General features: G+C 63.5%; 53 protein-coding genes and 1 riboswitch (2 of these 54 cut by a window edge). Of the genes, 20 read left to right on the forward strand and 33 right to left on the reverse strand.

Annotated elements, in window-relative coordinates; translation table 11 throughout:
• From AC07FD_RS11565 to AC07FD_RS11635, 15 genes are all read right to left on the reverse strand, one after another.
• Positions 1 to 312, reverse strand: the beginning of a protein-coding gene (locus AC07FD_RS11565) for an ABC transporter ATP-binding protein (RefSeq protein ID WP_478349954.1). Its footprint begins 480 nt before the window's first position; the window shows 312 of its 792 coding nt (coding positions 1-312); it begins with the start codon at positions 310 to 312; the stop codon falls past the left edge of the window.
• The gene (locus AC07FD_RS11570; RefSeq protein ID WP_478349955.1) at positions 309 to 1,082 is read right to left on the reverse strand and encodes an ABC transporter permease; all 774 of its coding nucleotides are present in this window, start codon (positions 1,080 to 1,082) and stop codon (positions 309 to 311) included. The genes AC07FD_RS11565 and AC07FD_RS11570 overlap by 4 nt, the downstream gene beginning before the upstream one ends.
• A gap of 90 nt (positions 1,083 to 1,172) precedes the next feature.
• A complete protein-coding gene (locus AC07FD_RS11575; protein ID WP_478349956.1) occupies positions 1,173 to 2,123 on the reverse strand; it encodes an ABC transporter substrate-binding protein in 951 nt (316 codons plus the stop codon).
• A 163-nt stretch (positions 2,124 to 2,286) separates the two neighbouring features.
• Positions 2,287 to 2,631, reverse strand: a complete 345-nt coding sequence (locus tag AC07FD_RS11580) for a peptidase inhibitor family I36 protein (RefSeq protein WP_478349957.1) — start codon at positions 2,629 to 2,631, stop codon at positions 2,287 to 2,289.
• A gap of 88 nt (positions 2,632 to 2,719) precedes the next feature.
• Positions 2,720 to 3,568, reverse strand: coding sequence for a DUF1194 domain-containing protein (locus tag AC07FD_RS11585; RefSeq protein WP_478349958.1), 849 nt, complete (start codon positions 3,566 to 3,568; stop codon positions 2,720 to 2,722).
• Between the two features lie 94 nt (positions 3,569 to 3,662).
• Positions 3,663 to 6,224, reverse strand: a complete 2,562-nt coding sequence (locus AC07FD_RS11590) for a GcvT family protein (protein ID WP_478349959.1) — start codon at positions 6,222 to 6,224, stop codon at positions 3,663 to 3,665.
• Positions 6,225 to 6,383: 159 nt separating this feature from the next.
• Positions 6,384 to 7,142, reverse strand: a complete 759-nt coding sequence (locus AC07FD_RS11595; RefSeq protein WP_478349960.1) for an FkbM family methyltransferase — start codon at positions 7,140 to 7,142, stop codon at positions 6,384 to 6,386.
• Positions 7,139 to 8,371: a hypothetical protein gene (locus AC07FD_RS11600; protein WP_478349961.1), complete on the reverse strand. Its 1,233-nt coding sequence runs from the start codon at positions 8,369 to 8,371 to the stop codon at positions 7,139 to 7,141. The genes AC07FD_RS11595 and AC07FD_RS11600 overlap by 4 nt, the downstream gene beginning before the upstream one ends.
• A gap of 23 nt (positions 8,372 to 8,394) precedes the next feature.
• Positions 8,395 to 9,825, reverse strand: a complete 1,431-nt coding sequence (locus AC07FD_RS11605) for an aspartate aminotransferase family protein (RefSeq protein WP_478350050.1) — start codon at positions 9,823 to 9,825, stop codon at positions 8,395 to 8,397.
• 104 nt (positions 9,826 to 9,929) lie between these two features.
• Positions 9,930 to 10,937: an NAD-dependent epimerase/dehydratase family protein gene (locus AC07FD_RS11610; protein WP_478349962.1), complete on the reverse strand. Its 1,008-nt coding sequence runs from the start codon at positions 10,935 to 10,937 to the stop codon at positions 9,930 to 9,932.
• Entirely contained in the window at positions 10,934 to 11,365 is a 432-nt protein-coding gene (locus tag AC07FD_RS11615) for an EamA family transporter (protein WP_095087322.1), read from the reverse strand. Before AC07FD_RS11615 ends, AC07FD_RS11610 begins: the two co-directional genes overlap by 4 nt.
• 124 nt (positions 11,366 to 11,489) lie before the next feature.
• Positions 11,490 to 12,839, reverse strand: coding sequence for an FAD-binding oxidoreductase (locus AC07FD_RS11620; protein WP_478349963.1), 1,350 nt, complete (start codon positions 12,837 to 12,839; stop codon positions 11,490 to 11,492).
• 3 nt (positions 12,840 to 12,842) lie between these two features.
• The gene (locus AC07FD_RS11625) at positions 12,843 to 14,276 is read right to left on the reverse strand and encodes a UbiA family prenyltransferase (RefSeq protein ID WP_478349964.1); all 1,434 of its coding nucleotides are present in this window, start codon (positions 14,274 to 14,276) and stop codon (positions 12,843 to 12,845) included.
• A 227-nt stretch (positions 14,277 to 14,503) separates the two neighbouring features.
• Positions 14,504 to 14,767, reverse strand: coding sequence for a hypothetical protein (locus AC07FD_RS11630; RefSeq protein WP_167392187.1), 264 nt, complete (start codon positions 14,765 to 14,767; stop codon positions 14,504 to 14,506).
• A 174-nt stretch (positions 14,768 to 14,941) separates the two neighbouring features.
• Positions 14,942 to 17,431 carry a mechanosensitive ion channel family protein gene (locus AC07FD_RS11635; RefSeq protein ID WP_478349965.1) on the reverse strand — a complete coding sequence of 830 codons (2,490 nt, stop codon included), beginning with the start codon at positions 17,429 to 17,431 and terminating at the stop codon, positions 14,942 to 14,944.
• Between the two features lie 207 nt (positions 17,432 to 17,638).
• Here AC07FD_RS11635 and AC07FD_RS11640 point away from each other — a divergent pair, with 207 nt between their 5' ends.
• The 5 genes from AC07FD_RS11640 (at position 17,639) to AC07FD_RS11660 (ending at position 24,423) form a co-directional block, all read left to right on the forward strand.
• Positions 17,639 to 18,898, forward strand: a complete 1,260-nt coding sequence (locus AC07FD_RS11640; protein WP_477228725.1) for a sarcosine oxidase subunit beta — start codon at positions 17,639 to 17,641, stop codon at positions 18,896 to 18,898.
• Positions 18,899 to 18,908: 10 nt separating this feature from the next.
• A complete protein-coding gene (locus AC07FD_RS11645; protein WP_478349966.1) occupies positions 18,909 to 19,205 on the forward strand; it encodes a sarcosine oxidase subunit delta in 297 nt (98 codons plus the stop codon).
• Positions 19,202 to 22,225 (forward strand): sarcosine oxidase subunit alpha, encoded by a 3,024-nt coding sequence (locus AC07FD_RS11650; RefSeq protein ID WP_478349967.1) that lies wholly within the window; start codon positions 19,202 to 19,204, stop codon positions 22,223 to 22,225. The genes AC07FD_RS11645 and AC07FD_RS11650 overlap by 4 nt, the downstream gene beginning before the upstream one ends.
• Positions 22,218 to 22,805 carry a sarcosine oxidase subunit gamma gene (locus AC07FD_RS11655; RefSeq protein ID WP_478349968.1) on the forward strand — a complete coding sequence of 196 codons (588 nt, stop codon included), beginning with the start codon at positions 22,218 to 22,220 and terminating at the stop codon, positions 22,803 to 22,805. The genes AC07FD_RS11650 and AC07FD_RS11655 overlap by 8 nt, the downstream gene beginning before the upstream one ends.
• A gap of 175 nt (positions 22,806 to 22,980) precedes the next feature.
• A complete protein-coding gene (locus AC07FD_RS11660; RefSeq protein ID WP_478349969.1) occupies positions 22,981 to 24,423 on the forward strand; it encodes an MFS transporter in 1,443 nt (480 codons plus the stop codon).
• Between the two features lie 42 nt (positions 24,424 to 24,465).
• Here the strand turns inward: AC07FD_RS11660 and AC07FD_RS11665 are convergent, their stop codons facing one another.
• The gene (locus AC07FD_RS11665; RefSeq protein ID WP_478349970.1) at positions 24,466 to 25,170 is read right to left on the reverse strand and encodes a nitroreductase; all 705 of its coding nucleotides are present in this window, start codon (positions 25,168 to 25,170) and stop codon (positions 24,466 to 24,468) included.
• 171 nt (positions 25,171 to 25,341) lie between these two features.
• Here AC07FD_RS11665 and AC07FD_RS11670 point away from each other — a divergent pair, with 171 nt between their 5' ends.
• The 5 genes from AC07FD_RS11670 (at position 25,342) to AC07FD_RS11690 (ending at position 33,018) form a co-directional block, all read left to right on the forward strand.
• On the forward strand, positions 25,342 to 25,938 hold the full coding sequence (locus AC07FD_RS11670) for a helix-turn-helix domain-containing protein (RefSeq protein WP_478349971.1): 597 nt from the start codon (positions 25,342 to 25,344) through the stop codon (positions 25,936 to 25,938).
• A 103-nt stretch (positions 25,939 to 26,041) separates the two neighbouring features.
• Positions 26,042 to 28,495 (forward strand): GcvT family protein, encoded by a 2,454-nt coding sequence (locus AC07FD_RS11675; RefSeq protein WP_478349972.1) that lies wholly within the window; start codon positions 26,042 to 26,044, stop codon positions 28,493 to 28,495.
• Positions 28,492 to 29,397, forward strand: a complete 906-nt coding sequence (locus AC07FD_RS11680; RefSeq protein WP_478349973.1) for a homocysteine S-methyltransferase family protein — start codon at positions 28,492 to 28,494, stop codon at positions 29,395 to 29,397. The genes AC07FD_RS11675 and AC07FD_RS11680 overlap by 4 nt, the downstream gene beginning before the upstream one ends.
• A complete protein-coding gene (locus AC07FD_RS11685) occupies positions 29,390 to 30,571 on the forward strand; it encodes a pyridoxal phosphate-dependent aminotransferase (RefSeq protein WP_478349974.1) in 1,182 nt (393 codons plus the stop codon). Before AC07FD_RS11680 ends, AC07FD_RS11685 begins: the two co-directional genes overlap by 8 nt.
• A complete protein-coding gene (locus AC07FD_RS11690; protein WP_478349975.1) occupies positions 30,568 to 33,018 on the forward strand; it encodes a GcvT family protein in 2,451 nt (816 codons plus the stop codon). The genes AC07FD_RS11685 and AC07FD_RS11690 overlap by 4 nt, the downstream gene beginning before the upstream one ends.
• Before the next feature lie 166 nt (positions 33,019 to 33,184).
• Here the strand turns inward: AC07FD_RS11690 and AC07FD_RS11695 are convergent, their stop codons facing one another.
• The 7 genes from AC07FD_RS11695 to AC07FD_RS11725 form a co-directional block, all read right to left on the reverse strand.
• On the reverse strand, positions 33,185 to 33,772 hold the full coding sequence (locus tag AC07FD_RS11695; RefSeq protein ID WP_478349976.1) for an NAD(P)H-dependent oxidoreductase: 588 nt from the start codon (positions 33,770 to 33,772) through the stop codon (positions 33,185 to 33,187).
• On the reverse strand, positions 33,772 to 34,353 hold the full coding sequence (locus tag AC07FD_RS11700) for an NAD(P)H-dependent oxidoreductase (RefSeq protein WP_478349977.1): 582 nt from the start codon (positions 34,351 to 34,353) through the stop codon (positions 33,772 to 33,774). The genes AC07FD_RS11695 and AC07FD_RS11700 overlap by 1 nt, the downstream gene beginning before the upstream one ends.
• Before the next feature lie 213 nt (positions 34,354 to 34,566).
• Complete coding sequence (locus AC07FD_RS11705; RefSeq protein WP_478350051.1) at positions 34,567 to 35,970, reverse strand: FAD-binding oxidoreductase; 1,404 nt, start codon at positions 35,968 to 35,970, stop codon at positions 34,567 to 34,569.
• Positions 35,970 to 37,271 (reverse strand): cytosine deaminase, encoded by a 1,302-nt coding sequence (locus tag AC07FD_RS11710; protein ID WP_478349978.1) that lies wholly within the window; start codon positions 37,269 to 37,271, stop codon positions 35,970 to 35,972. Before AC07FD_RS11710 ends, AC07FD_RS11705 begins: the two co-directional genes overlap by 1 nt.
• Before the next feature lie 4 nt (positions 37,272 to 37,275).
• Entirely contained in the window at positions 37,276 to 38,127 is an 852-nt protein-coding gene (locus AC07FD_RS11715) for an ABC transporter permease (RefSeq protein WP_095087299.1), read from the reverse strand.
• Positions 38,114 to 38,944 (reverse strand): ABC transporter ATP-binding protein, encoded by an 831-nt coding sequence (locus tag AC07FD_RS11720; RefSeq protein ID WP_478349979.1) that lies wholly within the window; start codon positions 38,942 to 38,944, stop codon positions 38,114 to 38,116. Before AC07FD_RS11720 ends, AC07FD_RS11715 begins: the two co-directional genes overlap by 14 nt.
• Positions 38,945 to 38,955: 11 nt before the next feature.
• Positions 38,956 to 39,960, reverse strand: a complete 1,005-nt coding sequence (locus AC07FD_RS11725; protein WP_478349980.1) for an ABC transporter substrate-binding protein — start codon at positions 39,958 to 39,960, stop codon at positions 38,956 to 38,958.
• Between the two features lie 264 nt (positions 39,961 to 40,224).
• Between AC07FD_RS11725 and AC07FD_RS11730 the strand changes: the two genes are divergently transcribed.
• The gene (locus AC07FD_RS11730; RefSeq protein WP_478349981.1) at positions 40,225 to 40,608 is read left to right on the forward strand and encodes a RidA family protein; all 384 of its coding nucleotides are present in this window, start codon (positions 40,225 to 40,227) and stop codon (positions 40,606 to 40,608) included.
• A 54-nt stretch (positions 40,609 to 40,662) separates the two neighbouring features.
• Positions 40,663 to 41,466, forward strand: coding sequence for a creatininase family protein (locus AC07FD_RS11735; protein WP_478349982.1), 804 nt, complete (start codon positions 40,663 to 40,665; stop codon positions 41,464 to 41,466).
• A gap of 40 nt (positions 41,467 to 41,506) precedes the next feature.
• Here the strand turns inward: AC07FD_RS11735 and AC07FD_RS11740 are convergent, their stop codons facing one another.
• Positions 41,507 to 42,016, reverse strand: coding sequence for a tyrosine phosphatase family protein (locus AC07FD_RS11740; RefSeq protein ID WP_478349983.1), 510 nt, complete (start codon positions 42,014 to 42,016; stop codon positions 41,507 to 41,509).
• The gene (gene cobD / locus AC07FD_RS11745; protein ID WP_478349984.1) at positions 42,013 to 43,062 is read right to left on the reverse strand and encodes a threonine-phosphate decarboxylase CobD; all 1,050 of its coding nucleotides are present in this window, start codon (positions 43,060 to 43,062) and stop codon (positions 42,013 to 42,015) included. The genes AC07FD_RS11740 and cobD overlap by 4 nt, the downstream gene beginning before the upstream one ends.
• Here cobD and cbiB point away from each other — a divergent pair.
• On the forward strand, positions 43,061 to 44,029 hold the full coding sequence (gene cbiB, locus AC07FD_RS11750; protein WP_478349985.1) for an adenosylcobinamide-phosphate synthase CbiB: 969 nt from the start codon (positions 43,061 to 43,063) through the stop codon (positions 44,027 to 44,029). The genes cobD and cbiB overlap by 2 nt on opposite strands.
• 26 nt (positions 44,030 to 44,055) lie before the next feature.
• Here cbiB and AC07FD_RS11755 read toward each other — a convergent pair whose 3' ends face one another.
• From AC07FD_RS11755 to AC07FD_RS11775, 5 genes are read right to left on the reverse strand one after another with little or no spacing between them, the layout of a single operon-like run.
• Positions 44,056 to 44,370 carry a hypothetical protein gene (locus AC07FD_RS11755; protein WP_478349986.1) on the reverse strand — a complete coding sequence of 105 codons (315 nt, stop codon included), beginning with the start codon at positions 44,368 to 44,370 and terminating at the stop codon, positions 44,056 to 44,058.
• A 27-nt stretch (positions 44,371 to 44,397) separates the two neighbouring features.
• The gene (gene cobO / locus AC07FD_RS11760) at positions 44,398 to 45,021 is read right to left on the reverse strand and encodes a cob(I)yrinic acid a,c-diamide adenosyltransferase (RefSeq protein ID WP_478349987.1); all 624 of its coding nucleotides are present in this window, start codon (positions 45,019 to 45,021) and stop codon (positions 44,398 to 44,400) included.
• A gap of 1 nt (position 45,022) precedes the next feature.
• Positions 45,023 to 45,538 (reverse strand): bifunctional adenosylcobinamide kinase/adenosylcobinamide-phosphate guanylyltransferase, encoded by a 516-nt coding sequence (cobU, locus tag AC07FD_RS11765; protein ID WP_478349988.1) that lies wholly within the window; start codon positions 45,536 to 45,538, stop codon positions 45,023 to 45,025.
• Positions 45,531 to 46,334 carry a CbtA family protein gene (locus AC07FD_RS11770; protein ID WP_478349989.1) on the reverse strand — a complete coding sequence of 268 codons (804 nt, stop codon included), beginning with the start codon at positions 46,332 to 46,334 and terminating at the stop codon, positions 45,531 to 45,533. Before AC07FD_RS11770 ends, cobU begins: the two co-directional genes overlap by 8 nt.
• Positions 46,335 to 46,349: 15 nt before the next feature.
• The gene (locus tag AC07FD_RS11775; RefSeq protein ID WP_478349990.1) at positions 46,350 to 46,547 is read right to left on the reverse strand and encodes a CbtB domain-containing protein; all 198 of its coding nucleotides are present in this window, start codon (positions 46,545 to 46,547) and stop codon (positions 46,350 to 46,352) included.
• A 36-nt stretch (positions 46,548 to 46,583) separates the two neighbouring features.
• Positions 46,584 to 46,779, reverse strand: a riboswitch (cobalamin riboswitch).
• 140 nt (positions 46,780 to 46,919) lie between these two features.
• Here AC07FD_RS11775 and AC07FD_RS11780 point away from each other — a divergent pair.
• A complete protein-coding gene (locus tag AC07FD_RS11780; protein ID WP_478349991.1) occupies positions 46,920 to 48,095 on the forward strand; it encodes an aromatic ring-hydroxylating oxygenase subunit alpha in 1,176 nt (391 codons plus the stop codon).
• A 3-nt stretch (positions 48,096 to 48,098) separates the two neighbouring features.
• Here AC07FD_RS11780 and AC07FD_RS11785 read toward each other — a convergent pair whose 3' ends face one another.
• Entirely contained in the window at positions 48,099 to 49,298 is a 1,200-nt protein-coding gene (locus tag AC07FD_RS11785; protein ID WP_478349992.1) for an MFS transporter, read from the reverse strand.
• Positions 49,299 to 49,519: 221 nt separating this feature from the next.
• On the opposite strand from AC07FD_RS11785, the gene AC07FD_RS11790 reads away from it, so the two are divergent.
• Together AC07FD_RS11790 and AC07FD_RS11795 are read left to right on the forward strand one after the other, a co-directional pair.
• Positions 49,520 to 50,518, forward strand: coding sequence for a heparan-alpha-glucosaminide N-acetyltransferase (locus AC07FD_RS11790; protein ID WP_478349993.1), 999 nt, complete (start codon positions 49,520 to 49,522; stop codon positions 50,516 to 50,518).
• Complete coding sequence (locus tag AC07FD_RS11795; protein ID WP_478349994.1) at positions 50,515 to 50,991, forward strand: methyltransferase family protein; 477 nt, start codon at positions 50,515 to 50,517, stop codon at positions 50,989 to 50,991. Before AC07FD_RS11790 ends, AC07FD_RS11795 begins: the two co-directional genes overlap by 4 nt.
• A gap of 6 nt (positions 50,992 to 50,997) precedes the next feature.
• Here the strand turns inward: AC07FD_RS11795 and AC07FD_RS11800 are convergent, their stop codons facing one another.
• Both AC07FD_RS11800 and mgtE read right to left on the reverse strand, forming a co-directional pair.
• Positions 50,998 to 51,384 (reverse strand): MerR family transcriptional regulator, encoded by a 387-nt coding sequence (locus AC07FD_RS11800; protein ID WP_006203215.1) that lies wholly within the window; start codon positions 51,382 to 51,384, stop codon positions 50,998 to 51,000.
• A 150-nt stretch (positions 51,385 to 51,534) separates the two neighbouring features.
• Entirely contained in the window at positions 51,535 to 52,953 is a 1,419-nt protein-coding gene (gene mgtE / locus AC07FD_RS11805; protein ID WP_478349995.1) for a magnesium transporter, read from the reverse strand.
• Positions 52,954 to 53,400: 447 nt separating this feature from the next.
• Here mgtE and AC07FD_RS11810 point away from each other — a divergent pair, with 447 nt between their 5' ends.
• The 4 genes from AC07FD_RS11810 to AC07FD_RS11825 all read left to right on the forward strand — a co-directional run.
• Positions 53,401 to 54,024 (forward strand): LuxR C-terminal-related transcriptional regulator, encoded by a 624-nt coding sequence (locus AC07FD_RS11810; protein ID WP_478350052.1) that lies wholly within the window; start codon positions 53,401 to 53,403, stop codon positions 54,022 to 54,024.
• Between the two features lie 134 nt (positions 54,025 to 54,158).
• Positions 54,159 to 55,349 (forward strand): aminotransferase class V-fold PLP-dependent enzyme, encoded by a 1,191-nt coding sequence (locus AC07FD_RS11815; protein ID WP_477418722.1) that lies wholly within the window; start codon positions 54,159 to 54,161, stop codon positions 55,347 to 55,349.
• A gap of 13 nt (positions 55,350 to 55,362) precedes the next feature.
• Positions 55,363 to 56,325, forward strand: coding sequence for an HpcH/HpaI aldolase/citrate lyase family protein (locus tag AC07FD_RS11820; RefSeq protein WP_478349996.1), 963 nt, complete (start codon positions 55,363 to 55,365; stop codon positions 56,323 to 56,325).
• 21 nt (positions 56,326 to 56,346) lie between these two features.
• Positions 56,347 to 56,937 carry the beginning of a malate--CoA ligase subunit beta gene (locus AC07FD_RS11825; RefSeq protein ID WP_184873480.1) on the forward strand. 594 nt of this gene lie beyond the right edge of the window, so the window shows 591 of its 1,185 coding nt (coding positions 1-591); its start codon is at positions 56,347 to 56,349; its stop codon lies off the right edge, out of view.

Consider the following 56,937-nt stretch of genomic DNA (forward strand, 5'->3'; position numbering starts at 1 on the left):
GCGCAAGCCGAAGGCGATATTCTCGGCCACCGTCAGCCAGGGAAACAGCGTGTAGGACTGGAAGACCATGCCGCGATCCGGCCCCGGACGGGTCACCGCCTTGCCGTCGAGCAGCACCCGGCCTTCACTTGGGGCTTCCAGGCCGGCGACAATTCTGAGTAGCGTCGACTTTCCGCAGCCCGATGGACCGAGGATGGTGATGAAGTCGTTGGCCGCGACCGCCAGGTCGACCGGCATCAGCGCCTTGACCGGCTCCCCGCCGCGCACGCCGGCGAACGTTCGCGAAACGCCCTCGATGAGAAGCTTACTCACGCCAGGCTCCACGGAAAGAGCCAGCGGTTGAAGGCCTTGAAAGCGAAATCGGACAACAGTCCGATCAGCCCGATGACGATGATGCCGAAGATGATCTGCCCCGTCGCCAGTCGCGACTGGCTGTTGATGATCATGTAGCCGATGCCGGAGGACGAGCCGATCAGCTCGGCGACGATGACATAGGTCCAGGCCCAGCCGAGCACCAGCCGCAACGTCTCGGCGATCTCCGGCGCATTGGCCGGCATGATCACACGGCTGACGATGCCGTTGTTGGTGGAGCCCAGCGTATAGGCAGCCTCGACCAGGTCGCGCCGCGTGCTGCCGACCTTGACCGCGATGATCAGGATGATCTGGAACACCGAGCCGACGAAGATGACGAGCAGTTTTTCCAGTTCGCCAATGCCGGCCCACAGGATGAGCAGCGGAATGAAGGCCGAGGCCGGCAGGTAACGGGCAAAGGAGATGAAGGGCTCAAGAAACGCCTCCACCGGCTTCCAGGCGCCCATGGCAATACCGAGCGGCACCGCGACGACCGAGGCCAGCAGGAAGCCGCCGAAGACCCGCCAGATGGTGATCAGTATGTCGAGCCAGAAACGATCCTCGACGAGCAGCCGCCAGCCATCCCGCAGCATCGACAGCGGATCGGCGAGGAAGATGCGATTGACGTGGCCGCCAAGCGTGATCCATGCCCAGAAGGCAACGAACAGCACGAAGAAGGAAATGCCGAGCACGGTTCGGATGCCCGGCGAGACTGGATGCAAGGGGCGCATGTTCAAATCGTCCCCATCTTCAAATCGTCACTTGTCTAGGAGAAAACGGCGGCGCCGAGCGCCGCCGCGAGATGGCCGAAGGCCGGACTGTCAGTTCGACACCGCGCTGGTGTCGGCCAGCGTGGTGACGTCGGGCGCTTCCTTGATCAGCCCCATCTGCAGCAGGAGATCGCCGGCGGTCTTGGAAAAGTCCTGGAATTCCTTGGTGAAGAACTGCTTGTTCGCGGCCTTGTCGGCCCATTTCAGGTACTTCGCCGAATCCTCGAATTCCTTGGCCGACTGCTTCACGTCGGCGCCCATGATCTCGTAGGACTTCTGCGGATCGTTCTTGATCAGGTCGAGCGCTTCGAAATAGCTGTCGGCCAGCGCCTTGGCGGCATCGGGATTGGCCTTGAGGAATTCGGGCGTGCAGCCGACCGTGTCGAGCACCATCGGGTAGTCGAGCGTCGTCGCCAGGATGTGGCCCTGGTCGGACTTGTCGCGCACCGCCGAGATGAACGGCTCATAGGTGACGGCGGCGTCGTTCTGGCCGGCGAGGAAGGCCTGCGCCGCCGCATCCGGCTCCAAATTGACGACGGTGACATCCTTGGTCGACATGCCGTTCTTGTTCAGCACCCAGGCAAGCATGAAGTAGGGCGATGTGCCCGGTGCCGAAGACGCGACGTTCTTGCCCTTGAGATCGGCGACAGTCTTGATGTCGTTGCGGGCGACGATGCCGTCGGCGCCATAGGACTTGTCGAGCTGGAAGATCTGCTTGGTGGTGACGCCGCTGGCATTCCAGACAAGCCAGGTCTCGACCGTGGTGGCGGCGCATTGCAGGTCGCCGCTGGCGATGGCGAGCGGCCGGCTCGCTTGCGGCACCTTCTTCAAGGTCACGTCGAGCCCGTGCTTCTCGAACAGGCCTGCCTGCTTGGCAAGCGTCAGCGGCGCGAAGCCGGTCCAGCCGCTGATGCCGATGGTGACCGATGTGGCGGCCATCGCCGGTGCGGACAAGCCAGCGGCAAGTGTCAATGTTGCGGCAAGAACAGCGATCCTGGTCATGTCAGTTCCCCTTTTGTTTTCTCTAAGGAAATTGTCTCACAGACACCAATCGGCTTGTCAATGAACAGGATGGTGAGGCCCAGGCGGACCGGGCGCCCAAAACCCTACTGGATCGCCAGCCTGCCGTCGAAACGGCATCAGCCGCCAGAAATCCGGCATGCCTTCAGTAGTCGTCGCAATAACACTCCGCCGACGAGATGCGATCGTTCCACTCGCTGCCGCCGAAATTACGGACCCTGCGCCTGATCTCGATCGAACGGCCGCCCATCCGCGAATCCTCATAGGCAACGAGCGTGCAGCCACGGCGGACGATCACCGACGATACGCGGTCGTTCCAGAACTGACCGCCGCGAAAATTCACGGGATCGTCGGACCCCATGCCAATAGACCGCCCGCGAAAATTTGCGTGCTCGAACATGATGCAGGCGGGCTCATCATTGTATTGGGCGCTGGCGCCGTCAGCAAAAAGCACGGATGCGACTGCAGTCAGGATGGCAAGACGTTTCATCTGGTGTTTCCTCGGCTCTGACCGCGGCCCCCGCCGCCCGATCGCGCGGCCTCGCCAGTTTGCCATTGCTTCCGCTGGCGAGGCAAGCCTAGCGGCTGTCGAACATCCAGCTGCGGTTGCGCCACATTTTCTCACCGACCAGGCAGTCGCTGGCGGGCGCGTCCTGCGCCAATACAACTGGCGGATGATCAGCCTCTTCCGCCGCCCATTGCGGCGAGGCCGGGCCGGCAAGCTCCAGCACCAGCTTGCGGCGAATGGCTTCGGGAAATTGCGTCCAGTCGTTGACCGGGATCATGAAGGCCCCAGGACCACCGATGACGCAGTCTCTGTAATAGCGATCGAGATTGTTGACGTCGTAGGCACCGGAAAAGCCGCCTCGGGTCATCAGCGGCAGTCCGTTGATGACGATACCTTGCTTGACCAGTCCGTCGCGGGTGAGGTTGACCGGGGCGCCCTGGTTGTTGGGGCCGTCTCCCGAAATGTCGATGACCCGCTTGTCTCCCTGGTAGCCGCTTTCAGCAAAAAGATCGCTGCCGAACTCCAGCGCGCCGGAGATCGAGGTGCGCCGCGCGCTGCCGGGCGGCTGGGCCGACAATTGCGCAACCACACGCTCCGCGTCGGCGCGATTGGCGATCACCGTCCACGGCACGATGACGCGCTGCCAGGTGGTGCCGGCCCACTCGACATAGGTGACGGCGATCTTGCCATGAGCGCCGTCGGCGATCGCCTGCAGCACGTTGTCGTGCGTCAGCGCCGCCGCGTAGCCGTGCCGCTGGATCTCGAGTTCATCGGGCGACATCGACAGGGAAACATCGACGGCAAGCACCAGCTCGACATCGACCGGTTCATCCGCGAGGGACACCGGCGTCAGCCAGAGCATCATTGCGATCGCGGCGCCGCCCGACAAGACATGTCTCGCGCATGAAAAAGCAGACATGCCGCAAGGGTAAGCGAGAATCGTCCGATTAAAAAGTGAAAAGCCCGGCCAAGAGCCGGGCTTCGCGTTCACGCTGTTTCGCGCTTGCCAGCGCTCAGCTGCGCGGCTTGAGGTTTTCCGGGTCATAGAGCGGCTTGTAGCCGACCGCCGCGACTTCAACCGGATAGGTCTCACCGAAATACTCGATGGCGAGCTTGCGGCCTTCCTGGGCAAACGCCCACGGCAGATAGGCGAGGCCGATGTTCTTGCCGATGGTCGGACCATAGGCCATCGACGTCGTGAACGACCGGCGCCCGAGTTCGTCGACCAGCGTTTCGCCCGTCTTCGGATCCATCACCGGCATCGTGCCGACGGGATAGCGGGCAACGCCTTTCGAATCGACATTCTCGGTCATCACCAGCGTGCACAGCGTGGCCGGCTGGTGCTCGCGCGCGCGGTACTCGACATGCCTGGCCTTGCCGCAGAAATCGTTCTCCTTGACCTTCGGACGGGCTAGATCGGCTTCCAGTAGATTGTACTCGGTCAGCAGGTCGGCATTCTGCAGGCGCAGGCTCTTTTCCATGCGGCGCGTGTTGGCATAGGTTTCGACGCCAAAGGGCATCACGCCGGTCGAGCGCAGCGCGTCCCAGACGGCGAGACCATCCTCGTAGCGCATATGCAGTTCCCAGCCCTGCTCGCCGACATAGGAGATGCGGAAGGCGGTGACGTCCTTGCCGCCGATCCGGACCGGCTTGATCGCCGCGAACGGGAAGTTTTCAAGCGAGAGCCCGTCCGGATTCTCGACCACCTTCTGCAAGGTCGCCCGGGCATTCGGACCCCAGATGCCAATGGTGACGTATTTCTCGGTCACGTCGGTGATCGTGACGTCGAAACCTTTGTCCTGCGCGGTGCGACGCATGTACTGGAAGTCGCGCGGGCCGGCGTCCGCCCCGTCGATCAAACGACAGCGGTCGGCCATGCGAATGACGGTGAAGTCGGCGCGCACCATGCCTTCCTCGTCGAGGAAGTGGGTGTAGATGCCCTTGCCGATGTTGTTGTCGCCGCCGATCTTGGCTGCGCACAACCATTCCAGCAACGCGACATGGTCTGGCCCTTCGACGTCATACATCGAGAAGTGCGACAGGTTGACGATGCCGCAATCCTCGCTCATGGCGAGATGTTCGGCGTTGGAAACGCGCCAGAAATGGCGGTTGTCCCACTCGTTCTCGCGCACCGGCACGCGGTTGCCGTATTTTTCCAGAAGATGCTCGTTGGCGGCATAGCCGTGGGCGCGCTCCCAGCCGCCCAGTTCCATGAAATAGCCGCCGAGCTCTTTCTCGCGCTCCCAGAACGGCGAGCGCCTGATGTTGCGGGCCTTGGAGAAGGGTTCGCGCGGATGCACCGCCGGATTGTAGACCTTCATCGCCGTCTCGGTGCAGCGGTCCCAGATGAACTGCTCCTTCGTCTGGTGCGGATAGAAACGCGCATAATCGATGGCGTGATGGTCGATCGCCGTGCGGCCGTCTGTCATCCAGTCGGCGATCAGCTTGCCCATGCCGGGTCCGTCCTTGACCCAGATGGCGACGGCATACCACAGGCCTCTCACCTTCTGGCTTTCGCCCATCGACGGGCCGCCATCCGCCGTCACCTGCAAGAGACCATTGAAGGAATGGCTCTCGTTGTAGCCGAGTTCGCCCAGGATCGGCGTCAGCTCCATGGCGCGTTCGAGCGGTCCCAGGATCTGCTCCATGTCGAGATCGCGCTGCGAAGGCGAAAGCCGGGCCTGATCCTTCTCCAGCAGGTCGCGCGGATGGCAAAGGCGCGGATTGGTCTCTTCGTAATAGCCCCATTCGATCTGCCCGCCCTCGGCGGTCTTGGGATCGCCGGTGTCACGCATATAGGCCGAATTGCCCTGGTCGCGCAGCAGCGGCCAGCCGATCTCCTTGCCGGTGCCGGCGAACTCGTTGTACGGGCCGAAGAAGGTCAGCGGATGGTCGATCGGCATGACAGGCAGATCCTCGCCGACCATCTCCGCGATCAGCCGGCCCCAGATGCCGGCGCAGACCACGACATAATCGGCCTCGATGGTGCCGCGGTCAGTCACCACGCCGGTGATGCGGCCGTCTTTAACAATGAGCGACTTTGCCGGAGTGTTGGCGAAGGATTTGATCTTGCCGGAGGCTTCCGCCTGGTCGACCAGCTTGCCGGCGACGGTCTGCGAACGGGGGATGACAAGACCGGCATCGGGATCCCACAGGCCGCCCTGCACCATCCCTTCTTCGATCAGCGGAAACTTTTGCTTGATCTCGGCCGGTTCGATCAGACGGGCGCGCGTGCCAAAGGCCTTGGCCGAGGCGATCTTCCGCTTGATCTCGTCCATGCGGCTGTCGTCGCCGACGCGAGCCACTTCGAGGCCGCCGATGCGCGCGTAGTGGCCCATCTTCTCGTAGAAATCGATGGAGTACAGCGTCGTCCAGCACGACAGGAAATCATGGCTGGTCGTGTAGCAGAAGTCGGAGGCATGCGCCGTCGAGCCGATGTCGGTCGGGATGCCGGACTTGTCGATGCCGACAATATCGTCCCAGCCGCGTTCGATCAGGTGATGGGCGATCGATGCGCCGACAATGCCGCCCAGGCCAACGATGACGACCTTCGCCTTTTTCGGAAACTCTGCCATTGCCCGCGACTCCAAAGTGATAAGCGGGCGGACTATAGGGCGGAGCGGTGGCGCTGATGAAGCCTGTTTGCGACATTGGCAAAAAGCCGAGCGACCAGACGGCCGAATGGTTCACGTGGGGCAACGTGGCCGACTCTTTTCGGCCGCAAAGAGGCCAGCTTAGGCGAAGGCCCACACATCCTCGGCCTGGAAGCCGACCTGATAGCCCGATGTCTTCAGCTTGACCACGACCTGACCGATCTCGGCCGCCGGCAGCGCGCCGACCTCGACCTTGATCATGCCTGGGCGATAGCGCTTGAGGTCAAGCTGTTCGAAGACGACCCAGTCGGCGCCCTCGCAATCGACGAGGAAGGCATCGATATGGCTGATGCCGTTGCGGTCGAGCAGGGTCTGCAGCGTTTCCGACGGCACTTCGATGTCTCTCAGATGCGGCGCGAACTTGTTGAAGTTGGCGTCGGCCTCGCCCCAGGCATTCTTGCCCGACATCAGATTGGTGTCGGTCACCGACGAGCAGCCGATGAACTCGATCGGCAACGTGCCTGCCTCGAGTGCTGCGGCATCGAAGGTGTGGACGGTGATCGTGCCCTTCGTCTTGGTGACAGCCACCGGCTCGATGATGAACCGGCTCGTGTCGGGATAGTTGGCGCGCAACCGCTTCTGATTGTACGGGATCGGCTCGACCAGCATGGCGCGGGCACCAGCTATGCGGTGCAGCCACGGCGTGACGTCATCGAACAACGCGCCGTCGCAGGCGCCGACATTGACCATCTGGAACGGGCGCCCTGATCCGCCGAAGCGCGCCTTCAGCGCCGCCTTGGCCAGGAATTTTGTGCCGCGCAGCGACGGCCCGCGATCGAGAAGTCCACTGGGAAGACCAAGCGAAAGGGCAATACGCGCCAGGTTGGATACTGAACTCATGACTTGTCTCCGGGAAAGACGTGCGGGGCGGCGCGATGCTGGCCACTTGCCACTGTCGCCCACAGCGCCATCAGCGGCGTCGCCAGCAGCAGGAACGGCGGGATCAGATTGGGGAAATAGATGCGGGTGTCGTGGATAGGGAACACGGCGAACTTTGCCAGCACGCCGAGCACCAGCGCTGCAAACAGGATGCCGGCGCGACGCTCGAGGCGGAAGCCGGTGCGACTTGCCGCATACCAGCCGGCTAAAGCCAGCACCGACACGCCGACCCAGCTGTTCAGGCTGACGGCGCGCAGCAAGGACGCGGCAAACGCCCTGAGATAGGCAACGATCGAGAATGGCGGTTCGAACCCGTCCATATTGTAGTGCTGTTCGATGCTGGAGAACCACAGATGCGGCCACCAGCCGGGATGATGGGCCCAGTGCGAAATGACGAAATAGGCGACGAAGGACGCGGCAAAGCCGGCCAGAGCGCCCCACGCCTTCTGCCGGAAAGCGACCAGAAGAACGGCGAAAATGGCAAGGAAAACAATATTGTCCGGCCGCGCCATGAAGGCGAGGAAGAGCAGGATCGCCGTTGCGGCCTCGCGGCCGCGGACATAGGCGTAAAGCCCGCCGAGGAACAGCGCCGAGCACAACAGGTCAGGCGTCGAGGCGCGTGCCGCGCCGCCGAAGTCGGCCATGATCAGCACCGCGCCGACCAGAGGCGCCAGCGCCAGCGCCCGCTCCGAGCGCAGCCAAAGCAGCGCGATCGCTCCGAACAACAGCACGGAGAACACCGAGACGAGCCGCATCGCCTCGACCGGCGACATCACCGAACTCATCGTCGACAGGATCTCGGCATAGAGAAACTTGATCCGGTACATGCCGAGCAGCGAATGGAAGTCGGCGGCATTCTCCGCCATATGGCTGCGAAAGCCGCCGCCATCATCGGTCAGCGTCTTGTAGTCACCCGCCGACACGCCGGCCTTGACGGTGCTGTAGGCATAGTCGTGCAGCGCCTGCGCATCGGGATAGGTGCCTTCCTCGGCGATGGCGAGATAGGGCAGCATGTCCCAGTTGGCGTCCGGCATCACCCATGCCGTGAACGCCGTCAGCAGGATGTAGAGCGCGAAAGCCGCCGCGCCGATAGGTGCGGCCAACCGCGCATAGGTCCCCTCGCCCCACGTCAGGCCGGCCTCGGTGAGCCGGTCGAGTGGGTTTTTCTCAGCGGGAGACTTGGTCAGCATGATTTTGCTCAGCGACCTTCGCTTTAACGGACTTGGCTTTTGACGAAATCCTTGACGATCGACACGATGCCGCGCGACAGCAGGCTGTCGAAGGCATCGACGAAACGGTCGACATGCTCGCGCTGGCAGATCAGCGGCGGCTCGAGCCGGATGACGTTGCGATTGTATTCGGTGAAGGCGACGAGCACGTCATAGTCACGCAGCAAGAGCGCGCCGATGAAGCCCGACAGCGAGCCTTTCAGCTTGTCGTCGAGCACGCTGACGATCGGCCGCAGCACCATCGGCAAGGTCTGCGAGAAGTCGTGGAACTCCAGGCCGACCATGAAGCCCTTGCCGCGGACGTCCTTGATGATCTTGGGATATTTGTCCTTAAGCGCCTGCAGCCGCTGCAGCAGGTAATCGCCGGTGACCGCAGCGTTGTCGATCAGCCCCTCGTCATAGAGCACGTTGAGCCCCTCGATCGAGGTGATGCAGGCCTCGCCCATGCCGCCAAAGGTCGCCATCGCATGGATCATCGCCGTCTTCGGCGTGCCGTAGGCCTTCATATAGACCTCGCGCCGGGCAATCATCGCGCCAACCGCCGCCTTGCCGGCACCAAGCGACTTGGCCAGCGCCGTCACGTCAGGAATGACGCCGTAATGCTCGAAGGCGTAGAAGCGGCCCGAGCGGCCATAGCCGCACTGCACTTCGTCGGCGACCCACAGCACGCCATATTGGTCGCAGAGCGCGCGCAACTTCTGCCAGTATTCGGCGGGAGCCTGGATGATGCCGCCGCCACCCTGGATGGTTTCGAGCACGATGACACCGACCTCCGGGTCGGAGCGGAACAGGCGCTCGACCGCTTCAATGTCGGCAAAGGGGATGCGGACCGTATTCTCCGCCATCTTGAAGTCGGCGCGATAAAGCTGGCCGTCGGTGATGCCCAGCACGCCCTTGGTCTTGCCGTGAAAGGAATTCTCGGCATAGGCGATTTTTGGCCGCTTCGGGCCTGCGGCGCGCTCGGCGAGCTTGACCGCCGCTTCCATCGCCTCTGAGCCTGACGAGCCGAGGAACACCATGTCGAGATCGCCGGGTGAGCATTTGGCGATGTTGTGCGCCAGGGCCGCCGCATATTGCGACATGAAGGCGATGGCGATCTCCTGGCGTTTCTCCTCCTGGAATTTTTTCCGCGCCTCCAGAATGCGCGGATGGTTGTGGCCAAAGGCCAGCGAACCAAAGCCACCGAAGAAATCGAGGATCTTGCGGCCGTTCTGGTCGATGTAGAACATGCCCTCGGCACGCTCGATCTTGATCTTGTGGAAACCGAGCAGCTTCATGAAATGCAGCTGGCCGGGATTGAGGTGCGCCTTGAACAGGTCGGTCATCACAGCGACGTCCATCGCCTTGGCCTGCTCGACGCTGATCAGGTCGGGCTTGGCGATGGTGGCGGGCGACAGCGCCGGCGCGCTGACCATGGTGCGCGCGCTCGTCTGTTCGGGCTTGGCCATGACGGTCATTTCAATCTCCTGTCTGCGCGCATGACCGGGATCGTGCGCAACGAAAGCTGTTTTGCGAGCCGCTATTCGGCCGGCACATGTTTGGTGGCGACAGCGTGACCGGCCTTCTTGGCGCGGTACTCGCTGTAGGCGCCGATCAGCATGTCCTCGTCGCGATAGTGCGGCACCCAGCCGAGCTGGCGTTCCGCCTTGGAGACATCGAGCACGCACTCTTCGTCGGCGATCAGATATTGCTCCGGATCCATGATCGGCATGTTCATCAGGTCGAGCAGGTCGAGCGTGCGCTTCACCGCCCAGCCCGGCGTCGGGATCAGGATCGATTTAGAACCCGCATGCCTGATCAGGTCCCCGAGCAGTTTCTTGACCGGCGGCGGGTTGAGCGAGCCCAGATTATAGGCCTCATCAGGCACCCCGGCCTTCCAGGCGGCGCGCGCCGCCTCGGCGCAGTCGAAGACCGAGATGAACTGATAGGGGTTTCTGCCCGAACCGATCATCGGCACCGGAAAGCTCCAGTCGATCAGCTTGAACAGTTTTTCCAGAATGCCGAGCCGGCCGGGGCCGATGATCAGGCGCGGGCGGAACAGCGAGATCGACATGCCACGCTTGCGCCATTCGGCAGCCAGTTCTTCGGTCTTCTGTTTCGACCAGCCATATTCGCCAAGCGGCGCGACCGGATGCTCCTCCGTCATCGGCTGGGTGACCGTGTGGCCGTAAATCATGTCGGTCGTGTAGTGGACGAGCTTGGGTGCGCCGGCCTTGTCCATCGCCTGCATGATGTGCTCGGTGCCATGGAAATTGACCGGGAAGAAGAAATCATGCCGCTTGGCGCGAACCTGGATCGGCGACAGCATCTTGGCCGACAAATTGTAGACCATGTCGTCGGCCTTCAGCCCAACCGCGGCGACCGAGGCCGGATCGGTGACATCGCACTTGATAAAGCGGACATTGCGGTAATGCGGCAGGTCGCTCCTGACGATGTCGGCGACGACAACCTCTTCACCATCGGCGACAAGCTTCAAGGCAAGATGGCGACCGACGAAACCGTCGCCACCGAAAATCACATGTTTCATTGGATAGTCTCGCTGTGAATCTTGTCGGAAGAAAGCGAAGCCGTTTGCGCCTCATGCCCGCGCCCGCTTTGCGCGATCAGCACCGTGCCGACGCAGATGCAGGCGATGCCGGCGATGCGCCAGCCATTGAGGTCCTCGCGGAAGACGAAATACGCGAAGATGGCGACGGCGACATAGGCGAGGCTGAGGAACGGATAGGCGAAGGAAAGCTCGACCTTGGACAGCACATAGAGGTGCGAGGCCATCGAGATGACGAAGGTGCACAGGCCCAGGAACACCCAGGGGCTGAAGACGATCTGCAACAGCTTGACCAGGGGATTGACGCCCTCGAACGAGATCGGCCCGAGCGACATCATGCCTTGCTTCAGCATCAGCTGCGCAGCGGCATTGGTCATGACCGTAAAGAGAATGAAGACGATGTATTTCATGTGTTCCCAACCACCCCTTCACGCTTCCTATTACAAACCCGCAAACATTTCGTGAAGCCACAAGAATGTTTTGAGTGAATCGTCAATTTAACGATTCGATAACCAAGAATTACTCAAATTTTATCTATTCCGCCGCCTCGACCGTGCCGCGCCGCGCATCGAGTTTCCTTGCCGTCCGAGCCCAGAATGACGACATGAAGGCGGGATCGCGCAACGCCTCCAGCCGCTGCCATTCGGGAAAGGACGAAGCGAAGATGTCGGCGCCCATGCGGGCATCCTTATAGGGGTTGACCGCGCCGCCGGCCTCGACCGCGATGCGGTCGAGTTCCCGCAGCAGCGCGAGCGTTGCCGCCCCTCTGTTGGGGAAATCCAGTGTCAGCGTATAGCCGGGACGCGCGAACGACAGCAGCGCCGGCGAGCGGATCGAGCCGAACCGCTTCAGCACCGTGAGGAACGACCCCTGCCCGGCCCGCCTTGCTCCCGCCAGCAGCGCCGGCACCGCCTCGCGCGCCGTCTCTTCAGGCACCACGCTCTGGTGCTGGAAAAGCCCTTTCGGTCCGTAGAGCCGGTTCCAGTCGCGCACGCCATCAAGCGGAAAGAAGAAGCCCTGGTATCCGACCTGGCGCGGCGCCGCGGACCGGCCCTTCTTCCACCTGTATGCGCCATTGAAGGCGGTCAGGAACGGCCGGTTAAGGACATTGAAAGGCGGCTGGACCGGCACCGATAGCGTGCCGCCGGCGCGCGCGGCGGCATGCGAGCCGTGCTCGGCGTGATTGCCCGTGAACAGCAGGCCGCGACCACTGTTGCGGCCACCGGCCAACTGGTCGATCCAGGCGACCGCGTACTCATTGGCCTGGTCGGCCGCCTCGGCCAGACCGAAAAATTCGCCTAGATCGCGAAACGGCGTCGCCGTCTCGACGATGTCGAGCGAAGGCACTCGCATCAGCCGGATCGAGGCCGACAGGATGAGGCCGGTCAGCCCCATTCCGCCGATCGTCGCCCGAAACAGCCGCGCATTGTCGGTCGCCGAACAGCGACGGGTCTTTCCGTCGGACCTGAGCAGCGTAAAGGTCTCGACATGGCAGCCGAAGGTGCCGCGCCGATGATGGTTCTTGCCATGCACATCATTGGCGATGGCGCCGCCGAGCGTCACGAATTGGGTGCCTGGAACAACCGCCGGGAAGAAGCCGTAAGGGGCAGCGTGTGCGATGATGTCCGATAATAGCACGCCGGCATCGGCTACAAGAAGGCCTGTCTCGGCATTGAAGGCGCGGATGCTGTTCAAAGACCGCATGTCGACGACCGTGCCGGCCTCGTTCTGGCAGGAATCGCCGTAGGAACGGCCGTTGCCATAGGCGAGCAGCGACGCCGGCTTGGCCTGGCCGCCCTTCAGCAGCGCAATGCCATCGTCGGCACCGATCGCGCGTGGTGCCGGCGGCGTGGCAAGGCCAAAGCTCTGGAAGCGGTTGGCCATCCTTTACCAGCCTCCGATGACCAGCATCACCGCGCCGATCAGCACCACGATCTGGCTGCGCCAGTCGCGGATGATGAAGACGACCGGGTCGTCATGCATCTCGTCGCGGCGCGCCAGGATCCAGACGCGCATGGTGAGATAAAGCACGATTGGCGCCAGCGGCCAGATCAGCCACGGATGCGGATAAAGCTCGCGCACCGCGACGCTGTCCATGTAGAGCGCCAGCACCAGCGCCGAGGAGAACGCCGAAGCCATTCCAGCCTGGGCGACGATCTCCTGGTCTTCGGTGCGATAGCCACGGCCGGCAATGCGCTCGCCGGGCGGAATGGCGGTGGTGCGAAGTTCGACGAAGCGCTTCACCAGCGCCAGCGACAGGAAGAAGAAGATTGAGAAAGCGAGCAGCCAGAACGAGACGTCGACGCCGGTCGCGGCCGCACCCGCCAGGACGCGGATCGTGTAGAGGCCGGCAAGCGTCAGCACGTCGACAAGCAGCATCCGCTTGAACGACAGCGAATAGGCCGTCGTGACCACCATGTAGCCGCCAAGCACGGCCAGGAATTCGGGCGACAACAGCAACCCGGTGGCGATGCCGATCGCCAGCAGCACCGCGATCGCGCCAAGGCCGAACGGGATAGACAGCGCGCCGCTGGCGAACGGCCGGTTGCGCTTGGTGGCGTGCTTGCGGTCGAGCGCAAGGTCGAAGAAATCGTTGAGGATGTAGATCGCCGAGGCCACCGCGCTGAACGAGACGAATGCCAGCAGGCATTCCCAGATCATGTCGGTGTTGAAATATTCATGCGACAGCACCATCGGCACGGCGATCAGCGAGTTCTTGAGCCACTGGTGCACGCGCAACATCTTGACGACCGTCCGCAGTGTCGGCTTAGGCGTCGGCATCGTCTCGGCGCCGTGTGCTGCCTGCCAGCGCGCGGCATGACGGTCGGGCGCCACGACGATCGCCGTGCGCGCGACGTCGAAAACCTGGAGGTCGTGGCGGCTGTTGCCGGCGTAATCGAAGCCGCCGTCGCCATAGGCCGCGATCAGTGAGGCGCGCTTCCTGCCGGAGGTGAGATTATCGAAACCGTCGGTAGCCAGCACCCGGTCGAAAATGCCGAGATGGGCAGCGATGGCATCGGCGAACTTGCGCGGCGTGCCGGTCGCCAGCACGATCTTGCGGCCTTCGGCGTGCTCGGTCCGGAGGCGGCAGAGCAACGCCTCGCGATAAGGCAGCGATGCCGGATCGATGTCGATGCGCTGGGCAATCGCCTGCTTCAACCGGGCCGGCCCGCGGGCGGCCCAGAAAGGCACGAGGAATATATAGAGCGGGTTCTTCTTGAGAAGGATGAACAGTCCTTCCCACAACAGGTCGGTAGCAATCAGCGTGCCGTCGAGATCGACAGCAAACGGTATTGCGTTCCTGTCCGACCTCGCATCCATAGCCCGTCCTGCCCTGCCAGCGTATGATCCGGAAAACCGGAACCTCGTTGCGCGCCGCATTTCGGCGTCTTGAAGCTGGTATAGCCGGGAACGGCATAGCGAACGTTAAAACGCCCGGATGCAGGCGGTTGTTGCGGCGGTATTTCCGGCGTCATTGTTAAGCAAACGCTACCGGAAACAATAAAAGGCCGGGCAAATGCCCGGCCTTTCCTGTCATGCCGTCGGGATTACTTGATGCGGGCAACGCCGCCCGAGATCTCGACCGTTTCCGAGCCGGTCAGAGCTTCGAGATCGCCATTGGGCAAGGTGACGAAGCAGCCGTTCGGGCAGAATTCAACGGTTTCGCCAGCGGCCAGCGCAAGGTCTGATTTGCTGCCGCCCTCCGTCACGATCAGCGTGCGGGTCTCGGCGTCCTTGTTGACCGCGCTGGCGGCATGGGTCGAGCCGATGGCGGCGGCCAAAGCGACGGCAGCGACGAGAGACTTCCACATGTTGCAATATCGGTGTTCCCACCGCCTCTGTTGCATTTCGCAAGGCATTTTCGCCTTTGCATGGGAGCTTATATGAGATGGAAGCTGAACCGCAACTGAATGCCGCATTCATGCCGCAATTGGCTTTGCCCGGTTGCGAGCACGCCCGTTCAAAGGCCAGTTGACTGACTACCCCTAGTCCGGATCGGGCTTGCGCGCCTTGCGTCCCGTCTTGGCGAGCTTTTTTGCTTCGGCCGCGGCTTCCACCTTGGCCTGCTCCTGTTCGACGAAGTCGGCCTCGATCTTGTCGTCGTCGGTCGGCCAGGCCTCTGGCTTGCGGACCTCGACGACGGCGCGTGGCGTCGAGGGAATCTCGACATGCTCGCCGCTGAATTTCTCGAGCACCGCAAAGCGGATATCGTTCTGCGCGATATTGCCGTTCATTACATCAGCCAGGAACACACGGATCTCGAATTCGAGTGCTGCCGCGCCGAAATTGGAAAACAGCACGAAAGGTTCCGGATTCTTCAGCACCATCGGGTGGCTGCGTGCGATCTCCGTCAGGATGGCGTGAACCTTTTTGACGTCGCTGCCATAGGCGACGCCGACCCTGATGTCGACGCGGCCAAGCTTGTTGCGATGCGTCCAGTTGCCGACGGCGTTGTTGATCAGGTTCGAATTGGGCAGGATCACCGACTGCCGCTGGAACGTCTCGATCTCGGTGGCGCGCACGCTGATCTTCTTGACGGTGCCGCTGACATCGCCGGCGACGATCCAGTCGCCGACCTTGAATGGCCGCTCGGCCAAAAGAATCAGGCCGGAGACGAAATTGGACACCACATTCTGCAGGCCAAAGCCGATGCCGAGAGAGAGGGCGCCGGCGACCAGCGCTAGATTGGACAGGTCGATGCCCGCAGCCGAGATGCCGACCAGTGCCGCCAGCGCAACGCCGGCATAGCCGACCGCCAGCCGGATCGAGTTGCGCACTCCGGTATCGACCTTGCCGCGCGCCATCACCGAACCGTCGAGCCAGCCCTGGAACCAGCGCGTCAGGAAATAGCCGATGATGAAGACGACGATGCCGGAAAGGATGCCGGTGACCGAAATCGTCACCGAACCGACGGTGATCCCGGTTGCCAGCCTGTAGGCCCAGGCCTCGATGTCGCCGGGCTGGAAACCCCACATCAACAGGATCAGCGGCAGGAAGACCAGCACGATCATCAAGTTGATGGCGACGCTGACGGCGAGGCCGAGTTGATCGAGGGCGGCGTCATCGTAACTCGAATTGGCCGACAGCCAGCGCCCAACGGACGTGTCGGCGAAAGCGCCCTCCTCGCCGATCGCCCGCGCCGACAGGAAGCCGATATAGGAAGTGATGAGGATGGTGCCGGTGACCAACACTTGCACCGAGACAAAGATGGCAAGGCCAATATAGCCGAGCAAGGCCGCAGCGATGGTGAACAAACCGAGCGCGAGCGCCATGTAGCGCAGCCATGCCGGCCACGGCCGCCAGCTTCCGTCACGCGCCCTGAACGGCCGCAGCATCGCCATCAGGATCAGGATCACGCCAAAGATGATCGTGGCGCCGAAACTCCGGGCGATGGTCAGCGACAGCGGCGAGCCCATCTTGTCGTTGACGATGGACAGGAAATAATTGACGCCGATGACCACTGCCATGGCGGTCGTCAGCCGCACCAGCCAGCGCGCCGGGCCGGTTTCGACGGGAATGAGCCGCCAGTTCGGCAGCCGCGGCTCAAGCGCCGCATTGGTCAGCCGGTTGACGCCGAACACCACAGCGATGACAGCCGCCAGCGCGTTCAGAAAGACCCCGATGTCGCCACGCAACACATTGTAATAGTTGAATAAGAACACCGTGGAGGCCAGGAATACGCTGACCGCCAGTGACGGCAGCAAAGTCGACCAGAACGCCACCGACAGACGGCTGAGATAGGACGGTTCCTCGACCGTCGGGTCGGCTTCGAAGACCCGCCCGAACAGGCGCCTGCCCCCGACCAGCAGCACCAGCGCAAGTCCGAGCGCCACAAAGGTCGCAGCCAGGATGGCCTTGAACTTGAACTTGAAAGCGAAGATCAGCCAGGATGACACCGCCTTGTAGAGGTTGGCGTATTCGTCATGGGCGTCGGAGAAGACCTCCGGGCTCAGGGCATCGGACAGCACGTAGCGCTTGGTCAAAAGGTTGCGAAACAGCGCGCTGCGCATGTTGCCGATCTTGTCGACCAGCCCGCTGATGCGGATCGACAGGTTCTGCGCGCTGGCGACGACTGCGTTGATCTCGGCCTTTTCCGACGCCAACGCCTGGCGTTCGCCTGTAACTATGTCGGGGTCCTGCGGCTGCCCCGCCGCGGGTGGCGGGCCCAGCACCTCGATCCGATTGTTGATGTCGGTGAGGCGCGAACGAAACGCCAGCGCACTGGTAAGTGCCGCCCGCGACAGGTCCTCCAGTTGCAGACGGATATCGACGAGTGCGGCATCGTCCTCACTGTCCTGCTGTATTTTCTTCTCGAGATCGTCAGTCTTGGCCGTCAGGCCCTGGATGACTTTCTGCTGATCGGTGATCAATCCGGCAGCGCCCTGACCGAGCGCTTGCGCCATCGCGTCAAACGAAGGCGGCGCCGAGACGACAAGCGCGAGGATCAAAATGAGGCGAAGCGACCGGAAAAGCATGATTTGTTGGCGACTCACGAGCGGCAAAGGCATCTAAAAAGCCTGTCATTGATAAAGACGGCCATATCATGGGGCAAGCCGTCGCATCCGATCGCTCCACTGATCCGATCGCGGGCGTCGGCCAGTCGAAAGGCGATGGCGCAATATTGGCTTTGCGGATGCGGCCTGCTCTATAGTCTGCCGCATCGCCCGAACCGGATGACAATGATGGCAGAGTACTCGGCCTTTTCGCTGCTCGCGAACGCGCTCAAGGGAAACAAGGACTGGAAACCGGCCTGGCGCAAGCCGGATCCGAAGGCGTCCTATGATGTCATCATCATCGGTGGCGGCGGTCACGGGCTGGCAACCGCCTACTATCTCGCCAAGGAACACGGTATCACCAATGTCGCGGTGCTGGAAAAGGGTTGGCTCGGCTCCGGCAATGTCGGCCGCAACACGACGGCCGTGCGCTCGAACTATCTGCTGCCCGCCAACACCCGCTTCTACGAGCATTCGATGAAGATGTGGGAGAACCTGTCGCACGAACTCAATTACAATGTCATGTTCTCCCAGCGCGGCTGCCTGAACCTGGCGCACACGCCGGCCCAGTTCGACGACTATGCGCGGCGCGGCAATGCCATGCGCCATCTCGGTGTCGATGCTGAATTGATGACACCAGCGCAGATCAAACGCCTGATCCCGGCGCTCGATATCTCCGACAGCGCACGCTTCCCGGTGGTCGGTGGCCTGATGCAGCGGCGCGCCGGCACCGCCCGTCACGATGCCGTCGCCTGGGGCTATGCGCGCGGCGCCGACCGGCGCGGCGTCGACATCATCGAGAATTGCGAGGTCACCGGCTTCCTGCGCGACGGCGACCGCGTCACCGGCGTCACGACTTCGCGCGGCGACATCCGCGCCAAAAAAGTGGCCGTGACGGTCGCGGGCAGCACCGGGCGAGTCATGCAGTTGGCGGGCGTCGAGACGATGCCGATCGAAAGCCACGTGCTGCAGGCCTTCGTCACCGAATCGCTAAAACCCTTCATCGACACCGTCGTCACCTTCGGCATGGGGCATTTCTACATGTCGCAGTCGGACAAAGGCGGCCTCATCTATGGCGGCGACATCGACGGCTACAACAGCTATGCCCAGCGCGGCAACCTGCCCATCGTCGACGAGGTGATGAGCGAGATGCTGGCGCTGTTTCCGGGCCTTGCCCGCGTGCGCATGCTGCGCTCCTGGGGCGGCGTCTGCGACATGTCGATGGACGGCTCGCCGATCATCACCACCGGCCCCCTGCCCGGCATGTATCTCAACTGCGGCTGGTGCTATGGCGGCTTCAAGGCGACACCGGCCTCGGGCTGGTGCTTTGCCTGGACCATCGCCAAGGATCAGCCGCACGAGTTCAACGCCCCCTTCACGCTCGACCGCTTCCACCGCGGCCTGGTGATCGACGACAAGGGCCAGGGTGCAAACCCGCGGCTACATTAGGTAAAATCCCATGTTGATCACCTGTCCCTATTGCGGCCCGCGCGACGTCGTCGAATTTACCTATCAAGGTGACGGCAACCGTGAGCGTCCCGACCCCGCCTCGCAGAATTTCGAGGCATGGAACGCCTATGTCTACGACCGGCTGAACCCGGCCGGCGACCACAACGAGATCTGGCAGCATTCCGGCGGGTGCCGCGCGCATCTCAGGGTCGTACGCAACACGCTGACGCATGAGATTTTGAGCGTCGCCTTTGTGCGCGGCGCTCACACCTCGACCGCGCGCCGCAAGGCGGAGGACAAGTCATGAGCCCGCGCCGCACCGACACTGGCGGCCGTATCGACCGGCTGAAAACCATCCGCTTCACCTTCGACGGAGCGGCCTATACCGGCCATGCCGGCGACACGCTGGCGTCGGCGCTGTTGGCCAAGGGCGTCACCCTTTACGGGCGTTCATTCAAATATCACCGCCCGCGCGGCCTGCTCACCGCAGGCGTCGAGGAGCCCAACGCGCTGGTGACGGTGCTGAAGGGCGAGGTTCGCGAGCCCAACATTCCGGCGACCATGGTCGAGATCCATGACGGACTGGTCGCCATCAGCCAGAACCGCTTTCCCTCGCTTGCCTGGGACATCAACGCCGTCAACCAGCTCGGCGGCAAGATCCTGTCGGCCGGCTTCTACTACAAGACCTTCATGGGGCCGGTGATCGGTCCGCTCAAAGGCACGCGCTTCTGGATGTTCTGCGAGCATTTCATCCGCCGCGCCGCCGGTCTCGGCAGCGCCGGATCGGCGAAGGACCCGGCCCGCTACGAACGCATGAACGCCTTTTGCGACGTGCTGGTGGTCGGCTCCGGCCCGGCCGGGCTGATGGCCGCCAAGGCCGCTGCCGATCAGGGCGCCCGGGTCATGCTGGCTGATCTTGAGCCGCGCTTCGGCGGCTCTGCCAACTGGTCAGGCGAAACCATCGATGGCGCACCGGCCGCCGACTGGGCCCGCCGCACCGTCGCCCAGCTCGAAGGCCGCGACAATGTCCGGCTTTTGCCGCGCACCACGGTCTGGGGCTATTACGACAACAACACGCTTGCCGCGCTCGAGAGGGTCAGCGACCACAAGGAGCAGCCCGGCAAGGGCGAGCCGCGCCATCGCTATTGGGCGATCCGCGCCCGCTCCGTGGTGCTCGCCACCGGCGCCTTCGAGCGGCCGCTAGTGTTTCCGGGCAATGACAGGCCAGGTGTGATGCTGGCGCATGCCGCCGAGCGCTACGCCAACGAGTTCGGCGTGTTGCCGGGCGAACGGATCGCGCTGTTCACCAACAACGACAGCGCCTATAGAGCGGCCGGCGCCTTGAAGAAGGCGGGTGCCGCGGTCGTCGCCATCGCCGACGTCCGGCCAGAGCCCTCAGCCGAGATGCGCAAGCTGGCCACAGAGGCCGAGGCCGAGATCTTCGCCGGTCATGCCGTCGTCGCCACGGAAGGCGGCAAGACGCTGACCGGCCTCAAGCTGCAGCGCTTCGACATGGCCAACGGCTCGCTCACCGGCGACGCCCGCAGCATCCATGCCGATTGCCTGCTGATGTCGGGCGGCTGGTCGCCGACCATCCATCTGGCCAGCCAGGCCGGCGCCAAGGCGGAATGGAATGCCGCGCGGCAGGCTTTCCTGCCGCCGAAGCCGACGCAGCAGTGGCCAACACAGCAATGGCCAACACAACACTGGATTGGCGCCGGCGCCTTCACCGGCAGTTTTTCCACCACCGAAGCCATCGCTGAAGGCCGCGCCGCCGGCCTTGCCGCGGCCGGCGGAACCAGCACGCCGGCGGCGTTGCCCACTGTCGAAGCCGCTCCCGGCGATCCCGATCCGGCGCCGGTGTTCGAGATCAGGGCCAACGGCAAGAGCTTTGTCGATTTCCAGCATGACGTGACTGCGGAGGATGTGCGGCTGGCGCACCGCGAAGGCTTTGTCTCGGTCGAGCACCTGAAGCGCTACACCACGCTCGGCATGGCGACCGACCAGGGCAAGAGCTCCAATGTTCCGGGCCTTGCCATCATGGCCGAGGCGTTGGGCAAGCCGATCCCCGAGGTCGGCACGACACGCTTCCGCCCGCCCTTTGCGCCGGTATCGATCGGCTCGCTGGCGGCAGAGCGCTTCGGTGACCTGAAACCCGAGCGGCTGACGCCGATGCATGACTGGCATCTCGCCAATGGCGCGACGATGTATTCGGCCGGCCTCTGGTACCGTCCGATGATCTACGGCCATGCCGGGGAGACGGTTGAGCAGGCCTATGTACGCGAAGCCAAGGCGACGCGCGACAGCGCCGGCATCGTCGATGTCTCGACACTGGGCAAGATTGCCGTGCAAGGACCCGACGCCGCCGCATTCCTCGACCGCATCTACACCAACATGTTTTCGACGCTGGCCGTCGGCAAGGCGCGCTACGGGCTGATGCTGCGCGAGGATGGCCTCGCCTTCGACGACGGCACCACCTGGCGGCTTGGCGAGCAGGATTTTCTGATGACCACCACCACGGCGAACGCCGGCAAGGTGATGCAGCATCTGGAATATTTCCTCGATGTGATCTGGCCGGAACTCAAGGTGCATGTCACCTCGGTGACCGACGAATGGGCGGGCGCCGCGATCGGCGGGCCGAAGGCCAGGCAGATCCTCGCCGCTTGTGTCACCGGCACATCGGTCGACAACGCCAGCCTGCCCTTCATGGGCATCGTGCGCGGCGAGATATCGGGCGTGCCAGTGATGATCTGCCGGCTGTCTTTCTCCGGTGAAATGGCCTTCGAGGTCTATTCCGGCGCCGACTATGGCACCCATGTCTGGGAGGCATTGATCGAGGCCGGCAAGCCGTTCGGCCTGGTCACCTACGGACTCGAGGCGCTGGGCACGATGCGCATCGAAAAAGGCCATGTCACCGGCGCCGAGATCGACGGCCGCACCACGGCGCGCGACCTGCACCTCGACTGGATGCTGTCGAAGAAGAAGCCGTTCATCGGCTCGGCGATGATGGATCGCGAGGGTCTGATCGCATCTGACCGTCTGGAACTCGTCGGCCTGATCGCACTCGACAACCGGCCCCTCAATGGCGGCGCGCACATCGTCGAGCAACTCGACGAGGCCAATCCGCACGGCTCCATCGGCCACATCACTGCTTGCTGCTATTCGCCGGCGCTCGGCAAGCACATTGCGCTGGCGCTGGTCAAGGGCGGCAAGGCACGACACGGCACGCGCGCCAATGTCTCCGATCCCTTGCGCAACCGGTTCGGACCGGTCGAGATCGTCTCCAACCACTTCTTCGATCCGGACGGGAGCCGCATGCATGGTTGAGCGCCAATCACCGCTTGAGCCGGAGTTTCACGTTGGCTCGCATGGCAATTTCGAGCATGGCGTCGAGATCATCCTGACCGAGACGAGGCCGGGCTCGATCGTGCAGTTCGCCGCTTGGCCGGGCGAGGAGAAGAAGCTGATCGCCGCCATCCGCAGCGTCACCGGACTTGCGCTGCCCGATGGCGCCGGCGGCGGCTTGAGCGACGGCGTGAAGTCGGTGTTCGGCTTCGCGCCGGGAAAATTCACCGTTGCCGATGAAGCCGAAAGCCTGGCCGGCGCCTTTGCCAAGGTGGTCACCCCCGCCATCGGCACGGTGACCGACCTGTCGCATGGTCGCACCGCCATTCGCATCGCCGGGCCGAAGGCCGAATGGGTGCTGGCGAAATTCTTCGCCATCGACTTCGCGCTGCCGGCCTTTCCGGTCGGCGCCGGCCGCTCGACCACCCATCACGATGTCTTCGCCCAGATCCAGCGTACCGGCTCCGACCAGTTCGACATCTATGTCTTCCGCTCGTTCGCACGCTCGTTCTGGAAGGCGCTCTGCCATGCCAGCGAGGAAGTCGGCTACGAAGTGCAATAGGCTGCTCCGGCCGGATGGCCGCATCGCCGCGGCTTCTGGCATCAACGCCAGCCGGTTCTGCCGCTAGAGAATCGCGCTGCGGGCGGCCATGATGGGAAACGTGGCCGCCACACCGGCCCGAGGGGCATCAAACCCCGTCTCAGGCTCGGCATAGTCGTTTGGTTCGAACATCCCCATGACCGCAGAAATATCCGCCGGCGCCACCGATCGCGCCGATGTGTCGGCCAGAGCCTTGCTCCTGCTGCCACTGACGGTCGCCTGCGGCGTCTTCATGACCAGCCTCGATCAGAATGTCGTCGTGACGGCGCTGCCCGGTATCGGCGAAAGCCTCGGCCGCCCGCCCAGCCAGCTCGGCCTTCTGATCACCGTCTATGTCGCCAGCCTGATCATCTCGATGCCGCTTGGCGGCTGGGCCGCCGACCGCTTCGGCCTGCGCAACGTTTATTGCTTTGCCTTGCTGGTGTTCGCCACCGCATCGGCCCTGTGCGGGTTGTCCGACGACATCTGGATGCTGGTCGGCGCCCGCGCGCTGCAAGGGTTCGGCGGCGCGCTGATGGGCACGCTCGGCCAGGTCGTCATCCTGCAGACCTTTCCGCGCAGCCGCACCCTGAAGATCAACATGTACATCTCGCTGGCCGGCCAGTCCGGACCGCTGGTCGGCCCGCTCGTCGGCGGCGCGCTGACCACCTACATTTCCTGGCGCTGGATCTTCTTCATTAACGTGCCGTTCGCACTGGCGGCGGCTTTCCTTGCCGCCTCGCTGTTTCCGACAGTGACCAAGCCGGTGCGCACGCCGTTCGATTTTCCGGGCTTTCTGCTGGTCGGCAGTGGCATGGTGCTGCTGGTCTTCGGCATGGATTCGCTTGCCGCCAAGGACGCTGCCGGCGGCGTCATCGCCGGTGAACTGGCGCTCGCACTCGTCACCCTGACCATTGCCTCGTTCTACTGCCTGCGCGTGCGTAATCCGCTGCTCGATCTCAAGCTCCTGCGCATCCGCACCTTCCGCATCTCCTTCCTGACCGGCGGCGGCCTGGACACGATCGGCCTCAGCTCGGTCGTCTTTCTGCTGCCTCTGATGTTCCAGCTCGGCTTCGGCATGAGCGCGGTGCAGGCGGGATCGCTGACTTTCGTTGCAGCGGTCGGTTCAGTGGCCATGCGCTTCTTCATGCCGCGTGTCCTCAACCGTTTCGGCTTCCGCCGCGTGCTGGTCTGCAACACGCCGATCGTCGCCGCCATGGTCGCTGGATTTGCCTTGATGCAGGCAACCACACCGGTGTGGATCGTGCTTGCCTACATCTTCGTCTTCGGCGTCTTCCGCTCAGCGCAATGGGCGTCGACCGGCAACCTCGCCTATTCCGACATCGCACCCGAGCAGCTCGCCCGCTTCAGCGCGCTCTATTACATCCTGTGGCAGCTGGCGGTGGCGATCAGCGTCGGCCTCGCCGCCGCGGCACTGTCGTTTCTCGCCGGCAGCGGTCCGGCGGTCACCAACGATTTCCGGATCCTGTTCGTGATCGAGGGCGTCATCACGCTGTGTGCGCTGCTCGCCTATCTCAAGCTGACGCCGCAGGACGGCGCCCATGTCAGCGGCCACGGCGCACAGATGAACACGGAATAGTGCTCGACGCCCAGTTGGCCGGTTCTGGCCAAGGCGGCCGGCTTATTCGCTGAACGTCACCCACTCTTCCAGCGGCACGCGGTCGGTGCGGAAGGCGTTTTCTGGTTTGGAAATGTCCTCATGGCCAAGCGCCATGCCGCAGACGACGATCTCCTCGTCGGGAATATTGAGCACCGGCCTGATCTGCCGGTGATAGGGGGCGAACGCCGCTTGGGGGCAAGTGTGCAAACCCCTGCCCCGCGCCGCGACCATGATGTTTTGCAGGAACATGCCGTAGTCGATCCATGAACCCTGGTTGAGCCGGCGGTCGATGGTGAAGATCATGCCGACCGGCGCGTCGAAGAAGACGAAGTTGCGGTCGTGCTGGGCGCGCATCTTGTCGACCTCGCGACGACCGATGCCGAGCGCGCCATAGAGCCCGAAGCCGTTGGCGCGCCGTCGGGTCAGATAGGGCTCGAAGAACTGGGTGGGATAGTAGCGGTACTCATCCCAATCGGCCTTTTCGGCGCGGATGCCCGAATTGAGGATGGCGTCGCTGATCTGCTGCTTGGTCTCGCCCTTGGTGACGTAGACCTTCCACGGCTGCATGTTGGTGCCGGATGGAGCGCGCGCCGCAACCGCCAGAATGGCGCGGATGGTGTCGTCGTCGACCATGTCGGGCAGGAATGCGCGCACCGAGCGGCGCGACAGGATCGCCTCGTCGACAATCTCGGCCTCGTCCGCAATTCGGGTGTTCTTTTCAAGCATGGGCCGTCCCTTAACCCTCGTCTCGACCGGACGTCCCCACTCGCCGTTCGTGCCCGAGCCTTTGCATGAACCGTCAAAATCCTGCAAGCAAATCTTGAGCATGCGTGAAAATCCGCTTGATTTTTTCATGAGCTTCATTTCTCATGAAATTCGGATGCAAATTTTCATGAAGTGAGCGTTTTGCCTTCACCTACCGCACGAACATTGCAGGGGCCTGACGAACGCGTGCTGGCCAGCGATATCAGGGCGCTGCGCAAGACGCGCGGGCTGACGCTTGCCGAGATCGGCCTGAAGCTTGGCCGTTCCGTCGGCTGGGTCAGCCAGGTCGAGCGTGGTCTCTCGACGCCATCGCTCAGCGACCTCAGAGCCTTCGCTGAACTGTTCGGCGTGCCGATCAGCCTGTTCTTCAGCCATGACGTGCCGGTCGAAAGCGAGCGTGGCGTGGTTGTGCGCGCCGGCAGGCGCCGCACGCTTGGCACAAGCGAATCCGGCCTGGTGGAGGAGCTTCTGTCGCCCGATCTCGGCGGTAGCTTCGAGATGGTGCGTTCGGTCTTCGCGCCGGGCGCGGAGCTGAAAAACGAGGCGCGCCGGCCGACCGAGGAGGCCGGATACGTCGCGTCCGGACTGTTCGACATCGAGATATCGGGCGTCTGGCATCGGCTCGGCGAAGGCGACTCCTTTCGCTTCGAAGGCAAGCCCTACCGCTGGCGCAATCCGGGTGCCGAGCCGGCGGTTGTCATCTGGGTGGTTGCGCCGCCAGTCTATTGAATGCATGTCGCCCAGAAGCGTGCAGCGGCTTGGGATAACGACAGGTATCAAAAACAAAAAATGGAAAGTGCAACGCGCTTTTGGGTTTGTCAGGGAGAAGAACATGGCCGGTTTGCCGAGCACGGCACGCGTGGTGATCATCGGAGGTGGTGCCGTCGGCACGTCCGCGCTCTATCATCTCGCCAAGGCGGGTTGGACCGACTGCGTGCTGCTCGAAAAGAACGAGCTGACCTCCGGCTCGACCTGGCATGCCGCCGGCAATGTGCCGACCTTCTCCTCGTCCTGGTCGCTGATGAACATGCAGCGCTATTCGACCGAGCTTTACCGTGGGCTGGCCGAAGCGGTCGACTATCCCATGAACTACCACGTCACCGGTTCGCTGCGCCTCGCCCACTCGGTCGAGCGCATGCAGGAGTTCCAGCGCGCCAAGGGCATGGGCCGCTATCAGGGCATGGACATCGACGTCGTCGGCGTCGACGAGATCAAGCGCCGCTATCCCTTCATCGAGACGCATGATCTGAAAGGCGCGCTCTACGACCCGAGCGACGGCGACATCGATCCGGCGCAGTTGACCCAGGCGCTGGCCAAGGGCGCGCGCGACATGGGCGCCAGGATCATCCGCTTCTGCCCGGTCACCGGCGTGCGCCGCGAGAACGACGAATGGGTGGTCGAGACCGCGCAAGGCGAAATCCGCTGCGAGATCGTCGTCAATGCCGCCGGCTACCGCGCCGCCGAAGTCGGCAAGATGTTCGGCCGCGAGGTGCCGATGATGGTGATGAGCCATCAGTACATATTGTTCGAGGAAATCCCCGAACTGGCGGCATGGTCGAAGGAACAGGGCAAGAAACTGCCGCTGCTGCGCGACGTCGACACCTCCTACTATCTGCGCCAGGAAAAAAACGGCATGAATCTCGGTCCCTATGAGCGCAACTGCCGTGCGCATTGGGCGACCCACAATGATCCGATGCCAGAGGACTTTTCCTTCCAGTTGTTCCCCGATGACCTCGACCGGCTGGAGCATTATCTGGCCGATGCCGTCGCCCGCGTGCCGATCCTGGGCACCGCCGGCCTGTCCAAGGTCATCAACGGGCCGATCCCCTATACGCCGGACGGCAATCCGCTGATCGGGCCGATGCCCGGCGTTCCCAACGCCTTCGAGGCCTGCGTCTTCACCTTCGGCATCGCCCAGGGCGGCGGCGCCGGCAAGGTGCTGGCCGAATGGGTGACCCAGGGCCAGACCGAATGGGACATGTGGTCGTGCGACCCACGCCGCTTCACCTCCTTTGCTGCCGCGCCGGACTACTGCGTCGCCAAGGGCATGGAGATCTATGGCAACGAATACGCCATCCAGTTCCCGCGCCATGCCTGGCCGGACGGCCGTGACCGCAAGCTGTCGCCGATCCATGATCGCATCAAGGCGCTCGGCGCCCGCTTCGACGCCTATAATGGCTGGGAACGCGCCACCTGGTACGCCAAGGACGGCGACGACATCTCAGAGGAAGCGACACTGACCTTCCGTCGCGAAGGACCGTGGCAGCATCGCGTCCGCGAAGAGTGCCTTGCCGTCCGCGACGCGGCCGGCATCCTCGACCTGCCGGGCTTCTCGCGTTTCAACCTCGAGGGCCCGGGTGCTGCCGAATGGCTGAGCCTGCAGGTCACCGGACTGGTGCCGAAGACCGGCCGCATCGGCCTCGTCTATTTCGCCGACGACAAGGGCCGCATCGTCACCGAAATGTCGGTCGTGCGCCATGACGAGAACCTGATGACGCTGATCACCGCGGCGGTCGCGCAATGGCATGATTTCGAATGGCTGAAATCGAGGATGCCCAAGGATGCGCCGTTCAGGCTGATCGACCGCACCGAGGAATTTTCCACCCAGATCCTGGCCGGCCCGAACTCACGAAAAATCCTCGCTGATATTTGTGAGGCCGACCTCACTTTGCCGTGGCTGACGCATCAGGAGACGAAGATCGCCGGCCGCTGGGCGAAACTCATACGCGTCTCCTTCGCCGGCGAACTCGGCTGGGAAATCCACACCAGGGTCGACGACACCGCCGCCATCTTTGACCCCATCTGCGCGGCCGGAGAACAGCATGGCCTGAGGCCATTCGGCATGTACGCGCTGGATTCGCTCCGGCTCGAAAAGGGCTACCGCACCTGGAAGGGCGACCTGTCGACCGACTATTCGATCCTCCAGGGCGGATTGGAGCGCTTCGTCAAATGGGACAAGCCCGATTTCCGCGGCAAGGCGGCACTGCTGAACGAGAAGCAGCAAGGCGTGACGAAGCGTTTCGTCACTTTGGTCGTCGAGAACCCCGGTGACTGCGATGCCCCTTCTGTTTCCACACTCTGGCACGACGGCAAGATCGTCGGTGAAACGACATCGGGCGGCTGGGGTCATCGGATCGACAAATCGATCGCGCTCGGCATGTTGCGCGCCGATCTGGCGGAACCGGGAACAGCGATCGAGGTCGAAATCTTCGGCGACCGATTTCAGGCGGTCGTGCAGAAGGACGAGCCTTTGTGGGATCCAAGGAACGAGAGGCTGCGCGCGTGAAGAAAATCATCCTCACGGATGGCGGCATGGGCCAGGAACTGGTCCGCCGCAGCAAATCCGAGCCGACGCCGCTATGGTCGGCCAGGGTGCTGAACGACGAGCCGGATCTCGTGCGCGACCTGCATGCGGAATTTATCCGTGCCGGCGCCCGCGTCATCACCATAAACACCTATTCGGCGACACCCGAACGCCTGGCGCGCGAGGGCGCGGAAGACCTCTTCAAGCCATTGCAGAAGCGCGGCATCGAGCTTGCGAGGCAAGCCTGCGACCAGGCTGGCGAGGCAACCATCGCCGGCTGCCTGTCGCCGCTCTTCGGCAGCTATGCCCATGCGCTGACCATTTCATTCGAGGATACGCTCGACACCTACCGTCGCATCGTTGCCGAGCAGGCTGATGGCGTCGACTTGTTCCTGTGCGAGACCATGGCTTCCACCCAGGAGGCGCGTGCGGCGGTCACCGCAGCGGCGGAAAGCGGCAAGCCGGTATGGGTTTCGTGGACGCTGGCCGATCATGGCAAGCCACGCCTGCGCAGTGGCGAGGCATTAGCCGCGGCGGCAAGCGCTCTCGATGGCCTGCCGGTGGCAGCGCGGCTGGTCAATTGTTGCCGGCCCGAGGCAGTCAGCGCAGCGCTGCCCGAGCTGATCGATCTCGGCGGCCCGGTCGGCGCCTATGCCAACGGCTTCACCTCGGTTGAAGCGCTCAAACATGGCGGCACGGTGGATGTGCTGCACGCACGCCACGACCTCGGTCCGGATGCCTATGCCGACCAGGCGATCGGCTGGGTGGAGGCCGGCGCGAGCATTGTCGGCGGCTGCTGCGAAGTCGGACCGCCACATATCGCCGCGCTGCGCGACCGGCTCGAACAGGCCGGCTACGAAATTTCGGGAGATATACATGCCTAGACCATCATCGCGCATTTCCGGCATCGTGCCTTCGGGCAAGGACGGTTGGGAAGTCCATTCGGCCGCTTGGGCCCGCAAGGCGGCCGGCGAAGACATCATCATGCTGTCAGTGGGCGACCATGATTTCGACACGCCCTCGGAAACCATCGAAGCCTGTGTGACCGCGGTTCGCGGCAGCAATCACCACTACACCCCGCTTCCCGGCCTGCCGCGCCTGCGCAAGGCAATGGCGGCAGCCTCGAGCGCCTGCACCGGCGTCGAGACGACGCCGGATCAGGTCATCGCCACGCCGGGCGGCCAGGCCGCACTCTACGCGGCCGTGCAGGCTGTTCTCCACCAAGGCGACCATGCCATCGTGGTGGCGCCCTACTACGCCACCTATCCCAACACGTTCAGCGCCGCCGGTGCCAGTTTCACCGTGGTCGAGACACCGGCCGAGGATGGCTTCCAGCCGCACGCCGACATGATCCGCGCAGCACTTCGGCCCAACACCCGCGCCATCCTGATCAACACGCCGAACAACCCGACCGGTGCGGTCTACTCGCGCGAGCGGCTGGAACAACTGGCTGAGGTCTGCAGGGAGCATGATCTCTGGCTGTTGTCGGACGAGGTCTACTGGACACTGGGCGGCGGCGAGCACGTCTCGCCGCGCTCGCTGCCCGGCATGGCCGAGCGCACGCTGGTCATCAATTCCATGTCGAAGAGCCACGGCATGACCGGCTGGCGCATGGGCTGGCTGACGGGTCCGCACGAGATGATCTCGCTGCTGGTCAATCTTAATCTGGTGACGACCTACGGCTTGCCGGCCTTCATCTCGATCGCCTGCGCCGAGGCGCTCGAGAACCGTTATGGCGTCAAGGAGATCGCCGAACGCTACGCGGCGCGACGCACCGTCTTGATCGACGCAGTGCGTGGCATGAACGACGTCACCGTGCGAGGTTCCGAGGGCGGCATGTATGTCATGCTCGACATATCGGCCGTCGAACCCGACGACGAGAAATTCGCCTGGGCCTTGCTCGACAAGGAAAAGGTCGGCGTGATGCCTGGCTCCAGCTTCGGCGAGGCCGCCGCCGGCCACATTCGCATCAGCCTTTGCCAGCCGGAGCTCGTGCTGCGAGAAGCAGCACTTCGGCTGCGCCGTTTTGCCTCCAGCTATCGCCGCGAGGCCGCATGACCGCCAAGGCCATCCCCACCAAGGCAAGAGCTGTCATCATCGGCGGCGGCGTCTCCGGCTGTTCGGTCGCCTATCATCTGGCCAAGCTCGGCTGGACCGATATCGTGCTCCTGGAGCGAAAGCAGCTGACGTCGGGCACAACCTGGCATGCCGCCGGCCTTATCGGCCAGCTGCGCGGCTCGCAGAACATGACCCGGTTGGCGAAATATTCGGCCGACCTTTACGTCAAGCTGGAAGCCGAGACCGAGGTCGGTACGGGCATGCGCCAGGTCGGCTCGATCACCGTGGCGCTGACCGAAGAGCGCAAGCATGAGATCTACCGGCAGGCGTCTCTCGCTCGCGCGTTCGATGTCGACGTGCGCGAGATTTCACCGAATGAAGTCAAGGAGATGTACCCGCATCTCAATGTGCCCGACGTCGTCGGCGCCGTGCATCTGCCGCTCGACGGCCAATGCGACCCCGCCAACATCGCGATGGCGCTGGCCAAGGGTGCCCGCCAGCGCGGCGCCACCATCGTCGAGAATGTGAAGGTCACCAAGGTCCACACCAAGGCCGGTCGCGTCGCCGGTGTGTCGTGGGCGCAAGGTGAAGAACAAGGCACGATCGAGGCCGACGTCGTCGTCAACTGCGCCGGCATGTGGGCGCGTGAGCTTGGCGCCCAGAACGGCGTCACCATCCCGCTGCACGCCTGCGAGCACTTTTATCTCGTCACCGAGCCAATCCCGGGCCTTACCCGCCTGCCGGTGCTGCGCGTTCCGGACGAGTGCGCCTATTACAAGGAAGACGCCGGCAAGATGATGCTGGGCGCCTTCGAGCCGGTGGCAAAACCCTGGGGCATGGACGGCATCCGCGAGGATTTCTGCTTCGATCAGTTGCCTGAGGACATGGACCATTTCGAGCCGATCCTCGAAATGGGCGTCAACCGGATGCCGATGCTGGCGACCGCCGGCATCCATACTTTCTTCAACGGTCCCGAGAGCTTCACCCCCGACGACCGCTATTATCTCGGCGAGGCGCCGGAGCTGTCCGGCTACTGGATGGCGACCGGCTACAACTCGATCGGCATCGTCTCCTCCGGTGGCGCCGGCATGGCGCTGGCGCAGTGGATCAATGACGGCGAAGCACCCTTTGATCTCTGGGAAGTCGACATTCGCCGCGCCCAGCCATTCCAGAAGAACCGCCGCTATTTAAAGGAGCGCGTCTCCGAAACGCTCGGCCTGCTCTATGCCGATCATTTCCCCTATCGGCAGATGGCGACCTCGCGCAATGTCCGTCGCTCGCCCCTGCATGAACATCTCAAGGCGCGTGGCGCCGTCTTCGGTGAGGTCGCCGGCTGGGAGCGCGCCAACTGGTTCGCCCGCGAGGGCCAGGAGCGCGAATACCGCTATTCCTGGAAGCGGCAGAACTGGTTCGACAACCAGCGCGAGGAGCATCTGGCGGTCAGGAACAAGGTCGGCCTGTTCGACATGACCTCGTTCGGCAAGATCCGCGTCGAGGGCCGCGATGCCTGCGCCTTCCTGCAACGGCTCTGCGCCAACGACATGGACGTGGCGCCGGGCAAGATCGTCTACACACAGATGCTCAACCAGCGCGGCGGCATCGAAAGCGACCTCACCGTCTCGCGGCTGTCGGAAACAGCTTTCTTCCTTGTCGTTCCCGGCGCGACGCTGCAGCGAGACCTCGCCTGGCTGCGCAAGCATCTGACCGACGAATTCGTGGTCATCACCGATGTCACCGCCGCTGAAGCCGTGCTTTGCCTGATGGGGCCGGACTCACGAAAGCTGATCCAGAAGGTCAGCCCGAATGATTTCTCCAACGAAGCCAACCCGTTTGGGACGTTCCAGGAGATCGAGATCGGCATGGGCCTGGCCCGCGCCCATCGCGTCACCTATGTCGGTGAACTCGGCTGGGAACTCTACGTCTCGACCGACCAGGCAGCTCATGTCTTCGAGGCGATCGACGAGGCGGGTGCTGATGTCGGCCTGAAGCTCTGCGGCCTGCACACGCTGGATTCCTGCCGCATCGAAAAGGCCTTCCGGCATTTCGGCCACGACATCACCGATGAGGACAATGTGCTGGAAGCAGGCCTCGGCTTTGCCGTGAAGACGGCCAAGGGCGACTTCATCGGTCGCGATGCGGTGCTGCGGAAAAAGGAGGCCGGCCTGTCACGCCGGCTGGTGCAGTTCCGGTTGAAGGAGCCGCAACCCCTGCTCTTCCACAACGAGGCGATCCTGCGCGACGGCAGGATCGTCGGCCCGATCACCTCGGGCAATTACGGCCATCATCTCGGCGGCGCCATTGGGCTGGGCTATGTGCCGTGTCTGGGCGAGAGCGAGGCGGACGTGCTGGCCTCGTCCTACGAGATCGAGATCGCCGGCGAGCGTTTTGCTGCGGAAGCATCGCTGAAGCCGATGTATGACCCGAAGTCGGAGCGGACGAGGATGTAGTTGTTTCACCCTCCCCCTCGTGGGGAGGGTCGGCTCGCAGTCGTAGCGAAGCGAAGATTGCGAGACGGGGTGGGGGTGCGCCCTATGAGACCCCACCCCACTTCGCAAAAGCCGCTTTGCGGCATTTGCTGTGTGACCCTCCCCACAAGGGGGAGGGTAAAGCCCCTCAGAACCGCTCCAGCTTCCATCGCACCTTCGCCAGAAACGCAGCCCGTGTCTGTGGCGTCGAGGCATCCATCAGATAGTGCGCCAGGAAGAAGGTCCGGCAGCGCGTCGCGCACAGCGCCCGCATGCCGCGCAGCAGGGTCTTGCGTCCGGGCTGGCCGACAACGACGCTCCACCAGGTCGGCGCACCGCAGGTGGTGATGACACCGACCTTGGTCACATGCGTCATCAGCGACTTGATCCGCCCCTTGCCCGCCGGCAGCTTGAAGGCGACGTCCGTCGCCCACACCCGATCGAGCCAGCCCTTCAGCATCGCCGGCAGCCCGTACCACCAGGTCGGATAGACGAACAGTATCGCTTCGGCCCAGTTGAGCAGCTCGAAATGCGGCTTCAGCGCCGGATCCTGCGGCGCCTGGCCGTTGTAGGAGCGCCGTTCGTCGCAACCCATCACCGGGTCGAATTTCTCGGCATAGAGGTCGAGCAGCCGCACCTCCCAGCCCCGTGCCTTCAGCACGTCGACGGCAGTGTCGCGGATCGCCGCGCAAAAGCTCTCCGGCACCGGATGGCAGTAGACCACCAGTGCCCGCATCAGAAGGCGTCCATGCTGGCGCCGACCTTCGCCATGAAGGCCCTGCGCGTTTCAGTGGTCGACAGGTTCATCGCATAGTGCGCGAGATAGCTGACCGGCGCGCCGGGCTTTACGGTGGCGCGCAGCATGCGCTTGATCAGCTTGCGTGGGGGATCGCCCATCAGCATGGCGCGGAACCGGCTGCCGCCATAGGTGGTGACCGCCGCGACCTTGATGATGTTGTGCAGCGAGGGCTGCACCTTGCCGTTGACCAGCTTGAACGACACGCCGGGCAGGAAGACGCGATCGAAGAAGCCTTTCAGGACCGCCGGAAAGCCATAGTTCCAGACCGGGTAGGACAGCACCAGCGCTTCGGCCCGCAGCAGGCGCTCGACATAAGGCGCCACAGGGTCGGACGGGCCGCGCGCATTGTGGTAGTCCAGCCGCTCCTGACGCGTCAGGCGCGGATCGAAATCCTCGGCGTAGAGATCGCAATCGTCGACCTTGTGGCCCGCTGCCGTCAGCCGCTCGACGATCATCTGGTGCAGCCCGGCATTGAAGCTGGTCTCGACCGGATGGGCGTGGAGGACGAGGATGTTCACGGGAGGACATCCCGCAGCAGGTCAGCGCGAAGCACCCCCCTCTGCCCTGCCGGGCATCTCCCCCCCAAGGGGGGAGATTGGCAGCTTCTGCGCCGGACCCGTCCTTCCCCAGTCGGAGGCTGGCGAAAGCGGCGAAGCGAATGATCTCCCCCCTTGAGGGGGAGACGGCCGGCAGGCCAGAGGGGGGTACAGCGCCACGCGTTCGTCATTGCATCACCCCACCCTCTGCAGCCCTTTGAACAGGAATGTCCGGCCCGAACGGTAGTCGTAGTCCGGGTTTTCCCAGGCGATCATCTTGCCGGGGTTGAGCAGGCCCTGCGGATCGGTCTCGCGCTTGAAGGCAAGCTGTATTGCGTCGGTCTGCTTCATGCCGCCCTCTTCCAGCGTGTAGCGGTGCGGGTTGAAGATCGGGCAGCCATTCTCCTCATGCATGCGCACGATCTCGTCGAGCCGCGCTTCGGTGGTGAACTTGACCAGCGGCAGGCCGAAGCAGGTGATGTTGCCGTCCAGCCGCACGAATTCGAGATGCGAGAACACCTCACCGGGAAACATCGCGTCCATCTTCTCGACCAACGCCAGCTGGTTGGGGAAGGGATAGAGCGATTGCAGATAGGTGATCGAGGGGTCGACGCGCAGCGCCCTGAGCGTGGTGTGGTTCCAGGCCAGCTCATAGGCGGGCGGCAGGCCCTTCTTGTCCTCCGGCGTCGCTGTGGCGGCATTGAAAATGACCTCGCCGCCGGCTCGGCGGGTGAAGGCCAAGAAGGCGTCGAGCCCATGCTGCGCCACCATGACGACGCAGATGCTCTGCCCTTCCCTGAGGAATTTCTGGTGCCGCTTGAAATAGAGCTGCGGCACGGGTGCCGCTATCGGCGTGATCAGCTTGGTCAGGATGCCGTCTTGGCAAGCCAGCGCATTGCCATAGCGGGCCGCTTCCATGAAGCTGTCGAAGCCGACGATGACATCGACCCAGTCATAGGCTGATGTCAGCGGCATCTCGACTTCGGTGATGATGCCGTTGGTGCCATAGGCGTGGGTCACCTTGTGCAAATCCTCGCCGGTGAGTTCGAGCGCCTTCGGCTCGGCCTCCATGGTCACCACGCGCAGGCGAAGCACATTGCCGAAATCGCGCAGGCCACCGAAATTGATCGAGCCGACGCCGCCCGAACCGCCGGCGATGAAGCCGCCGATCGAAGCCGTGTTGTAGGTGGAGGGCGACAGCCGGAGCTCCTGGCAGGAATGGGCCCGCGTTGCCTTGTCGATGTCGGCCAGAACCGCACCCGGTCCGGTCACCACGCGCCCCGGCGCGATCGACTTGATCTCGTTCATTTCGGCGAGGTTGAGCACCACGCCGCCGGAGAGCGGCATGGCCTGGCCGTAATTGCCGGTGCCGCTGCCGCGCGGCGTCACCGGCACGCCATGCTTGTGGCAGGCCGCAAGCACGCGGATCAGCTCGGCCTCGTCCTTCGGCGTCACGATCAGATCGCCGGTGACATGATCGAGCTGCTGCTTCAGCACCGGGCTGTACCAGTAGAAGTCGCGGCTCTTCTGCTGGACGATGGCCGGATTGTCGTCGAGCTTCAGGCCTTCGAGATCGCGTTTGAGCGTCGAAACGTCCATCATTCCACCATCAGTTCGTCGAGTTCGGCATAGTCGGGCAGTTGCCGGTCGATCGCGCGCCCGCTGCGCACGACGATGCGATCCGATTCGGGCCGCGACAGCAATTCCGTCCAGCTCCTGCCCTTGAACACGACGAAGTCGGCATCACCGCCGGCAACAAGCGTGCCGAAACCGTCGAGCCGCATCACCCTGGCAGGTGTCGCGGTGACCGCTTGCGGCCAGTCGGCGACCGGATGATCGAAATGCACGATGCGCGTCGCCATGCGGTAGACCTCCAGCATGTCGAGATCGCCATAGGCATAGAACGGGTCACGCGTGTTGTCGGAAGCGACGGCGACTGGAATGCCACGCGCCTTCATCTCGTGCAGCAGAGTCACGCCGCGCCAGCGCGGTGTGGTGTGGTCGCCGCGCCGGTCCTGCAGATAGAGATTGCACATCGGCAGCGACACGACCGCGAGCCCGGCCTTCGCCACCTTGTCTAGCGTGTCGAGCACATCGAGGTCCGGCTGGCGCGCCAGCGAGCAGCAATGGCCGACGAGGATGTTGCCCTCGAAGCCGTTCCAGAGTGCCGCCTCGGCGATCTTCTTCAGCGAGATCGCCGCGATGTCGTCGGTTTCGTCGGCATGGAAATCGAGATCTAGGCCATGCTTGATCGCTTGCGCGAAGACGTGGTCGAGCAGCTCTTCGAGATCCGGCACCATATAGGTGACGACACCGAGAACACCCTTGGCCGCGGCAACCCTTTTTGCCAGCCTGTCGAACCATTTTTTGTCGCGCACGCCCTCGATGCCGATCAGGCATGCGCCTTGCAATTCGATGCGGCCGCGCCATGTCTCGCGCATCGTTTCGAACACCGGCCAGGAGATTTCCTCTTGCGGCGCGACGCTGTCGAGATGAGTCCGCAGCGCCCTGGTGCCATGCGCGTAGGCTGAGCGCAGCGAGAAATCCATGCGCCGCGCCACGTCCTCGGCGTTCCAGCGCGCAGTGCGGTCGGCGCCGGTGGCGTTCAGCGCACCCATGAAGGTGCCATCCGGATTGGGCTTTCGTGCCCAGATATGGCCCTTGTCGATATGCGTATGGCAGTCGACGAAGCACGGCAGGATGATCCGGCCGGCAAGGTCTGTGGCGTCCTCCGGCACTGCGGTACGGCCATGCGCGGCAATGCTGGAAATCTTGCCGTCGGCGACAGCGATGTCTGCAAGCGCAAAGCCATCGCTGTCGAAAGCAGCGGTGAATCCCGGCGTCAGGGACGCGTGGAGCCGGGCGTTTGCGAGGCGGTATGAACCTGTGTTCGGTACCAAGGAACTAGCGCTCCTGCTTCAGCGCGCTTTCGTGCCAGCGCCTTAGAATGAGATGCGAAATCAGCGACAGCACGAGGAAGATCAGGATGCCGGTTAGCGAAATCAGGAACAGCGCCGCAAACAGCCGCGGCGCGTTGAGCCGATAACCGGCTTCAATGATGCGTGAGGCAAGCCCCGACGACTGGCCGGTGGCGCCGGCGACGAACTCGGCCACCACGGCACCGATCAGCGACAGGCCGCCGGCGATTTTCAACCCGCCCAGGAAATACGGCATCGCCGCCGGCAATCTGAGATAGCGCAACTGCTGCCAGCGCGTCGCGCCATTGAGCTTGAACATGTCGCGCAGGTTGCGGTCGACCGAATTGAGGCCGAGCGTGGTGTTGGACAGGATCGGAAAGAAGGCGACGATCCAGGCGCAGAGCAGGAGCTTGGTCGTCTGGTTGTCGACATAGATGTTGATCAGCGGGAAGATCGCCACGATCGGCGTCACCTGCAGCACGATGGCGAACGGGAAGAACGACATCTCGACCCATTTCGATTGCGCGAACAGCACCGCCAGCCCGACACCGCCGATGACGGCCAAGGCCAGGCTGAGGAAGGTGATGCGCAAGGTCACCAGCAGCGCGGAAAACAGCAGGCCGGCATCGTTGTAGAGCGTCCACAGCACCACGCCGGGGCGCGGCAGGATGTATTGCGGGATCTCATTCCACACGCAGATGCGATCCCATAGCCAGATCGCCAGGATCATGATCGCCAGCGGCAGCACCCAGCGACCAATCCGTTCGAGCCGCTCCTGGCGCACGCGGCGCGCTTCCTCGGGATCGAGCTTAAGCACGCCCTCGTCAATGGCCGTCATAATGCGCGCCTGCTGTTGAATTGATGGCCTTGACCAACACGTCGGAGGCCTGCCGGCACAACGCCGCATAGTCGGGCGAGGTCCGGAACGCCTCGTCGCGCGGATAGGCTGCCTCGATGGCGAGTTCGTCGAACACCCTGCCCGGCCGCGCCGCCATGACGACGACGCGGTTGGAGAGAAACACGCTTTCGAAGACGCTGTGGGTGACGAAGACGACGGTGAAGCGCTCGTCCTGCCACAGCTCCAGAAGATCGTTGTTGAGCTTGAAGCGGGTGATCTCGTCGAGCGCGGCGAACGGCTCGTCCATCAACAGCACACGCGGTTTCGTCACCATGGCGCGCGCGATCGAGACACGCATCTTCATGCCGCCGGACAGTTCGCGCGGCACCGCGTCTTCGAAGCCGGTCAGGTGAACCCGCGCCAGCATTTCCGTCACAGCCGGCGCCGCCTTGGCGCGGGAAACGCCTTTCAGCCTGAGCGGCAGCCAGACATTGTCGAAGACGCTGGCCCAGGGCAGCAGCGTCGGCTCCTGGAAGACGAAGCCGATGTTCGAACGGTCAAGCGAGCCGCCGCCGCGCCAGTCGAGCACGCCGGAGGTCGGCGTCGACAGGCCGGCGATCAGCCGCAGCGCCGTCGACTTGCCGCAGCCAGACGGTCCGAGCAGACTGAGGAAATCGCCTTCCCGGATCGTCAGATCGACGTCGCTGAGCGCCGTCACGCCGTTGGAAAAGACCTTGCCGACGCCACGCAGCGCCAGCAATGTCGGAGCGACATCCGACGCGCTCGCCGACGCTTGCGCCACATTCTCCTGCATCATGCCGGAACGGCCTACTTCTTCAGCTCGAGCCCGACGCCCTTGTTGACGAAGGTCAGCGTGTAGGCCTTCTTGATGTCGATGCCGGCTGGCGTGACCTTGGCCTTGACCATCTTGTCGTAGAAGCTCTGGATGCGCGCGTCGGTCATGGCGCCGATGCCGAGTTTTTCGGTGTCGCCTGAATCGGCAAGGCCGAACTTTTTCATCTGCTCGATCGAGAACGCGATCTGCTCGTCGCTCATGTCAGGATTGTCTCTCTTGATCATGTCGTTGGCGGCCTTGTTGTCGCCGTAGAGATATTTGTACCAGCCCTTGGCCGAGCCGTCGACGAAGCACTGGACCACCTCCGGCTTCTTGTCGATCGTGTCCTGCATCACCTCGATCGTCGTCGAGTAGGTGTCCCAGCCATAGTCGGCAAGCAGGAACTGGTTCGGTACGAAGCCGCCTTCCTTCTTGACCGCGAACGGCTCGGAGGTGACGTAGCCCTGCTGGATCGACTTCTTGTTGGCGAGGAAGGGAGCGGTGTTGTAGGTGTAGGGCGCGCGTTTGGCGGCGTCGAAGCCGAGCTCGATGACCATCCACTGGAAGAAGGTCTGCACGCCCTCGTCGCCCAATATGTACTGGTCGGCGTTCTTCAGATCCTCCCATTTGTCGAGCCCCTCGCCGGGGTGGGACATGATGACCTGCGGGTCCTTCTGGAAATCCGCCGCCACCACGCGCATCGGAATGCCTTGCTGGACGGCATCGAAAGCCGACAGCAGATTGCCGCCCATGTAGAAATCGATCTTGCCGGCAAGCAGCATCGGCCGGCCGCTGACCTGCGGACCGCCCTGCATGATGGTGACGTCGAGGCCGCAAGCAGCGTAGGTGCCGTCAGCCACCGCCTGATAATATCCGCCATGCTCCGGCTCGGCCAACCAGTTGGTGCCGAAGGTGACTTTTTCATTCGCCGCGGCACCGAGCGTGCTGGCCGCAAGCAGGGCCACCACCGCCACCGAGATCTTCTGTTTTCCGTACATCAACATCACCCTTTGTTTGCTCCGGCACGCCACGCGCCAGGCTCGACACCAGAGATTCAAGAAGCAAGACACATGCCACCGGCGTCTTGCGCCGGGACCGCCCGCTTGCACCACAGCCATCTGCGAAGCCGGACGGGTCGTGCTGCACCGGAGGCATCGTGCCTATTTTTTGAACGCCTGTCCACAATCGCCCCAGCGACATGCACCGCCATCTTGAAGGTATGGTGCATCCGGTCTTAGGCTACCGACGAACCGGAGATTGCCATGTTCAAGTTCCTCACCCCGAAGTCGATAAAGCCACCCTTTGCCCGCTACAGCCACGGCGTCGAGGTGCCCGCCGGCAAGCGGCTGGTGCTGTGCTCGGGCCAGGTCGCCATCACGGCGGACGACCAGATACCGGAAGATGCCGGCGCACAGGCCGAACTCTGCTTCCGCAACATCGCGGCAGTGCTCGGAGAGGCCGGTCTGGGGCTGCTGGATATCGTCCGCATCAACGCCTACGTCACCGACCGCGCACATCTGCGGCCCTATATGGATATCCGCGACCGGCTGTTTTCCAACCCGGCGCCAGCCTCGACGCTGATGATCGTCACCGGTTTCGCCCGGCCTGAATTCAAGGTCGAGGTCGAGGCGATCGCGGCTGGGTGATCGACAGGCCGCGCTTGCCGCGCTAGGTCTGACCTAATATCGAAGAGGCGTGACATGACCGTTGCAAAAAGACGCGTGTGGTGGGGCGACTACCGCACGACCGAATACGCCTCGATCGACCCGGAGGCAACAATCGCCGTGCTGCCGCTGGCGGCGATCGAGCAGCATGGTCCGCATCTGCCGGTCTCGACCGACACTGCGATCATGAACGGCATGCTCGACACAGTGATTGCCCGCCTTCCAGACGATCTCGACATCCGCATCCTGCCGGTGCAGGCGGTGGGCAAGTCGAACGAACATCTTCACGCGCCAGGCACCCTCACCCTGCCGGCAACGACGCTGGTCGACGCCTGGACCGAACTTGGCCTGTCGATCGCGCGGGCCGGCGTGCGCAAGCTGATCGTCGTCAATTCGCATGGCGGCAATGAAGAGATCATGGGCATCGTCACGCGCGAACTGCGCGTGCGCGAAAACATGCTGGCGGTGAAGACCAGCTGGCAGCGCTTTGGCCGCCCGGCCGGCATGTACACCGAGCTCGAGGACCGCCACGGCATCCATGGCGGCGATGTCGAGACGTCGCTGATGCTGCATTTCCGGCCGGATCTCGTCGACATGGGCAAGGCCGACAATTTCGTTTCCAGTGTCGCGAAGGCCGAAAAGGAATTTTCGCTGTTGCGCCACACCGGCACCCATGCCTTTGCCTGGATCGCCAGCGATCTCAACCCGAATGGCGTAGTCGGCGATGCCAGCATCGCCACGGCCGAGAAAGGCCGGCTGACATCAGAACATCAGGCCGATGGCTTCATCAGCCTGCTGCGCGATGTGCGTAAGGCGAAGCTAGCCGACTGGCTGAAATAGCACTCCCGTCTCAGCGCAGGTCACCTGAATATCAACATGCCTAGATGTCGATCTTCAGCGCAAAGGGCGCTCCTTCAAAAGCGTCGGCGCCGCGCCCGATCGCCTGGATCGCCTCGATCATGCGGCCGTTGCGGTGGAGCAGGAGGTCGGCCACCGCAATCAGGCGCGGGTTGGGCGTCGCCGAGGGAGACAGCGCCCGCAGCGTCTGAGCCAGTTCGGCTTCGTCGCGCTTCGGCGCCAATGCCGCGGCGATGATGTAGGCGGAAGCGGTCGAGCGGCTGATGCCGGCATAGCAATGCACGACCATCGGCTTTGCCCGGTCCCATCGGCGCGCGAAATCGAGCAGGTTGCGGACATGCTCCTCGCCCGGCATGGTCATGCCGTCCTGCGCCACCGCGATGTCGTGCATGACCAGATGCAGATGGTTTTCCCGGGCGATCGAGGCCGGGCGCACAACGTCGGTTCCAGCGGCGAGCAGCGACAGCATACGGTCGGCGCCGGTCCGTGCCACCGTTTCCTCGACCTTTGCCAGAGAGCAGACATGGATCATTGTTTCGAACCCTTCGATCGATCCTCGCGCCGCGACGCCCATTCGGCAAGAGCGGATTCGAGCCGCTGCCATTCCTCCTCGCTCCCCGGTAGCCCGGCGCGCAAGACGCCAGGACGGTCGGCAAAATGGCGCAGCAGGATGCCGCGCTCGCCAAGTGTGGCAAACAGGTCAGCGGCGTCCGGCAAGCGGAGATAGCGGAACAATAAGGTGCCGCCCACGACAGCAGCACCGAAGCGGCCGAACAGCGCGTCGAGCCGCGCCGATGCCTCCGCAAGGGAGGTCCGCATCGCGTCCTGCCAGTCGATATCGGCAAGCGCGCGAATGCCGTATTCCAGCGCCGGGCCGGCGACGGCCCATGGTCCAGATTGGTTGTCCAGCCGGCCGACCGTCGCCGCATCGGAAAGCGCAAAACCAAGCCGCAGCCCGGCCAGGCCAAAGAACTTGCCGAACGAGCGCAGCACCACGATGCCGCCCTGGCTGACATCGCCTGCGAGGCTGTGCTGACGCGGGCCGACATCCATGAACGCCTCGTCGACGACCAGCAGCCCGCCCTTGGCGCGCAGCCCTGCGGCGAGTGCCAGCAGCCTGTCGCGCGCGATGATGCGCCCATCCGGATTGTTGGGATTGACGATGATGGCAAGGTCGGCTTCCGCCAATACTTCGAAATCGCCGACCTCCGTCACCGCGTGCCCGGCGATCGCCGCTGCCCGCGCATGTTCGGCATAAGTCGGACCCAGCACCAGCGCCTTGCCGGGCGCTATCAGCGATGCGACGCGCGGCAACAGGATCTGTGTGCCGGGTGCCGCCGCCACATTGGCTGGCGATGGCGCGCCATAGGCGCTCGCCGCGATCTCGACCAGCTCGCTGGCACGCGCTGCCTCCGGCAGCCGCGACAGGGTGGTGGCGGGCAACTCAAAAAGCGGGTAGGAGTGCGGATTGATACCGGTCGAGAGGTCGACGAAAGGCTGCGGCGCGTTGGGGAAAAGCGCCCTCGCCCGGCCGAGACTTCCACCATGGTCCACCGCCGCCCCATCAAGAAGCTTCATGTCAATCCTGATCGCTTTCCTGTCATTGGCCGCTGAATTCGTCCTGGGTTACCCGGACTGGCTGTTTCGCGCCATCGGCCATCCGGTGACGTGGTTCGGCAGGCTGATATCCTTTCTCGACGGCCGGCTCAACCGCGCCACTGATCCCGACGCGCTGCGTCGCAAGCGTGGTGTCCAGGCGCTGTTGGTCATCGTGCTGGTGCCGGCGGCGATCGGGCTCGGCCTGCAGATCCTGCTCTGGTTCGTTCCCATGGGATTGATCATTGCCGCCCTTCTGGCGACATCGCTTCTGTCGCAGAAGAGCCTCTACGAGCATGTCGAGGCCGTGGCCGACGCGCTCGACACAGGTGGCCTTGCTCTTGGACGCATCGCCGTCTCGCGCATTGTCGGCCGCGATCCCGAATCGCTGGACCGGGCCGGTGTCAGCCGTGCGGCGATCGAGAGCCTGGCCGAGAATTTTTCCGACGGCATCGTTGCTCCCGCCTTCTGGACCGGCGTCGGCGGGCTGGCCGGAGGCGCTGCCTACAAGGCAGCCAACACCGCCGATTCGATGATCGGCCACCGCACCCCGCGCCACGAAGCGTTCGGCTGGGCGGCGGCGCGCTTCGACGATTGGATCAACCTGCCGGCATCGCGCCTGACGGCGCTGTTGATCGTGCTGGCCGCATTCCTCGTCAGGGGTGCTGATGCGAAAAACGCCTGGCAGGCTGTGTGGCGCGACGCGAAAAAACACCGCTCGCCCAATGCCGGCTGGCCGGAAGCGGCGATGGCCGGCGCGCTCGGCCTGGCGCTTGCTGGACCACGCAGCTATGGCGGCGTGCTGGTCGACGACGTCTTCATGGGCGAAGGCGGCCGCCGCGAAGCCGACAGCATCGACATCAGGCAGGCGCTGAAACTCTATCGTGTCGCCGATTATCTGCTGATCGCGCTGTTCGGTTTGGTCTCGGCAATCGTGATCGTCGCGTGAACGTCCAGATGGTCATAAAACCCGACTTACCAGGTAACGCGGACTTGCTTTGCGCCTGAATCAGATGCCTCACCAAACCTTTTGATCGCATACCCTCCGGCAGCCGCTGGAGAAGATTTCAGTACGGGTTCGATCACAACAAAGAGTCGTTCGGCATCTGGTCCATACATGTAGAGGATGCACTTGCCCTCACCAAACTCGTCGCCATCAAACTCGCCGACGGAAGCATTCCCGACAACCTGCTCTAGCCGATCCTCCAGTATGCGAATGGATTCGCGTTCTCGCGACGTTCCAAACTGACCGTCATTGAGAAGAAGATAGACGATTGCAGCTTGCTCCAACGGACAACACTCCTGCTTGCCAAGCTATCAGAATTCGATGCCTTGCTGCGCTTTCACGCCCGCGGAAAAATGGTGCTTGGTCACGCCCATTTCGGTGACGAGATCGGCCGCCTCGATCATTGCCGGCTTGGCGTTGCGGCCGGTGACGACGACGTGCAGGCCCTCGCGCCGCACCTTCAGCGCCGCAACCACTTTGTCGAGATCGAGATAATCGTAGCGCAGTGCGATGTTCAGCTCGTCGAGCACCAACAGGCTGATCGACGGATCGGCCATCAGATCGAGCACTTTGGCCCATGCGGCTTCGGCCGCCGCGATGTCGCGCTTCAAATCCTGGGTTTCCCAGGTGAACCCCTCGCCCATGGCGTGCCAGACGACGCGGTCGCCAAAGGCGGCGAAGGCATCCTTCTCGCCGGTGTGCCATTTGCCCTTGATGAACTGGACGACGCCGACACGCTTGCCGTAGCCGAGCATCCGCAGCGCCAAACCAAAAGCCGCGGTGGTCTTGCCCTTGCCAGGCCCGGTGTTGACGATCAGCAGCCCCTTCTCGATCGTCTTGGCCGCCACCTCGGCATCCTGCACCGCCTTGCGCTTGGCCATCTTGGCGCGGTGGCGTTCTTCATCCCGGTCGGTTCTGTTGTCGATATCGGTCATTTCATTTCACCTTGAGCGGCAGCCCCGCCACCATCAGCAGCACCGTGTCGGCGACAGCGGCCACCTGCTGGTTGAGCCGGCCGGCGGCATCGCGAAAGCGGCGCGCCAGCGCGTTGTCAGGCACGATGCCTTGGCCGACTTCATTGGACACCACGAACCAGGGCCCGCGCGGCCGCGACAGCACGTCCGCCAGCCGACGGCATTCAAGGTCGAGGTCGTGTCCGGCCAGCATATGATTGGTCAGCCACAGTGTCAGGCAGTCGACAAGCACCGGCTGGTCGTCCGGCAAAGCCTCGAGCGTGCCGGCGAGATCGAGCGGTGCGTCGATGGTCGCCCAGCCCTCGCCGCGCCGCGAGCGGTGCAACGCGATACGCTCACGCATCTCGTCATCATAGGCTTGGGCCGTGGCGATGTAGGTCCATGGCGAGGGTAGAACCGTCGCCAGGGTTTCGGCATGCGCGCTCTTGCCGGAGCGCGCACCGCCAATGATGAAGGTCAGCTTGCTGCGATCAGGCAAAGCTGTCGCGCAGGCTGGTCGCGGTGCCGGTGAAGCGGCCGCGCACCACGCCGACGACGGCGCCGAGCACCAGCCAGAACACCAGGTTGGTCACCGTAACCGCCACCACGAACTGGTGGTGCAGGCCTTCCGGGATCGGCGTCTCGAAACTGTCGGGCTGCGGTGCGCCGACAATATGCGGCGCGACGATCAGCAGGACGGCAAGGATTGCGAGCGGCAGCGACTTGCGGAACGCGATCAGGCCGAGACCCGCCGCGGTCGCCACCACGGTTGCCCACCACCAGATCTGGCGCTGCGTGAGATCGGCCGCCGGCATGGCGGGCAATTCCGGTGGCAGGCCGAGGCCCGGTGCCAGCGTGAACACGGCAAAGCCGGCCAGGCCCCAGAACACGCCCTGGCGCCAATTGCCGATGCCGCCGGCGAATTCGGAAACCGCGACCAGGATCAGCGCAAAACCGATTCCGGTGACGATATTGGCAACCACGCTGAAGGCGAAACGCTCGAAACCGTCGGCCGGCGCCCAGCCTTCGTCTTCCGCCGCCGGAGCGGCGGTTTCCGCCGGCGCCGGGGCGGCGGAGCTCATCGCATTCCCCGCCGGAGCGGCTGTGCTCATGGCGCTGGTATCGGTTGCGGCAGGAGCGGCATGGTCATGGTGATGGCCGCCGCCGGCCTGTTCGTAGACTTCCGCCTTGAGGATCAGCGGCACAGTGGCATAGGCCTGCAGGCAGGCGAGAACGACGCCGGCCACGAGCCCTGCGATCGCCGCGATGAACACGACGTTGCGAAACAGGTTCATGATGTCAAATCCTCGTCAGTGGCAGGGAAACGCCATCGAATGGCGATAGTCGTGAGCCGCATTGTGGACCGCATCGATATGCGAGAAGCCGACAAAGCCGACGACGAAGATGCCGAGCAGCGCCACGAGTGCAAGCTGCATGAAGCACGACTGCGAGGAGACGGAGGCGCCGAGGGAGACGGAAGCGCCGAGGGAGACGGAAGCGGTAGTCATGTCTTGTCCTTTCACCCTCCACCCGAGGGCATCGAAGTCAGTTTCCTGTCGCCGGCAGGTCTCCTGGCTCGCGGATCAGCGCCCTTCCCCACCTTCCCGAAGAAAAACTTCAGTGGCATATGGAGAGGACTACCGCACACAGTTGCGGGGGCAGCCACGGCATTGGGCAACAAGTCCGCCCGCACCGCATTCCCTCTTGGCTCCAAACGGAACCGACGACAACGCGACTATAGGGAAAATCGCCGCGACCGGCAAACCAAATTCCGCCGACAACCAGCGCGATTGCGCCATCCAGATAAATCGGGTCTCCGGCACAACAATTGACAATTCCCATGGTCGGGTGTCGGCTGACAAATCCACAGGAAGCCAGCCATGCAGCCCATTGCCAGCGAGCGCGATCCTTACAACGGCCTGACCCGGGCCGAACCGACGCTGCCATCGTCGGCCTATTGGGATGCGGACAGCTATCAGCGCGATCTCGACGTCATCTGGTACAAAAGCTGGTTGCTCGTCTGCCGCGAGGCCGACCTTGCGCAGCCGCTTTCATTCCGCACCTTCCGCGTCGGCACGCAGGAAATCGTCATGCTCCGCGACGAAACCGGCGAACTGCGCGCCTTCCACAACACGTGCCGCCATCGCGGCTCGCAGCTTTGCCAGGAAAGCGAAGGCCGGCTAAAGGCGCGGCTCATCACCTGCCCCTACCATGCCTGGTCCTATTCGCTGCGCGGCGACCTCGTGCGCGTGCCGTCGAAGTCGCTGCCGGAAGGCTTCGACAAGGCCGATCATCCGCTCTATCGCGTGGCGCTCTCCGTATGGCGCGGTTTTGTCTTCGTCAATCTGCAGGAGGACGCCGCCGGCTCGGCGGAAACATCTTTCGATCCAGCGTCCGGCAGTCTCGCCAACTGGCCACTGGAAACGCTTGTTACCGGCCATGTGCTGCGCAAGGTGATGAACTGCAACTGGAAGATCTTTTGGGAAAACTTCAACGAGTGCCTGCATTGTCCGGGCGTCCACAAGGACCTGTCGCGGCTGGTGCCGATCTATGGCCGCGGCCTGATGGGTCGCCATGACGATCCGGAATGGTCCCGCCACGCCGACAATGACGCGCCGGAGTTTTCCGGGGGTCTGCGCGCTGGCGCGCAGACATGGTCGCGCGATGGCCAGGCGCATGGGCCGGTCTTCACCGGCCTCACATCAGCCGAACGCGCCGCCGGCCAGACCTACGCCACCAACCTGCCGTCGATGTTCATGGTCGGGCATGTCGACTATGTCAGAACCGTGCGGCTGGTGCCGCTCGGCCCCGAGCAGACTGAGCTAGTCGCCGAATGGCTGTTTGCGCCCGAGGCGCTTGATGCAACCGACATCGACAACATCATCGCCTTCGGCACCCAGGTGCTGGAGGAGGATGCGGCGATCTGCGAGGTCAACCAGAAAGGCCTGCGCTCGATGCGCCACGCGGCCGGCGTGCTGATGCCCGAGGAGTACGACCTGCACCGTTTCCACAACTGGATCCGCGAACGGCACGCAGCGGTTATCCCCAAGCCCTGAAGATCACAGCGATTTCGGCAGGTATCGCCAGGTCACGAAGCCGCAGACCCCCGCCAGTAGGCCGAGCGTGACGAACACCGAGCCCAGCCCGAAGAACGCCAGCACCACCGAATAGACCAGCGGCGGCGTCAGTTCGGAAAAATCGAGATAGGTGCGATAGACCGCCGCCATCTGCGACCTTTCATAGGATCGCACCGAGCGCATGAAGGCGGTCGAGCCCAGTGCATCGAGCGCGATGGTGAAGAAAGCGCCGCAGAGCAGAAAGGCGCCGGTGAGCAGCGGCACGGTTTGGCCGACCGCACCCGCCGCCAGCAGCATGGCCGACATGGCGAAATAGGCAAATGTCATGGTTCGGCGGCCACCGAAGCGCTTGCCCGCCTTGCCCCAGAAGATGGCCATGAACAGCAACGCATTGCCGGCCGAAACCAAAAGACCGCCGGCCAGCTTGCCCTCGCCGGTGATGACCATGAACAGCGGCCCGTAGACGAAGAACGTCGTCCAGAAACAGGAGCGGCCGAAGGCGATCAGCCAGGCCAGCCGCAACCTGGGCTGGGCGACGAAGCGACCGATATTGGCGAGCGGATTGGCCGGCCGCGTCTTGCCAGGGCGGATCGATGGGTTGTCGCCCAGGCGGTAGGTCCAGAACAGCGCCAGCAAGGCCAGCGCGAACACCGCCACCGCACCATGCGCAGCATAGATGCCGAAGCGCGTGTAGAGGAAGATGCCGAGCGTCGGCCCGCCGGTCCAGGCCAACATCGACCACGCCATGCGCTGTGATTCGGCCTGCATGAAATCGGTCTTGCGGATGTGGTCCATGATGTAGAGGTTGAGCGTGATCGACAGCGCGCTGGCCCCCATCACGCGGCACAGCATGCCGGCCAATTGTCCGGCAAGCGTATGGGTGACGAAGAACACCGAGCCGATGGCCAGCAGGCAGGCGCCTGCCGTGTAGACCCATCGCCGGGCAAAGCGTCGGATCAGCATCGGCATGAACAGCGTTACCGACAGGCCGAGCATCGCCACGATGGTGTAGAGGATCGAGACGATCTGCTCGTTATGCAGGATCTCGTAGGCCTGGATCGGGATGACGCTCGACACCGTGGCGCGGGCGAAGGATTCGACCGCATAGAGCGAGGCGAAGGTGCGCGCGTCGGCCGGCCGCAAGGCCGGCAGCCAGACCGGGTGGCGCACATGGGTGGACATTGCTTCCCCAAAGCAGAATCAGCGGGTCAAATCTGCCGTGGTGATTCCTGCGCGGGTAACAGGAAACCGACGCCTATCCGGCAAAAGCGAAGTCGGCCAAAGGCTTTCCGGCACTGGCCTAAGGCGGCGCCTGACCCAGCGTCTGCCGAAGCTGCCGGCCTTCTTTTGTCCGGGGCAACCGTGATAGTCGTCTTGCGGGGCTGAATCAGAAATACGAGACCATGAGCATCCACACGCCGACCGCACCCGTTCAGGATCGACCGAAGCGCATCGTCGCCATCGACATCGTGCGCGGCATCGCGCTCATCGCCATGGCGAGCTATCATTTCACCTGGGACCTGGAATTCTTCGGCTATACCGACCCGGGCCTCACCGCCTTGGGCTGGTGGAAGATCTACGCGCGCTGCATCGCCTCGACCTTCCTGTTCCTGGTCGGCGTCAGCCTGTACCTCGCCCATGGCCGGCAAATCCGCTGGAACGGCTTCTGGAGGCGCTTCGCCATGGTCGCCGGAGCGGCGATCGCCATCTCGGTTGTCACCCGCATTGCCACCCCGGACGGTTTTATCTTCTTCGGCATCCTGCACGAGATCGCGCTGGCCAGCCTGCTCGGCCTCGCCTTCCTGCGGCTGCCGGCGCTGCTGACGCTGCTTGTGGCAGTGCTGGTCATCGCAGCGCCCGTCTATCTGCGCTTCGAGGCCTTCGACCATCCATGGCTGTGGTGGATCGGCCTGTCGGCGATCAATCCGCGTTCCAACGACTACGTTCCGCTGTTTCCGTGGTTCGGCGCCGTACTTGCAGGCATCGCGGTAACTAAACTCGCCTCCGCTTCGGGCCTGCTGGCCCGGCTTGCCGAATTGACACCCGGCCGCTGGGCCTACCCGCTGGTCTTCATCGGCCGCCACAGCCTGGCCTTCTACCTGATCCACCAGCCGCTGCTGATCGGCTCTGTGTGGCTGTGCGCGCAAGTCATGCCGGCCAAGGTCGAAACCCCGCAGGTGAACTTCCTGAAGACCTGCCAGTTGTCTTGCGAGCAGTCGCGCGACACCGAATTCTGTTCGAGCTACTGTGTCTGCATGCTCGACACGCTCGAGAGCGAAGCCTCACTTGATCGGCTCTACAACAACGACCAGACTGCCGAATGGAAGACGCATATATCCGATCTCGCCGGTATGTGCACCGCCAAGACCGAAGACAAGATGACGGAGGGAGGGGTCAAATGACCGAGAACCAGCCGAAGGCAGGGCTCATACCGTGGCCGCCGGTGATCTACGTTGCTGCCATCGCCATCAGCATCGCACTCGGCCTGCTCTATCCCCTGCCCTGGATTGGCGACCTTTTGGGCGATATCCTGTTCGCCGCCGGCTGGGTGGCCCTGTTCGGCGTCGCGGCACTCTGGTTCACCGCGATCCGCACCATGATTCGGGCCAAGACCACGCTCAACCCCAACGCGGTGCCCAATCACCTGGTTACCACGGGCCCCTTCGGCATCACCCGCAATCCGATGTATCTGGCCAACACGCTGCTGTTGATCGGCGTCGCCTTTGTCTCGGGGATCGTTTGGTTCCTGCCGCTCGCCTTCATCGCTGCCTTTGTCACGCAGAAGGTCGCGATCGAGGGCGAGGAAAAGGTGCTGGCGGCGAAATTCGGCAAGAAATACCGGGACTACGCCAAGAGAGTGCGGCGCTGGATTTGAACAGCGCTACGTATTGACGCCGAGTTCGACGAGCCGCTCGACGCAGGATTCCTCAGCCTGGTCGAGTTCGGCCAGCGTCTCCTCGAGGTCGCGGCGCTTCTGCCGCAGGTCCTCGCGCTTTTCCTCGATGCGCTTGATCATCAGCTTGAGTTGACCGACCTCGCCGGGCGGCTCCTTGTACATCTGGATGATTTCGCGGATCTCATTGATCGAAAAGCCGAGCCGTTTTCCCCGCATGATCTGGCGAATGAGGTGGCGGTCGGACGGGCGAAACAGCCGCGTGCGGCCGCGCCGCACCGGCTGCACCAGCCCCTCGTCCTCATAGAAGCGCAGCGTCCGCGTCGACACGTCGAATTCGCGGGTCAGTTCGGTGATCGAATAATATTCCCGCATTGTCACTCCCACACCCCGGAACCCGGGGATCGCCATGCGGCACCCCCTCCTGTCCCGAACCAAACCCATGCCAAGCCGGAATCGACATGGCACCCCGCGCAAGCCTCGCACGGCATTTACGTAAAAGTCAATTGAGGGCACGATGCGCCTTCAAGGCACCGCAAACCACCACGTGGCAATGCCGAGAAAGGCAAAGAAGCCGACGACGTCGGTGACCGTGGTGACGAAGACCGCCGAAGCGACCGCCGGATCGATCTTGAAACGGTCGAGCAGCAGAGGGATCAGGATGCCGGCCAAAGCGGCCGCGAACATGTTGATGATCATCGCCGCGGCGATGATGCCGCCCAGATTGTTGTCGTGGAACCAGGTCGCGGCGACAATGCCGATCAGGATGGCAAAGACGATTCCGTTGATGAAGCCGACACCCATCTCGCGGCGGATGATGCGGCCGGCATTGTAGATGTCGATATCCTTGGTCGCCAGCGCGCGCACGGTGACCGTCATGGTTTGCGAGCCGGCATTGCCACCCATGCCGGCGACGATCGGCATCAGCACTGCCAGCGCCACGATATGCTCGATCGTGCGGTCGAACAGGCCGATCACCGATGCCGCCAGGAATGCCGTCAAGAGGTTGACCAGCAGCCAAGGCACGCGCGAGCGCGAGGTCGAAAAGATGCTGTCGGAGAGCTCTTCGTCACCGACGCCGCCCATGCGCAGGAGATCTTCTTCCGCTTCCTGCTGTATGACGTCGACGACGTCGTCGATGGTCAGCACGCCGACCAGCCGTTCGTTCTCGTCGACAACGGCGGCAGACAGAAGGTCATACTGTTCGAATTCCCGCGCCGCCTCTTCCTGGTCCATGGTGGCGGGAATGGCGTGTCGCGTCTCATGCATGACCTCTTCCACCTTGACCGCGCGCTTGGTGCGCAGGATCTGGTCGAGGTCGATGGCGCCGAGCAGCTTGAAGGTCGGATCGATGACGAAGATCTGGCTGAAGCGCTCGGGCAGGTTCTTGTCCTCGCGCATGTAGTCGATGGTCTGGCCGATCGTCCAGAACGGCGGCACCGCCACGAACTCGGTCTGCATGCGGCGGCCGGCCGTCTCTTCCGGATAGTCGAGCGAGCGGCGCAGCCTGATCCGTTCTGTGAACGGCAGTTGCGACAGGATCTCGTCCTGGTCTTCCTTTTCGAGGTCTTCGAGAATGTAGACCGCGTCGTCGGAATCGAGCTCCTGCACCGCCTGGGCGATCTGCGCATTGGGCAGATTGTCGACGATCTCCATACGGATCGCCTCGTCGACCTCGGTCAGCGCGGAGAAGTCGAAATCGGCGCCCAGCAATTCGACCAACGCGCGGCGCTGTTCGGGATGCAGAGCCTCAAGCAAGTCGCCGAGCTCCGACTGGTGCAGGTGGTCGACTTCATGCTTGAGCGTGAGCGTGTCGCGGTCGGCGATCGCCGCACCGATCTGGGCAAGGAAGGACGAAAGGACGGCGCCATCCTCGCCATAAATTTCGGCGTGGGCGTCTTCAGCGGCCCTGGCGCCGGTCGTCCGTTCGTCCTGGCCTTCCACCAGCGCCTCCCGCCATCGCAATCCCGGAAAAGGTGCGTCTCAGGTCTAGAGCATCGGACCCAAAAGTGGAAACCGCTTTTAGGGAGAATCCGCCGCTCAATGCAGGGATGGCGCGGCAGCACGATTCGATTTGGGAACCTATGGTCCTAACGCACGGAATATCAAACGAAATACGCGCGCTCTTACCAGCTTGACTTCACGCGAAGCGGACAGCGCAGAGACCCGGGCTGACGATGCCGATCCCGTCAAAACCAACTGGGTACCGGTTCAGCTGGCGCGACAGCGCATGTCGCTGGGGAAAGAGCACCGTGGTGCGGTTGCGGCGATTGTCATGGCATAGGGTCCGGATACCAGCCGGATCCGCCCATGCCCGCAACCGGTTCAGAACGGAAGCCCTTGAACGCAAGGTCGGCGAGAACGAACGAGGCCACATCAGGACAGCAACGCATTCGCGTCGTTGTCGCCGAGCGCAATCCGCTTGTCATATCGGCGCTCCGCGAAATGCTGGAATGCGACGGACGTTTCGAATTGCTGAGCGCCGTGCAGGGCGGCAGGCAACTCCTGGACCTGGCAGGAAAGACCAAGTTCGATGTCGCCGTCATCGGCTGGAGGCTCGCCGACATGGACGGTGCGGATGTCCTGGCCGAGGTCCAGAGCCGCAAGCTCGATATGCGCATCACGGTGTTCTCCAACGACCACGACATCGGCATCTTGAAGCAGTGCGTGCGACTCGGTGCTCAAGGCTACTGCTTCCAGTTCGACGATCCGCATATCATCTTCGAGACGATCCTGGCCGTCGCGCACGGCCGCATCTGCATCCCCTACATCGACATCAACAAGGTCAACGACACGCCTTTGGCCCAGCTCACGGTTCGCGAGCGCGAACTGCTGGCGGTGCTTTCCGACGGCTGGACCAACCTTCAGATCGCAACGCGCACGGGAATTTCCGAGAATACGGTGAAGTATCACCTCAAGAATCTCTATGACAAGCTTGACGTCCGCAATCGGGCAATGGCGGTCGCGCTCTATTCGAGCGAGAAGCGTCGCAGTCCCAAACAGCCTGTCGGATAGGACGACCGGGTAGGCCAAGCGGGTAGGCTCGCCCCACCCGCGCGCGGCGAGAACTTACCCACCAAGGTGTTGTTGCCCCTCGCCTTCCAAACGACACTCCCTCCACAAATCTCTAACTTCGGAGGAGTTCACGCATGGCTGGGTTCACCCACCTTTTTATTCCAGGACCCACCAACATTCCGGAGCAGGTCCGGCAAGCGATGAACCTCCCGATGGAGGACATGCGCGCCGGATCGTTTCCTGATTTCACGCTGCCGCTGTTCGAGGACATCAAAAAAGTCTTCAAGAACGAAACCGGCCGCGTCTTCATCTACCCGTCGTCGGGCACCGGCGCCTGGGAGGCGGCGATGACCAATGTGCTCAGCCCCGGTGATAGCGTGCTGATGTCGCGCTTCGGACAGTTCTCGCATCTGTGGGTCGACATGGCCGAGCGCCTCGGCCTCGAGGTCGACGTGATCGACTGCGAGTGGGGAACCGGCGTGCCGCTCGACCTCTACGCAGAAAGACTGAAGGCCGACAAGGCACACCGCATCAAGGCAATCTTCTGCACGCAGAACGAGACCGCCACCGGCGTCACCAGCGATGTCGCAGGCTGCCGAGCCATACTCGACGCGGCGAACCACCCAGCGCTGCTCTTTGTCGACGGTGTGTCGTCGATTGGCTCGATCGACTTCCGTCAGGAAGAATGGGGTGTCGACTGCGCCGTCAGCGGCTCGCAGAAAGGCTTCATGCTGCCCGCCGGCCTCGGCTTCCTCTCGGTCAGCAAGAAAGCGCTGGCCGCTTCCAGGGTCGCGACCCACCGCCGCTGCTTCTTCTCGTTCGAGGACATGATCCGCACCAACGACGCCGGCTATTTCCCCTATACGCCGGCGACGCAGTTGCTGCGCGGACTGCGCGCGTCGCTCGACCTGATCGCCGAGGAAGGGCTCGACAACATCTTCGCCCGTCACCATCGCCTCGCCGAAGGCGTGCGCAAGGCGGTCGACGCCTGGGGCCTGAAGCTTTGCGCGAAGGCGCCGAAATGGCACTCCGACACCGTCAGCGCCATCCTGGTGCCGGAAGGCATCGACAGCGGCGACGTCGTCAAGCGCGCCTACCAGAGCTACCGGACCTCGCTCGGAGGCGGTCTCAACAAGGTGCTCGGCAAGGTCTTCCGCATCGGCCATCTCGGCTGGCTGAACGAGGTGATGGTGCTGGCCTCGCTGTCGGCGGCCGAAATGGCGCTGCTCGATTGCGGCGTCCGGCTGGCGCCGGGTTCGGGCGTCGGCGCCGCCATCCAGCACTTCCGTGCCTCGGCCGAGGTACCTGTCGCCGAAGCGGCGTGAGAGGAACGCGACCATGAGCCACACGATCAACCACCTCAAAAAACTCCGGCTGCAGCGCAGCGAACTCGCGGTTCCCGGCTCCAGCCCTGAGATGATCGAAAAGGCTGCAAACAGCGCCGCCGATTTCGTCTTCCTCGACATCGAGGATGCGGTGGCGCCGCCGGACAAGGAACGCGCCCGCAAGAACATCATCCAGGCACTCAACGACATCGACTGGCGCGCCAAGGGCAAGACCGTTTCGGTGCGCATCAACGGCCTCGACACACACTACATGTACCGCGACGTGGTCGATGTGATGGAACAGGCCGGCGACCGGCTGGACACCATCCTGGTGCCGAAAGTCGGCGTTCCGGCCGACCTTTATATGGTCGAGGCCATGGTCAACCAGATCGAGATGGCCAAGGGCTACAAGACCCGCGTCGGCCTCGAAGCCCTCATCGAGACGGCGCTCGGCATGGCCAATGTCGAGGCGATCGCCGCCACGCCCGGCCGCCTGGAGGCGATGCATTTCGGCGTCGCCGACTATGCCGCCAGCAACAAGGCGCGCACCGTCAACATCGGTGGCCTCAATCCCGACTATCCGGGCGACCAGTGGCATTTCGCTCTGTCGCGGATGACAGTTGCCTGCAGGGCCTACGGCCTGCGCGCCATCGACGGGCCGTTCGGCGATTTCTCGGACCCTGAGGGCTACACGGCTGCGGCAAGGCGCGCGGCGGCACTTGGCATCGAAGGCAAATGGGCGATCCACCCCTCGCAGATCGCGCTTGCCAACAGCGTGTTCTCGCCGCCGGAAAAGGAAGTCGTCCGCGCCAGGCGCATCCTGGAAGTGCTCAAGGAAGCGGAGGCGCTCGGAAAGGGCGCGGCGGCGCTCGACGGAAAAATGATCGACGCGGCGTCGGAACGCATGGCGCGCAATGTGCTGGTGGTCAACGAGGCAATCGAACGCGCCGGCCAGGCGCACGCAGCCGCGCACTGAAGGCTCTTGGGAGGACAAAAAATGGACATCCACGAATACCAGGCCAAGGAGCTGCTTGCCCGCCACGGGATTCATGTTCCGCGCGGCGGCCTGGCCTACAGCCCCGAGCAGGCAACCTATCGGGCGCGCGAAATCGGCGGCGGCAAATGGGTTCTCAAGGCGCAGGTTCATTCCGGTGCCCGCGGCAAGGCCGGTGGCATCAAGCTCTGCGCCAATGACGAGGAGATCTCCAACGCGGCCGAAGCAATGCTCGGCCGCAAGCTCGTGACCCAGCAGACCGGCCCGCGAGGCAAGCTGATATCGCGGCTCTATCTCGAGGAGGCCGTCGACATCGCGCAGGAGCTCTATGTCGGCTTCGTTCTCGACCGCAAGGAGGAGCGCGTCATGATCGTGGCGTCGGCCGCCGGCGGCATGGAGATCGAGGATATTGTCGAGAGGGCGCCGGATTCCATCATCCGGACCACGGTCGATCCGGGCGTCGGCATGCAGCGCTTCCAGGCGCGCGAGATCGCGTTCGGGCTCGGCCTGGACCAGAACCTGATCGGCAAGGCGACCGAAACCATCTTCAGCTGCTACCAGGTGTTCCGCGACTACGACGCCTCGATGCTGGAG

This window comes from Mesorhizobium waitakense (assembly GCF_056431085.1).

Bases quoted from the DNA above. Each gene is read 5' to 3' on its own strand.
- AC07FD_RS11600 (WP_478349961.1), bottom strand. From the start codon at position 8,371: ATGCTGACCAAGTCTCCCGCTGAGAAAAACCCACTCGACCGGCTCACC.
- AC07FD_RS11660 (WP_478349969.1), top strand. From the start codon at position 22,981: ATGACCGCAGAAATATCCGCCGGCGCCACCGATCGCGCCGATGTGTCG.
- AC07FD_RS11595 (WP_478349960.1), bottom strand. From the start codon at position 7,142: ATGAGTTCAGTATCCAACCTGGCGCGTATTGCCCTTTCGCTTGGTCTT.
- AC07FD_RS11740 (WP_478349983.1), bottom strand. From the start codon at position 42,016: ATGATCCATGTCTGCTCTCTGGCAAAGGTCGAGGAAACGGTGGCACGG.
- AC07FD_RS11570 (WP_478349955.1), bottom strand. From the start codon at position 1,082: ATGCGCCCCTTGCATCCAGTCTCGCCGGGCATCCGAACCGTGCTCGGC.
- AC07FD_RS11655 (WP_478349968.1), top strand. From the start codon at position 22,218: ATGGTTGAGCGCCAATCACCGCTTGAGCCGGAGTTTCACGTTGGCTCG.
- AC07FD_RS11580 (WP_478349957.1), bottom strand. From the start codon at position 2,631: ATGAAACGTCTTGCCATCCTGACTGCAGTCGCATCCGTGCTTTTTGCT.
- AC07FD_RS11715 (WP_095087299.1), bottom strand. From the start codon at position 38,127: ATGACGGCCATTGACGAGGGCGTGCTTAAGCTCGATCCCGAGGAAGCG.
- AC07FD_RS11790 (WP_478349993.1), top strand. From the start codon at position 49,520: ATGAGCATCCACACGCCGACCGCACCCGTTCAGGATCGACCGAAGCGC.
- AC07FD_RS11720 (WP_478349979.1), bottom strand. From the start codon at position 38,944: ATGATGCAGGAGAATGTGGCGCAAGCGTCGGCGAGCGCGTCGGATGTC.
- AC07FD_RS11645 (WP_478349966.1), top strand. From the start codon at position 18,909: ATGTTGATCACCTGTCCCTATTGCGGCCCGCGCGACGTCGTCGAATTT.
- AC07FD_RS11605 (WP_478350050.1), bottom strand. From the start codon at position 9,825: ATGGTCAGCGCGCCGGCGCTGTCGCCCGCCACCATCGCCAAGCCCGAC.
- AC07FD_RS11695 (WP_478349976.1), bottom strand. From the start codon at position 33,772: ATGCGGGCACTGGTGGTCTACTGCCATCCGGTGCCGGAGAGCTTTTGC.
- AC07FD_RS11725 (WP_478349980.1), bottom strand. From the start codon at position 39,960: ATGTACGGAAAACAGAAGATCTCGGTGGCGGTGGTGGCCCTGCTTGCG.
- AC07FD_RS11735 (WP_478349982.1), top strand. From the start codon at position 40,663: ATGACCGTTGCAAAAAGACGCGTGTGGTGGGGCGACTACCGCACGACC.
- AC07FD_RS11780 (WP_478349991.1), top strand. From the start codon at position 46,920: ATGCAGCCCATTGCCAGCGAGCGCGATCCTTACAACGGCCTGACCCGG.
- cobD (WP_478349984.1), bottom strand. From the start codon at position 43,062: ATGAAGCTTCTTGATGGGGCGGCGGTGGACCATGGTGGAAGTCTCGGC.
- AC07FD_RS11675 (WP_478349972.1), top strand. From the start codon at position 26,042: ATGGCCGGTTTGCCGAGCACGGCACGCGTGGTGATCATCGGAGGTGGT.
- AC07FD_RS11640 (WP_477228725.1), top strand. From the start codon at position 17,639: ATGGCAGAGTACTCGGCCTTTTCGCTGCTCGCGAACGCGCTCAAGGGA.
- AC07FD_RS11585 (WP_478349958.1), bottom strand. From the start codon at position 3,568: ATGTCTGCTTTTTCATGCGCGAGACATGTCTTGTCGGGCGGCGCCGCG.
- AC07FD_RS11615 (WP_095087322.1), bottom strand. From the start codon at position 11,365: ATGAAATACATCGTCTTCATTCTCTTTACGGTCATGACCAATGCCGCT.
- AC07FD_RS11620 (WP_478349963.1), bottom strand. From the start codon at position 12,839: ATGGCCAACCGCTTCCAGAGCTTTGGCCTTGCCACGCCGCCGGCACCA.
- AC07FD_RS11800 (WP_006203215.1), bottom strand. From the start codon at position 51,384: ATGCGGGAATATTATTCGATCACCGAACTGACCCGCGAATTCGACGTG.
- AC07FD_RS11575 (WP_478349956.1), bottom strand. From the start codon at position 2,123: ATGACCAGGATCGCTGTTCTTGCCGCAACATTGACACTTGCCGCTGGC.
- AC07FD_RS11705 (WP_478350051.1), bottom strand. From the start codon at position 35,970: ATGGACGTTTCGACGCTCAAACGCGATCTCGAAGGCCTGAAGCTCGAC.
- AC07FD_RS11650 (WP_478349967.1), top strand. From the start codon at position 19,202: ATGAGCCCGCGCCGCACCGACACTGGCGGCCGTATCGACCGGCTGAAA.
- AC07FD_RS11690 (WP_478349975.1), top strand. From the start codon at position 30,568: ATGACCGCCAAGGCCATCCCCACCAAGGCAAGAGCTGTCATCATCGGC.
- AC07FD_RS11730 (WP_478349981.1), top strand. From the start codon at position 40,225: ATGTTCAAGTTCCTCACCCCGAAGTCGATAAAGCCACCCTTTGCCCGC.
- AC07FD_RS11785 (WP_478349992.1), bottom strand. From the start codon at position 49,298: ATGTCCACCCATGTGCGCCACCCGGTCTGGCTGCCGGCCTTGCGGCCG.
- AC07FD_RS11685 (WP_478349974.1), top strand. From the start codon at position 29,390: ATGCCTAGACCATCATCGCGCATTTCCGGCATCGTGCCTTCGGGCAAG.
- AC07FD_RS11610 (WP_478349962.1), bottom strand. From the start codon at position 10,937: ATGAAACATGTGATTTTCGGTGGCGACGGTTTCGTCGGTCGCCATCTT.
- cobO (WP_478349987.1), bottom strand. From the start codon at position 45,021: ATGACCGATATCGACAACAGAACCGACCGGGATGAAGAACGCCACCGC.
- AC07FD_RS11625 (WP_478349964.1), bottom strand. From the start codon at position 14,276: ATGGATGCGAGGTCGGACAGGAACGCAATACCGTTTGCTGTCGATCTC.
- AC07FD_RS11775 (WP_478349990.1), bottom strand. From the start codon at position 46,547: ATGACTACCGCTTCCGTCTCCCTCGGCGCTTCCGTCTCCCTCGGCGCC.
- AC07FD_RS11665 (WP_478349970.1), bottom strand. From the start codon at position 25,170: ATGCTTGAAAAGAACACCCGAATTGCGGACGAGGCCGAGATTGTCGAC.
- AC07FD_RS11590 (WP_478349959.1), bottom strand. From the start codon at position 6,224: ATGGCAGAGTTTCCGAAAAAGGCGAAGGTCGTCATCGTTGGCCTGGGC.
- AC07FD_RS11795 (WP_478349994.1), top strand. From the start codon at position 50,515: ATGACCGAGAACCAGCCGAAGGCAGGGCTCATACCGTGGCCGCCGGTG.
- AC07FD_RS11815 (WP_477418722.1), top strand. From the start codon at position 54,159: ATGGCTGGGTTCACCCACCTTTTTATTCCAGGACCCACCAACATTCCG.
- AC07FD_RS11770 (WP_478349989.1), bottom strand. From the start codon at position 46,334: ATGAACCTGTTTCGCAACGTCGTGTTCATCGCGGCGATCGCAGGGCTC.
- AC07FD_RS11635 (WP_478349965.1), bottom strand. From the start codon at position 17,431: ATGCTTTTCCGGTCGCTTCGCCTCATTTTGATCCTCGCGCTTGTCGTC.
- AC07FD_RS11820 (WP_478349996.1), top strand. From the start codon at position 55,363: ATGAGCCACACGATCAACCACCTCAAAAAACTCCGGCTGCAGCGCAGC.
- cbiB (WP_478349985.1), top strand. From the start codon at position 43,061: ATGTCAATCCTGATCGCTTTCCTGTCATTGGCCGCTGAATTCGTCCTG.
- AC07FD_RS11630 (WP_167392187.1), bottom strand. From the start codon at position 14,767: ATGTGGAAGTCTCTCGTCGCTGCCGTCGCTTTGGCCGCCGCCATCGGC.